Annotated in this window: 49 protein-coding genes, 1 tRNA gene, 1 pseudogene and 2 riboswitches (1 of these 53 running past the window's edge); of the genes and pseudogenes, 22 read left to right on the top strand and 29 right to left on the bottom strand. The window is 51.9% G+C overall.

Annotation, left to right across the window (positions count from 1 at the left end):
• On the top strand, nt 1-135 hold a 135-nt coding region (locus EYB48_RS18090), incomplete at its 5' end, for an integrase core domain-containing protein (protein ID WP_162021790.1).
• A gap of 167 nt (nt 136-302) precedes the next feature.
• Here EYB48_RS18090 and EYB48_RS18095 read toward each other — a convergent pair.
• The 6 genes from EYB48_RS18095 to EYB48_RS18120 all read right to left on the bottom strand — a co-directional run bounded on the left by EYB48_RS18095 (nt 303) and on the right by EYB48_RS18120 (nt 5,941).
• Nucleotides 303-626: a DUF4399 domain-containing protein gene (locus tag EYB48_RS18095; RefSeq protein ID WP_162021833.1), complete on the bottom strand. Its 324-nt coding sequence runs from the start codon at nt 624-626 to the stop codon at nt 303-305.
• A gap of 242 nt (nt 627-868) precedes the next feature.
• Nucleotides 869-960, bottom strand: a tRNA-Ser gene (locus tag EYB48_RS18100).
• Between the two features lie 115 nt (nt 961-1,075).
• Nucleotides 1,076-2,326 (bottom strand): aspartate kinase, encoded by a 1,251-nt coding sequence (locus EYB48_RS18105; RefSeq protein ID WP_162021791.1) that lies wholly within the window; start codon nt 2,324-2,326, stop codon nt 1,076-1,078.
• A gap of 509 nt (nt 2,327-2,835) precedes the next feature.
• Nucleotides 2,836-3,405, bottom strand: coding sequence for a DUF1415 domain-containing protein (locus tag EYB48_RS18110; RefSeq protein WP_162021792.1), 570 nt, complete (start codon nt 3,403-3,405; stop codon nt 2,836-2,838).
• 185 nt (nt 3,406-3,590) lie between these two features.
• On the bottom strand, nt 3,591-5,177 hold the full coding sequence (gene aceB / locus EYB48_RS18115; protein WP_162021793.1) for a malate synthase A: 1,587 nt from the start codon (nt 5,175-5,177) through the stop codon (nt 3,591-3,593).
• Nucleotides 5,178-5,263: 86 nt separating this feature from the next.
• A complete protein-coding gene (locus EYB48_RS18120) occupies nt 5,264-5,941 on the bottom strand; it encodes a haloacid dehalogenase type II (protein ID WP_162021794.1) in 678 nt (225 codons plus the stop codon).
• 317 nt (nt 5,942-6,258) lie between these two features.
• On the opposite strand from EYB48_RS18120, the gene EYB48_RS18125 reads away from it, so the two are divergent.
• On the top strand, nt 6,259-7,164 hold the full coding sequence (locus tag EYB48_RS18125; RefSeq protein ID WP_162021795.1) for a LysR family transcriptional regulator: 906 nt from the start codon (nt 6,259-6,261) through the stop codon (nt 7,162-7,164).
• A gap of 109 nt (nt 7,165-7,273) precedes the next feature.
• On the opposite strand, the gene EYB48_RS19390 is transcribed toward EYB48_RS18125, so the two are convergent.
• The 3 genes from EYB48_RS19390 to EYB48_RS18140 form a co-directional block, all read right to left on the bottom strand.
• A complete protein-coding gene (locus EYB48_RS19390; RefSeq protein ID WP_268895159.1) occupies nt 7,274-8,995 on the bottom strand; it encodes a methyl-accepting chemotaxis protein in 1,722 nt (573 codons plus the stop codon).
• Nucleotides 8,996-9,332: 337 nt separating this feature from the next.
• Nucleotides 9,333-9,536, bottom strand: coding sequence for a cold-shock protein (locus tag EYB48_RS18135; RefSeq protein ID WP_162021796.1), 204 nt, complete (start codon nt 9,534-9,536; stop codon nt 9,333-9,335).
• A gap of 283 nt (nt 9,537-9,819) precedes the next feature.
• Nucleotides 9,820-10,299 carry a thioesterase family protein gene (locus tag EYB48_RS18140; protein ID WP_162021797.1) on the bottom strand — a complete coding sequence of 160 codons (480 nt, stop codon included), beginning with the start codon at nt 10,297-10,299 and terminating at the stop codon, nt 9,820-9,822.
• 144 nt (nt 10,300-10,443) lie between these two features.
• Between EYB48_RS18140 and EYB48_RS18145 the strand changes: the two genes are divergently transcribed.
• Both EYB48_RS18145 and EYB48_RS18150 read left to right on the top strand, forming a co-directional pair.
• A complete protein-coding gene (locus EYB48_RS18145; protein WP_202927833.1) occupies nt 10,444-10,875 on the top strand; it encodes a hypothetical protein in 432 nt (143 codons plus the stop codon).
• Nucleotides 10,872-11,942 carry a CapA family protein gene (locus EYB48_RS18150; protein ID WP_235935259.1) on the top strand — a complete coding sequence of 357 codons (1,071 nt, stop codon included), beginning with the start codon at nt 10,872-10,874 and terminating at the stop codon, nt 11,940-11,942. The genes EYB48_RS18145 and EYB48_RS18150 overlap by 4 nt, the downstream gene beginning before the upstream one ends.
• Here the strand turns inward: EYB48_RS18150 and EYB48_RS18155 are convergent.
• Nucleotides 11,887-12,207, bottom strand: coding sequence for a 2Fe-2S iron-sulfur cluster-binding protein (locus EYB48_RS18155; RefSeq protein ID WP_162021798.1), 321 nt, complete (start codon nt 12,205-12,207; stop codon nt 11,887-11,889). The two genes, EYB48_RS18150 and EYB48_RS18155, sit on opposite strands and share 56 nt — an antisense overlap.
• Nucleotides 12,208-12,353: 146 nt before the next feature.
• Between EYB48_RS18155 and EYB48_RS18160 the strand changes: the two genes are divergently transcribed.
• On the top strand, nt 12,354-12,719 hold the full coding sequence (locus EYB48_RS18160) for a hypothetical protein (RefSeq protein WP_162021799.1): 366 nt from the start codon (nt 12,354-12,356) through the stop codon (nt 12,717-12,719).
• A 54-nt stretch (nt 12,720-12,773) separates the two neighbouring features.
• On the opposite strand, the gene EYB48_RS18165 is transcribed toward EYB48_RS18160, so the two are convergent.
• The 3 genes from EYB48_RS18165 to EYB48_RS18175 form a co-directional block, all read right to left on the bottom strand.
• Nucleotides 12,774-13,070, bottom strand: a complete 297-nt coding sequence (locus tag EYB48_RS18165) for an SCP2 sterol-binding domain-containing protein (RefSeq protein WP_162021800.1) — start codon at nt 13,068-13,070, stop codon at nt 12,774-12,776.
• A 104-nt stretch (nt 13,071-13,174) separates the two neighbouring features.
• A complete protein-coding gene (locus EYB48_RS18170) occupies nt 13,175-13,828 on the bottom strand; it encodes a class I SAM-dependent methyltransferase (protein WP_162021801.1) in 654 nt (217 codons plus the stop codon).
• 11 nt (nt 13,829-13,839) lie between these two features.
• On the bottom strand, nt 13,840-14,781 hold the full coding sequence (locus tag EYB48_RS18175; protein ID WP_162021802.1) for a CysB family HTH-type transcriptional regulator: 942 nt from the start codon (nt 14,779-14,781) through the stop codon (nt 13,840-13,842).
• Between the two features lie 236 nt (nt 14,782-15,017).
• Here EYB48_RS18175 and EYB48_RS18180 point away from each other — a divergent pair, with 236 nt between their 5' ends.
• Entirely contained in the window at nt 15,018-17,315 is a 2,298-nt protein-coding gene (locus EYB48_RS18180; protein WP_162021803.1) for a patatin-like phospholipase family protein, read from the top strand.
• 91 nt (nt 17,316-17,406) lie between these two features.
• On the opposite strand, the gene EYB48_RS18185 is transcribed toward EYB48_RS18180, so the two are convergent.
• Entirely contained in the window at nt 17,407-18,390 is a 984-nt protein-coding gene (locus EYB48_RS18185) for a fumarylacetoacetate hydrolase family protein (protein ID WP_162021804.1), read from the bottom strand.
• A 298-nt stretch (nt 18,391-18,688) separates the two neighbouring features.
• Here EYB48_RS18185 and EYB48_RS18190 point away from each other — a divergent pair, with 298 nt between their 5' ends.
• Together EYB48_RS18190 and EYB48_RS18195 are read left to right on the top strand one after the other, a co-directional pair.
• Nucleotides 18,689-20,518: a DUF885 domain-containing protein gene (locus EYB48_RS18190; protein WP_162021805.1), complete on the top strand. Its 1,830-nt coding sequence runs from the start codon at nt 18,689-18,691 to the stop codon at nt 20,516-20,518.
• A 220-nt stretch (nt 20,519-20,738) separates the two neighbouring features.
• Nucleotides 20,739-21,620: an HDOD domain-containing protein gene (locus EYB48_RS18195; RefSeq protein ID WP_162021806.1), complete on the top strand. Its 882-nt coding sequence runs from the start codon at nt 20,739-20,741 to the stop codon at nt 21,618-21,620.
• A gap of 82 nt (nt 21,621-21,702) precedes the next feature.
• Here EYB48_RS18195 and EYB48_RS18200 read toward each other — a convergent pair whose 3' ends face one another.
• The 7 genes and pseudogenes from EYB48_RS18200 to prpB all read right to left on the bottom strand — a co-directional run bounded on the left by EYB48_RS18200 (nt 21,703) and on the right by prpB (nt 31,038).
• Nucleotides 21,703-22,305: a hypothetical protein gene (locus tag EYB48_RS18200; protein ID WP_162021807.1), complete on the bottom strand. Its 603-nt coding sequence runs from the start codon at nt 22,303-22,305 to the stop codon at nt 21,703-21,705.
• A 120-nt stretch (nt 22,306-22,425) separates the two neighbouring features.
• Nucleotides 22,426-24,345: pseudogene (locus tag EYB48_RS18205) on the bottom strand (propionate--CoA ligase); the annotation flags it as partial.
• Nucleotides 24,346-24,467: 122 nt separating this feature from the next.
• Entirely contained in the window at nt 24,468-25,652 is a 1,185-nt protein-coding gene (gene prpF / locus EYB48_RS18210; protein ID WP_162021809.1) for a 2-methylaconitate cis-trans isomerase PrpF, read from the bottom strand.
• Between the two features lie 172 nt (nt 25,653-25,824).
• A complete protein-coding gene (acnD, locus tag EYB48_RS18215; RefSeq protein WP_162021810.1) occupies nt 25,825-28,416 on the bottom strand; it encodes a Fe/S-dependent 2-methylisocitrate dehydratase AcnD in 2,592 nt (863 codons plus the stop codon).
• Nucleotides 28,417-28,429: 13 nt separating this feature from the next.
• On the bottom strand, nt 28,430-28,909 hold the full coding sequence (locus EYB48_RS18220; RefSeq protein ID WP_162021811.1) for a GNAT family N-acetyltransferase: 480 nt from the start codon (nt 28,907-28,909) through the stop codon (nt 28,430-28,432).
• Nucleotides 28,910-28,924: 15 nt separating this feature from the next.
• Nucleotides 28,925-30,079, bottom strand: a complete 1,155-nt coding sequence (gene prpC, locus EYB48_RS18225; RefSeq protein WP_162021812.1) for a bifunctional 2-methylcitrate synthase/citrate synthase — start codon at nt 30,077-30,079, stop codon at nt 28,925-28,927.
• A gap of 68 nt (nt 30,080-30,147) precedes the next feature.
• Entirely contained in the window at nt 30,148-31,038 is an 891-nt protein-coding gene (gene prpB, locus EYB48_RS18230; RefSeq protein ID WP_162021813.1) for a methylisocitrate lyase, read from the bottom strand.
• A gap of 311 nt (nt 31,039-31,349) precedes the next feature.
• Between prpB and prpR the strand changes: the two genes are divergently transcribed.
• The 8 genes from prpR (at nt 31,350) to phnE (ending at nt 38,599) form a co-directional block, all read left to right on the top strand.
• The gene (prpR, locus tag EYB48_RS18235; RefSeq protein WP_162021814.1) at nt 31,350-32,972 is read left to right on the top strand and encodes a propionate catabolism operon regulatory protein PrpR; all 1,623 of its coding nucleotides are present in this window, start codon (nt 31,350-31,352) and stop codon (nt 32,970-32,972) included.
• A gap of 107 nt (nt 32,973-33,079) precedes the next feature.
• Entirely contained in the window at nt 33,080-33,445 is a 366-nt protein-coding gene (locus EYB48_RS18240) for a response regulator transcription factor (protein WP_162021815.1), read from the top strand.
• The gene (locus EYB48_RS18245; RefSeq protein ID WP_162021816.1) at nt 33,442-34,056 is read left to right on the top strand and encodes a chemotaxis protein CheX; all 615 of its coding nucleotides are present in this window, start codon (nt 33,442-33,444) and stop codon (nt 34,054-34,056) included. The genes EYB48_RS18240 and EYB48_RS18245 overlap by 4 nt, the downstream gene beginning before the upstream one ends.
• The gene (locus tag EYB48_RS18250; protein WP_162021817.1) at nt 34,056-35,051 is read left to right on the top strand and encodes a sensor domain-containing diguanylate cyclase; all 996 of its coding nucleotides are present in this window, start codon (nt 34,056-34,058) and stop codon (nt 35,049-35,051) included. The genes EYB48_RS18245 and EYB48_RS18250 overlap by 1 nt, the downstream gene beginning before the upstream one ends.
• Before the next feature lie 150 nt (nt 35,052-35,201).
• Nucleotides 35,202-36,074: a putative selenate ABC transporter substrate-binding protein gene (locus EYB48_RS18255; protein WP_162021818.1), complete on the top strand. Its 873-nt coding sequence runs from the start codon at nt 35,202-35,204 to the stop codon at nt 36,072-36,074.
• The gene (locus EYB48_RS18260) at nt 36,074-36,949 is read left to right on the top strand and encodes a phosphonate ABC transporter ATP-binding protein (protein ID WP_162021819.1); all 876 of its coding nucleotides are present in this window, start codon (nt 36,074-36,076) and stop codon (nt 36,947-36,949) included. The genes EYB48_RS18255 and EYB48_RS18260 overlap by 1 nt, the downstream gene beginning before the upstream one ends.
• A gap of 7 nt (nt 36,950-36,956) precedes the next feature.
• Nucleotides 36,957-37,805: a PhnE/PtxC family ABC transporter permease gene (locus EYB48_RS18265; RefSeq protein ID WP_328823493.1), complete on the top strand. Its 849-nt coding sequence runs from the start codon at nt 36,957-36,959 to the stop codon at nt 37,803-37,805.
• Nucleotides 37,802-38,599 carry a phosphonate ABC transporter, permease protein PhnE gene (phnE, locus tag EYB48_RS18270; RefSeq protein WP_162021821.1) on the top strand — a complete coding sequence of 266 codons (798 nt, stop codon included), beginning with the start codon at nt 37,802-37,804 and terminating at the stop codon, nt 38,597-38,599. Before EYB48_RS18265 ends, phnE begins: the two co-directional genes overlap by 4 nt.
• A 24-nt stretch (nt 38,600-38,623) precedes the next feature.
• Here the strand turns inward: phnE and EYB48_RS18275 are convergent, their stop codons facing one another.
• The 3 genes from EYB48_RS18275 to EYB48_RS18285 form a co-directional block, all read right to left on the bottom strand.
• Nucleotides 38,624-39,604: a ZIP family metal transporter gene (locus EYB48_RS18275; RefSeq protein ID WP_162021837.1), complete on the bottom strand. Its 981-nt coding sequence runs from the start codon at nt 39,602-39,604 to the stop codon at nt 38,624-38,626.
• Between the two features lie 117 nt (nt 39,605-39,721).
• Nucleotides 39,722-41,107 (bottom strand): choice-of-anchor X domain-containing protein, encoded by a 1,386-nt coding sequence (locus tag EYB48_RS18280; RefSeq protein ID WP_162021822.1) that lies wholly within the window; start codon nt 41,105-41,107, stop codon nt 39,722-39,724.
• Nucleotides 41,097-41,981: a hypothetical protein gene (locus EYB48_RS18285; RefSeq protein WP_235935262.1), complete on the bottom strand. Its 885-nt coding sequence runs from the start codon at nt 41,979-41,981 to the stop codon at nt 41,097-41,099. Before EYB48_RS18285 ends, EYB48_RS18280 begins: the two co-directional genes overlap by 11 nt.
• 471 nt (nt 41,982-42,452) lie before the next feature.
• On the opposite strand from EYB48_RS18285, the gene EYB48_RS18290 reads away from it, so the two are divergent.
• From EYB48_RS18290 to EYB48_RS18300, 3 genes are all read left to right on the top strand, one after another.
• Nucleotides 42,453-43,004, top strand: coding sequence for a lipocalin family protein (locus EYB48_RS18290; RefSeq protein ID WP_162021823.1), 552 nt, complete (start codon nt 42,453-42,455; stop codon nt 43,002-43,004).
• A 136-nt stretch (nt 43,005-43,140) separates the two neighbouring features.
• Nucleotides 43,141-43,950 (top strand): mechanosensitive ion channel family protein, encoded by an 810-nt coding sequence (locus tag EYB48_RS18295; RefSeq protein ID WP_162021824.1) that lies wholly within the window; start codon nt 43,141-43,143, stop codon nt 43,948-43,950.
• 134 nt (nt 43,951-44,084) lie between these two features.
• Complete coding sequence (locus EYB48_RS18300) at nt 44,085-45,770, top strand: hypothetical protein (protein ID WP_162021825.1); 1,686 nt, start codon at nt 44,085-44,087, stop codon at nt 45,768-45,770.
• 144 nt (nt 45,771-45,914) lie between these two features.
• On the opposite strand, the gene gcvP is transcribed toward EYB48_RS18300, so the two are convergent.
• The 4 genes from gcvP to EYB48_RS18320 form a co-directional block, all read right to left on the bottom strand.
• A complete protein-coding gene (gene gcvP / locus EYB48_RS18305; protein ID WP_162021826.1) occupies nt 45,915-48,794 on the bottom strand; it encodes an aminomethyl-transferring glycine dehydrogenase in 2,880 nt (959 codons plus the stop codon).
• Nucleotides 48,795-48,929: 135 nt separating this feature from the next.
• Nucleotides 48,930-49,307: a glycine cleavage system protein GcvH gene (gene gcvH / locus EYB48_RS18310; RefSeq protein ID WP_162021827.1), complete on the bottom strand. Its 378-nt coding sequence runs from the start codon at nt 49,305-49,307 to the stop codon at nt 48,930-48,932.
• A gap of 89 nt (nt 49,308-49,396) precedes the next feature.
• Nucleotides 49,397-50,527, bottom strand: coding sequence for a glycine cleavage system aminomethyltransferase GcvT (gcvT, locus tag EYB48_RS18315; protein ID WP_162021839.1), 1,131 nt, complete (start codon nt 50,525-50,527; stop codon nt 49,397-49,399).
• A 66-nt stretch (nt 50,528-50,593) separates the two neighbouring features.
• A riboswitch (glycine riboswitch) is annotated at nt 50,594-50,707 on the bottom strand.
• Between the two features lie 10 nt (nt 50,708-50,717).
• Nucleotides 50,718-50,806, bottom strand: a riboswitch (glycine riboswitch).
• 259 nt (nt 50,807-51,065) lie between these two features.
• Nucleotides 51,066-52,460, bottom strand: coding sequence for a DUF2799 domain-containing protein (locus EYB48_RS18320; RefSeq protein WP_162021828.1), 1,395 nt, complete (start codon nt 52,458-52,460; stop codon nt 51,066-51,068).
• A 151-nt stretch (nt 52,461-52,611) separates the two neighbouring features.
• Between EYB48_RS18320 and EYB48_RS18325 the strand changes: the two genes are divergently transcribed.
• The 3 genes from EYB48_RS18325 (at nt 52,612) to EYB48_RS18335 (ending at nt 56,671) form a co-directional block, all read left to right on the top strand.
• The gene (locus tag EYB48_RS18325; RefSeq protein WP_162021829.1) at nt 52,612-54,504 is read left to right on the top strand and encodes an ABC transporter transmembrane domain-containing protein; all 1,893 of its coding nucleotides are present in this window, start codon (nt 52,612-52,614) and stop codon (nt 54,502-54,504) included.
• Between the two features lie 72 nt (nt 54,505-54,576).
• The gene (locus EYB48_RS18330) at nt 54,577-54,951 is read left to right on the top strand and encodes a VOC family protein (protein ID WP_162021830.1); all 375 of its coding nucleotides are present in this window, start codon (nt 54,577-54,579) and stop codon (nt 54,949-54,951) included.
• A 259-nt stretch (nt 54,952-55,210) separates the two neighbouring features.
• On the top strand, nt 55,211-56,671 hold the full coding sequence (locus tag EYB48_RS18335) for a transglycosylase SLT domain-containing protein (protein WP_162021831.1): 1,461 nt from the start codon (nt 55,211-55,213) through the stop codon (nt 56,669-56,671).
• 59 nt (nt 56,672-56,730) lie between these two features.
• On the opposite strand, the gene EYB48_RS18340 is transcribed toward EYB48_RS18335, so the two are convergent.
• Nucleotides 56,731-57,671: the 3' portion of a tetratricopeptide repeat protein gene (locus tag EYB48_RS18340; protein WP_162021832.1), read on the bottom strand. Its footprint extends 307 nt past the window's final position; the window shows 941 of its 1,248 coding nt (coding positions 308-1,248); the start codon falls outside the window, past its right edge; its stop codon occupies nt 56,731-56,733.

Consider the following 57,671-nt stretch of genomic DNA (forward strand, 5'->3'; position numbering starts at 1 on the left):
GATGAATGCCTGTCGATGGAGTGGTTCAGGAACCGCCTTGAAGCGCGAGTAATCATCGAGGACTGGCGGCAGCACTACAACGAAATCAGGTCGCACGCCAGCCTGAAATATTTGACTCCACAAACGAGTTTGTGAAAACAATGCTCAAAGATTCACCTACTGAGGCCGGCGAGTTAAGTTACCAGCGGTAGGAAATTTCCGGGCAGGTCANTGAGGCCGGCGAGTTAAGTTACCAGCGGTAGGAAATTTCCGGGCAGGTCAAACCCTGTAGAGATGCCCAATAGGCGCTAGAGTTTTGTATCCTATTTTTGAACTTCTATGTAGATACTACTACTCAGTTTATCTCCATATGACTGATGTGCTCCGTTACCAAATTGGAGGGTTAATTTGTATTTTCCTGGAGCAAGATTTAACTCAGTTTCCGTTTGCCCTTTCCCAAAATGCATATGCTTTTCATCAAAGGGGACAAATTCACCAGCCTTCACAGAACCTGAGTCAATGATGAGGTGATGATGTCCTAAACCTGGGCTTAAATCACCAAGTACCCCAATTTTCATTCCCTCCAAACCAAATTGGACTTTAAATGGGGAGCGAATGTAACCCTCCCGTAAAATCATGCCATGCATAACTNGCAGATCACTATTTCCAAGGCTTGAATGGATGCCAGCCTGTTGTTGCAAAAGCGAATCCGGGACATAGCCCCGACTGTTGTTCTGCAAACTCTAGAATTACAATCATTTTAGACATTGCCTATGCCACGTCATTACATTAGCTTTTACAACCAAAATTGGATGGCATACCAGATGGCATACTAGCTAGCCTGAAAAAAGAAAAAGCCCTTGAAAATCAAGGGCTTAATCATAAATACTGGCGGAGACGGTGAGATTCGAACTCACGATCCAGGTTACCCCAGATGCTTCCTTAGCAGGGAAGTGCCTTCGGCCACTCGGCCACGTCTCCACACTATTACCACAAAGCTTGCGCTTCACAGCAATCGAGACCAAGATAATATCTGCTACACCGCTTTTGGTCAACTAGCTGTCAACACAAAAACAAGTTTTTTTGCAAACGCAGATCAGGCGCTTTCCAGTTCAAATGCTTTATGCAAAGCACGCACGGCCAACTCCATATACTTCTCATCGATCAACACCGAGATTTTAATTTCCGAAGTCGAAATCATCTGGATATTGATCCCCTCTTCCGACAAGGTGCGGAACATCTGCGAAGCAATACCTACGTGGCTGCGCATACCGACGCCAACCACAGATACTTTAGACACTTTGGAATCACCAACGATGCTGGTTGCGCCAATATGTTCTTTAACGCTGCCTTCCAGTACCTGCATCGCTTTCGCGTATTCATTGCGCGGCACAGTGAACGTAAAGTCGGTTTTTCCTTCGACGGACTGGTTTTGGATAATCATATCCACTTCAATATTGGCGTCAGCGACTGGCCCCAGGATCTGATAGGCGATGCCTGGACGATCCGGTACGCACAGTACGGTGATTTTTGCTTCATCACGATTAAATGCGATGCCAGTGATGGTAGCTTGTTCCATATTTGTATCTTCCTCAAACGAAATCAGTGTGCCAGAAGTTGCTTCCTCTTCCAGCGGCATTAATGGATCCGTCAGCGATGACAGAACGCGGGTAGGCATACGATAGTTACCGGCAAATTCGACCGAGCGGATTTGCAGCACTTTGGAGCCCAGTGATGCCATTTCCAGCATCTCTTCAAATGTCACGGTATTCAGGCGGCGCGCCTCAGTCACGACACGTGGGTCGGTCGTGTAGACACCGTCCACATCGGTATAGATCAGGCATTCTTTTGCCTGCAGTGCTGCAGCAACTGCGACCGCTGAAGTATCCGAACCGCCACGCCCCAGCGTCGTAATATTGCCCTTCTCATCCACACCCTGAAAGCCGGTAATAATCACTACCTTGCCCGCATCCAGATCTGCCTTGACTTTGGCATCGTCGATGGATGCAATGCGCGCCTTGGTATGGGCGGAATCAGTTTTAATAGCGACTTGCCAGCCAGCATAAGATACTGCCTGCTTGCCGATAGCCTGCAAGGCCAGGGCCAGCAATCCTACCGATACCTGCTCACCGGTGGAGGCGATCATATCGAGTTCGCGCGGATCAGGCTGCGCATTGAGTTCTTTCGCCAGACCTAACAGACGATTGGTTTCGCCGGACATGGCAGACGGCACCACCACTATCTGGTGACCGGCATCATGCCATTTGGCGACGCGCTTGGCGACGTTCTTGATGCGTTCAGTCGAACCCATCGAAGTACCGCCGTATTTGTGGACGATTAAAGCCATAGATATAGAAGACGTAAGGGTGAAAAATGAGGTAGAACAACCCCTTACTCTACATGCTGCCCTGCAAAATAACAAGGCAATCAAAAGCAAATTTTCTTAAGTTATTCGTTCAACGCATACTGATTTTTCGAATTTTCTACAGAAATATGGCAGAAAAGTTCATTTTCCAAAGAGGAAACTATGGAATTGGTGCGGCGCAGTACGCACTTATCAGACTCAGCGACAGGAACACAGTCACACGAAAATCAGGAAATTAAGGTTAGCATGCCCGATTTGCACACATCCACCGCTTTAACAAAGCCAGAATACCGCATTTTCCTGGCGAAGCAGGAACGATTGCTCGCTCATGGCTTGAGCAAGCTACTCAAGAAGCAGTCGGGCAGCAGCCCGGCACCATATTACTTTTGAGTATATTTATATAAATAATTTATCGAAAGCTATGAGCGCTGTCGCGCCACACTGCGGCAAAAGGAGCGCTTACTCGCTTACTTAAGTGCCGACTTGAGTGCTTACTTACTTTCTGGCTGATCAGCAAACATCTCATGCCAGCCCTCATGTCCAAGCTTGCGCATGGCTTCCATATTGCGTTCGTAAATTTCTTCCGCCTCAGGAAAGGCTTCCACTGCTTTATCAATACTGTCTTCACGTAACAAGTGCAAGGTCGGATAAGGGGAGCGATTGGTATAGTTTTCTATATCACCCATCTCACTGTCAGCAAACTGATAATCAGGATGAAAATTCGCAATTTGCAAAATACCAGCCAGATCCAGCTCTTCCAGCAAGGCATCAGCCACATCCAGGAAATCATTGAAGTCCATGAAGTCACGTAACACATCCGGACAAATCAGCAAGGTGGTTTCGATTTTTTCAGGATTCGCTTCCGCCAGCACCTCCAGCTCACGGCGCAAATCCTCGACCAGATCCTGCTCGCTCTTGGCCTCACTGACTACATAGCGAATTTGCTGCTTGACATGCACTGCCTTAGCGAAAGGACAGAGATTCAGACCGATTACCGCTTTTTCCATCCAGTTGATGGTTTGAGCGATCATGGATTCCTGAGTGAGGGGCAAAGTAGACATAGACAAAATTCCTGAAAAATAAGCGCGCAAGCATAGCACAGCACCCTGCCAGGTTTTCCACCATCTGCAACAGAGTTCAGGCGCGGCCTTGATTATGCACCGCCATGCTGCAAAAAACAAAAAGCGACACCATCAACATGGCATCGCTTTTCGCTACATCAACAATACAGCTAAGATAGGCCGTATCAAATTTCTTCGTACAATGGCAAAGTCAGGAATTCCGCAAAATCGCCAGAAGTCGACATTTCCTCAAAAATCTGCGCCGCGCGGTCATACGTCGCACCTTCACCAGCAACCGCCTTCACCTTACTTAATTCTTCCGGAATCATGGCGCGCACCATCTCGGCAGTGACCTTGCGACCGTCTTCCAGCTTACCTTTGCTGGAGCGTATCCATTGCCAGACTTGAGAACGGCTGATTTCTGCGGTCGCCGCATCTTCCATCAGATTGTGGATAGGCACGCAACCATTGCCCGCCAGCCAGGCACCCAAATAGTGAATGCCAACATTGATGTTATAACGCAGGCCAGCTTCCGTGATTGGGGTTTCAGGCTGGAAGTTCAGCAAATCCTTGGCGGACACTTCCACATCCGGACGTTGCTTGGAAATCTGATTCGGTGCATCGCCCAGTACTTTTTTGAATTCAGTCATCGCCAATTCAACCAGACCCGGATGCGCTACCCAGCCACCGTCATAGCCATCCGTTGCATCACGTGCTTTGTCATTGCGGACACCGCCCATTGCAACTTCATTTTTTTCAGTATCGTTTTTAATCGGAATCAAAGCAGCCATACCGCCAATCGCAGGTGCATTGCGCTTATGGCAAGTCTTCAGCAACAGCAAGGCATACGAGCGCATGAAAGGTGCCGTCATGGTCACTTTAGCGCGATCCGCCAGGCAGAAGTCCTGGTCGTTTTTGAATTTTTTGATGCAAGAGAAAATGTAATCCCAGCGTCCGGCATTCAGACCGGAGCTATGTTCGCGCAACTCATACAGGATTTCATCCATTTCAAACGCAGCAACGATGGTTTCTATCAGCACTGTCGCCTTGATGGTGCCTTGAGGAATGCCGATTTCATTTTGTGCCATGACAAAAATATCATTCCACAAACGCGCTTCCAGATGGGATTCCATTTTCGGCAGATAGAAATATGGACCGGCACCACGCGCCAGTTGTTCTTTAGCGTTATGGAACAAGAACAACGCAAAATCAAAAATACCGCCGGAAATACGCTTGCCATCGACCAGCACATGCTTCTCATCGAGATGCCAGCCGCGTGGACGTACGACCAGCGTGGCAATTTTATCGTTTAAGTGATAAGACTTACCATTCTGCTCCAGGCTGATCGTGCGACGCACTGCATCACGCATATTGATCTGCCCCTGCAATTGATTATCCCAATTCGGTGTATTGGAATCTTCAAAATCAGTCATGTAACTGTCAGCACCGGAATTGAGTGCATTAATCACCATTTTGCGTTCCACCGGGCCAGTAATTTCTACCCGACGGCACTCGAGTGCCTGAGGAATCGGCGCAATTTTCCAGTCACCATCACGAATGTGGCGGGTTTCAGCCAAAAAGTCCGGGCGCTCACCGGCATCCATACGTTTGGCACGCGCAACCCGTGCTGCCAGCAATTCCTGACGACGCGGCTCAAATGCGCGGCTCAGTTTTGCTACCAGTGCTAACGCCTCCGGGGTCAGGATCTGTTCGTAACCTGGCTTGATTGCTCCGGTAATTTCCAAGCCTTGCGGCAATATCAACTGACTCATCGTGCTCTCCATAAAAAGAAACGCATTGAAACCGACTCAATGCAATAAACAAGGAAAATAAATTAAAGGCATCACATCAAATTAAATCACTGATATGTTTCAAGAAAATGTAAGGCATCGGCCAGCGTGCGCCCTGTGCCATGCGGCATGACGCCTAACTCTTCCAGCGGCGCATTATCGCGATTGACCCAAAAAGTGGTGTAACCGAACCAGGTAGCACAACAGACATCCCAGGCATTACTCGAAACAAACAACATATTTTTTGCCGGCACGCCAAACATGTCTGGTCCCAGCTGATAGGCTTCCGGGGCAGTTTTATAGACTTTCACTGCATCAACCGAGAGCAAATGCTGAAACAAACCCTGCATACCTGCATGCTCAGTCGCTGCCTGCAACATCTGCGGCGTACCATTGGACAGAATCGCCAGCTTGTAAGCCTTGTCCCGCAAGGCCTGAAGCACTTCCCTATTTTCAGGAAAAGCAGTCAGCCTTGCATACTGACCCATTAATGCATTTTGCGCATCCAGGTCTAATTGCAAACCAAAATAACGGCAGGAAAACACCAGAGCATCCTGGGTAACTTCCCAAAATGGCTTATACATACAACACATAGTGCGCAATTGAGTGTACTCAATCTGTTTCCTGCGCCACAATTGAGCCAGCTGTTTACCGTAACCGGGAAACAACTTCTCTGCGAGTTCACTGACCGAATACACATCAAACAATGTGCCGTAGGCATCAAACGCAATTGCATGTATTGCCATCACCTTACCTCTGCATACCGTTTTGATCAGGAAACTACAGAGTATATTCAATTAAAACAAACATAAATAAGAGATTTATCACTTTATCTTTTACTTTTTCGCAAAAATAAAAGATGAAATAGCTTTCATTCAGTATATAAATACTCGTAAACCGGATAAAACTGCTCTCTGGAAAAAGTTCTCGCACAGAAAGCATACGCAGAAGCGAATGGACGCGCCTATGCAAAAAATACATCTATCCATTACCTGACAAAACCATACCGAAGCTCGCTAATGTGCTAAATCAATAATAAAACTCTTTGGGGGAATGATTCTTCATGGATCAATTTAAACAAATCAGCACTTTTGCTGAGGTCGCCGTACGCGGCAGCCTGTCAGCAGCGGCTCGGGCGGAAGGGGTCGCCCCGGCGATGATCAGCCGGCGTCTGGACGCGCTGGAAGAAAGGTTGGGCGTCAAATTACTGCAAAGGACCACACGCAAAATCGCACTAACCAATGAAGGCAGTTCTTTTTTAGAGGATTGCCAGCGCATCCTGTCGGAACTGGAAGAAGCGGAATCTTCCGTTGCCGAACGCAACGCCAGCGCCAGCGGTGTACTGACGATTTCAGCACCCGCCGGGTTTGGACGACAACATGTTGCCCCCTTAATTCCTGACTTTTTGCAGCAACATCAGCAATTAAAACTGACACTGAGTCTGAACGACCGGGTGGTGGATCTGATTGGTGAGGGCATTGATGTAGCGATCCGGATTGCCGCGCTGTCAGACTCCAGCCTGATCGGCGTCAAGCTGGCGGATAATAAGCGGGTCGTGGTTGCTGCCCCCTCCTACTTGCAACGTCACGGCGCACCGAAAACACTGGACGAACTGAGTAACCACAATTGCCTGGCCTTCAGTGCCGATGGCAGTCAGCGGGGCTGGACTTTCCGCCAAAGCGGGAAAAACGTGACGATTAAAGTCGATGGCAATATGGTTTGCAACGATGGAGAAGTACTACATGACTGGGCCATCTCTGGACAAGGACTGGCATGGCGTTCGATGTGGGAGGTAGGTGCGGAAATTGAATCCGGTAAGCTGGTCAGTGTACTGGATGAATACACCGCTCCCGGCAACGACATTTATGCCATTTTTGCTCAGCGACGCCACCTGCCCTTGCGGATACGGGCTTTCGTGGATTATCTGAGGCAAGCCTACAGCTCACCGGACTACTGGAAAAAAGGCTAAATCCGGCTCATCTTAGCGCAAGCATTTTGGGATAAAAAAAACAGGGAGCACGTCACAAACGGGCTCCCTGTTTTGTCTGCGCTGTTAGTAAACACAGCTTCAATTCAGATCAGAATTCTTCCCACTCATCGGCGCGCGGCTTACTTGCATTGCCCGAAACAGGCTTCGCAGCACCAACCGAAGCCGCCTGGGAACGTGCAGGCAAAGACCTGACTTCCTGCTTAGGCTTAACAGCAACGGACCTGGCAGCAGGTCGTGCGGACGGTGCCGCAGAATGTGATCCACTTCCCGCTTCCAGCTTAAAGATACCAACTGCCTGATTCAGATTGCTGGCCTGATCACGCATACTGCCAGCAGCAGCAGCAGCCTGCTCCACCAAGGCTGCATTTTGCTGCGTCGCCTCGTCCATTTTGGTAATCGCCTGATTGACTTGCTGAATTCCTTCACGCTGTTCTTCGCTGGCAGCAGTAATTTCAGCCATGATGTCGGCCACACTCTTGATCGACACCACGATTTCATCCATGGTTTTACCAGCATCATCGACCAGGCGCGCGCCTTCTTCTACCTTATCAACAGAATTTGCAATCAGCTCTTTAATTTCTTTTGCCGCATTGGCCGAGCGTTGCGCCAGACTTCTGACTTCGCTGGCCACCACCGCAAAACCACGCCCTTGCTCACCTGCACGCGCCGCCTCTACGGCTGCATTCAGCGCCAGAATATTAGTTTGGAAAGCAATCCCGTCAATCACCGCGATGATATCGACAATTTTGTTCGAGCTTTCTTTGATGGAAGACATCGTGTGCACTACGTCACCTACCACCTTGCCACCTTTAGATGCGACATCAGAAGCGGTCAGCGCCAGCGTATTCGCCTGACGTGCATTATCGGCATTTTGTTGCACAGTAGAAGTCAGCTCTTCCATGGATGAGGCAGTTTCTTCCAGGCTGGCAGCCTGTTGCTCGGTACGGGAAGATAAATCCATATTGCCAGAAGCAATTTCATCGGAAGATACCGCAATCGAGCCACTGCTTTGACGTACCATCGTCACCGTCTGCACCAGGCTCTGACGCATATTTTCAAGGCCGGAAATGAGCTCCCCCATTTCATCCTTAGATTCTGGTTTGAGTTGCTGGGTCAGATCACCATCACCAATAGCACGGAACTGGCGCAGAGTCTGATGTAAAGGATGGGAAATTGCGCGCAACAAAAAATGCGCAGAAACAAATACCGCCACCAGACCACCCACGACACCCAGCACATCAATCCAGACAAACCATTTAAAGGCTGTCTGACTTTGCTGAAATTTGCTTTCAGATTCTTTCAATTGAAAATCACTTAACTCAGCAATTTTGTCGGAGTAGGCGGTAAATAATTTCGGTACGACAGTCATATTTAAACGATCAGCTTCGTCACGATTACCTGCCTTGATCGCGGCCGTCATTTTCAGATGCGCTTCGTTCATGTACTGATCGCGGGCGACAGCAACCTGATCGGACAACTTTTTCTCTTCCTCATCCTGAGGCAAAGTCAAATACTTCTTGAATGCATCATCTGACTTACCGACGTACATTTCAGAACGCTTAATCGTTTCTGCTACATCAGGAGCCTCCGGATGGGCAATCGCACGGTCTATCGTCACGCGTGATCGCACCAGATCAACACGGGATTGCTGCAGTGCATCGACCGATGGTAATTGATTCGTGAAAATCTCTTCGATGATGGCATTACTGTTCTTCACACCGATGACACCCATAGCGCCACCGATAGCCAACATGATGGCCATGAAGGACATGGTACCGATCAGCCTCATTCTGATAGTTAGATTCAACATTCTTCCCTCACCTAATTAATTCCTGAGCACAATTGACAGAGAATACAAATTTCTCACCACCCAACCTTGATCCCTAACAATGACCGACACGATTTCTTATATTTATGCTGACGCAAAAATCTGGGCAGGACCATTACCTATTTTACAATCATCATCCATCAGCTGTTCCTGCTAACTTCTTTGCAGATTTTACCCGAGAGAAATGTGTAATTTAAGGCAAAGTTGATTTTGTTAAAAAATGTTGTTTTCTGACGAAAGTCAGTTTGCGGGCAAAAAAAATCCCCGACGAATCGGGGATTTTTATCAGCTTGGCTTTACTCCGCCATCAGACTCTGAATTACAGAGGCTGGATGTTGGAAGCTTGCTTACCTTTAGGGCCTGTAGTTACTTCGAAAGAAACGCGTTGGTTTTCTTTCAAAGATTTGAAGCCGGAAGATACGATTGCGGAGAAATGTGCGAACAAATCTTCGCCGCCTTCGTCTGGAGTAATGAAACCAAAGCCTTTAGAATCATTGAACCATTTAACAATACCTGTTGCCATTACAATTTCCTATTTCAGTGAATTTGGGCAGTTGCCCGATAGATCGTTTCAACCTCAGTAAGAAATGACAGACTGATACTGCAAAACCACTTTGAATCTCAACGACGATCTGATTATACGCACAAAATCTGAGAGGAAGTAAAATAAAATCTGAGTTTTGTGCATTTATCTGGCTTTTTTAAAGAATTTATCAAAGTTCCGTCTGATCTATAACGCATATTCAGCAAAATACCTGCCTTTTCAGCTTGCAATCAGCACGGGATGCAAGTCCGCCGCAAGCAACTCAAGCTCTGCCATGCAACATGAAGGCCGCTGCTCCAGTGGCTATTCTATCCCCTTCTTCATTGCGCAATTCCATCAATACGTTGGCCACCCGTTTTCCCAAACGCGTCACTTCCGCGCTCGCAATAAATGCGCTTCCCTTACCTGGCTTCAGATAATCTATCCGCAAGTCTATGGTACTCATCAGTCCGAATTCCCGAATCTGCGCATAAGCATCTTCGCGTGGCTGGGTCTGAGCCAGCTTCAACAGAATAGCAACACCAGCCACACTATCCAGGACAGAAGCGATGACGCCACCGTGCAACATGCCCTGCGCAAAATTACCCAACAAGTCATCCCGCATGGCGAGTCTTAATTCTGGTCGCTCACTGGCAAAGCTCTGCACCTGCAAACCGATCAGCCTGCAAAACGGGATGGACTGTTCCACCACCTGCTTCAACAGCGATTGAAATTCCGGATTTTGCGACATATCGTTTGCCATCTTTACTCCTTCAATAATTATTCAATCAAATGATTTATTAAATTGAGATTACATCAATTGACCGAGGTGCACAATCTTTCCCTTAAGCTAAATGTTTGTGATATTTTTAACGGTTTGCCGATAACTACAAGGTCAATGACTACCATGCAAAAACTGCTATTTTGTCTCATGCAGATCTGGAGCTTCGCATTACTCAGCACGCTACCCGTCGCAGCTTTCGCAGCGCGGTCAGCAACTGCGCCTGTGCTCAGGTGTTTTGTCACCTATGCCGGCAGTACCGAGGTCATTGAAACCGGCTTAAGCAGCGAACCTTACCGGATCGCCGCCCACGATATTCAGGGACGCTTTCGTTTCAAGCCCGTGATGATAGGTGAGCATGGTCGCATCAGTTACATCAAGCTTTATGTCTACTTCCAAACCAGCAAAACTGATATCCCTATCCATCAGGCCAGTTACTTCCCGCCATTCCGGCGTAGCAAACAAGCCTATCTGCTGACCCCTCACAATTCCCTGTATGCGGGCGAAGTCGAGCGGGAACTCCAATATCACTGCACTTTAAAGAACCTGGCATCATGATTTCACTATTTTCCGGCAAAAAAATGCGTTGCGTCAGCATCCTTCTCTACGCAATGACCTTCCTGGTAACAAATTCGACGCATGCTACAGAAAATGGGCAAAAAGTCAGTTTGCTTTTTGCGGGCGATATCGTACTCGATGGTCAACCCGGGAAATGGATCACTAAAGGAAAAGATCCGTTTTCCGCATTTGCCGCTGTTTTTGCTTCGACCGATATCCGGATTGCCAATCTTGAGTGCGTCGTTGCCAAAGATGGTCAGGCGGCAGATAAAAACTTTACCTTCCGCGCAGAGCCGGAAAGCCTGAGCGTGTTAAAACGCCACGTGGATGCGGTATCGATAGCAAACAATCATTCCGGCGACTTTGGACGGGCTGCATTTTCTGAAATGCTCACGCATTTACACAAAAATCAGATTCAGTACTTTGGCGGCGGCAATAATCTGCGCGAAGCCCACCAGCCACTGATCATAGAACGCAAGGGCTTACGTATTGCGCTGCTGGGCTATAACGAGTTCATGCCACGTAGTTTCGAAGCGGGTGCTGCCTCCGCGGGGATAGCCTGGAGTGAAGACGAGCAACTGATACTTGACATTCAGCAAGCGCGGCAACGCTACAAAGCGGACCTGGTCATCCCGTTCATGCATTGGGGCTGGGAGAACGAGCACCACTCCAATCAACGTCAGCAACATCTGGCAAGGAAGATGATAGACGCCGGTGCTGACGCAGTGATAGGCGGTCATCCCCATGTGCTGCAAGAGACATCGACCTACAAAGGCAAACCTATCATCTACAGCATAGGGAATTTTATGATCGATGCACTGGATAATGAAGCACAGACGCTGGGCTGGGTGATACGGCTGGAGCTAGATAAACATGGCGTGACCGTATGGGATAGCCGCTTAGCCAAAATCAGCGATGACGGCATACCTGAACCACAACCCCAACTATCCAGCGCGTGCTGGGTGCGCGGCGACAAACAGACTCGCCTTTGCAGCAACGCCGATTCCGGTTTCAGTCCGGCTCAGATTCAGCGTTCAGGCGCTTCGCCAAAGGCACTAGCAAACTAAGGTCAGAACTGGCCACAGTCACACAGGGCAGTATCCACCCCTCCTGTTTTTCGTCCAGGCTCAGACCTGGCCAATCTATGGTGAAGCGATACTGCCCCTGCAGGGACTGACACAAACAGGCACGACATGTGCCATTGCGGCAGGAACTCGGCATACTGATACGCTGCTCCAAGGCATTTTCCAATACGGTTTTCTCAGCCTGAAGCTCACAGCTCAGCCCAGACGGCATCAGCATGAGCTGATACTTAACATTATTTTGCGCCATTGTTTCCGTGCTCACATTGCGTTTAGAAACTGATACATCTAAAACGTAAACAAATTACCGCTAGCAATCGCAATCGCCCTACTACATTCAGGAAACCCCGATACTGCATGCAGGCGACAAAAATAATCTACGTAAGGAGAGCCCGTATGACGACAAACAGTCCGCCCAATACTGACCCTGACTCTGACAATATCAAAAAAACCGCAGAACGCAGAAGTCCATCCTCGTCCAGTCTCATTCTACAAGAGCTGGATCCCACGCTCGCGATTGCAGGAGAAATCATAGGAGACTGCCTGCTATTACCAGACATACAATCAGTGGGGAGCATGCGGGAATGCTGCCCACACTGCGGTGACGAAGCTTTGCAGCTACATCTGCGCTACCGCCACGTCAAACGTTCGCATTTATTTTGCAATCGCTGCCATCGCTGCTACGACGCCCTGCATCCGGATGGCAGTTCTGCAATTGCCAGTTGCACTCTGCTCGCCACACCGAATGCGACGGCACCATAAAAAAACGCGGCTGACAGCCGCGTTTTTTTATACTACCTATGACTTTCCGCCGGATTACACGACTGTTTGCAAGCGCATCGCAATACCCATATCGCCGGATACTTTGAGTTTGCCCATCATAAAGCCATTCATAGGATTGAGCTGACCAGTCAGCAAGGCACCCAGATCGGCCAGTGCGATGGTGATCGTGCAAGCTGCATCTTTGTTTTCGTTAGATACCGTATTCGGTGTGGCGCTTGCATCAACAAATACCACGCCATCGCTGCCACAATCAAATTTCAACGTTGCGTTCAAACCGCTATCATCACCCACTTTAGTGCGAATTGCTTCTGTGCATGCTTGCAAGTCCATGTCTGCTGCTCCGAAAGTTAAAAAACGGATTGCAATGTAGCATGTATTCCTTTCGAGGAACAATACTAGAACTTGCAGCCGGGCAAATCCTTGTTTAACGCAATTTAACGCAATACGCAACTCAGCATCCAGTAATACTCATTGCGATAAATACGGATATCGCGCGCAACAGCGGCAAACTTTTTACGCATATAGCTGTCAGTCGGGAAGTTTTTAATGACCTCTACCCGGCTGCCATCTGCCATAGTGTGGATATGAAAGGTATTACCCTCCAGATCGGTACGCGCCACAGGCAAAGTTTCGCCTTCCACTTCATTATCATCAATCAATATCAGCGTGCTGCCACTGCCTATCGCTGCGCACCATTGCTTCAAGAGTTTGCTCTGATCTTCACGCTTAACATGCGACCATAAAAATCCTGCGAAAGCCGCACTATATTGTCCGGCCGCCGCAGCTGGCAGCGCAAAAGCATCGGTAAGCGCAAAGTCTACGTTATCGTTATCAAATTCCTTGGTTTGTGCAATTTCCAGCAATTCAGGACAAAAATCGGTCGCGTGCACGGATTCTGCGAAGTCCGCGATTTGCTGGGTCCAATAGCCGGTACCGCAAGCCAGTTCCAGCACTTTTTGTCCCATCAGCATTTCACAGACACGCTCTTCCATCTCTTCGAGATCATCCTCGCGCTCTTCAATCGCGTAGTCCTGCTCCAGAACCGGAGCACGTTGTGCGTAATAGTCGCGCAACTTCAAATCAGTCATGTTATTTCCGTTTATAAATCGTAAGTATCTTTATTGCCCTGCATCACACTATCCACCATTTTCCGGTTCAGGGTGGGATTGAGCAATTCGATAAAAGTGTAGACATAGCTACGCAGATAGGCCCCTTGTTTGATCGCAACGCGCGACACATTCATCCCGAACAAATGCCCGACCGGCACTGCGCGCAAACTCTTGTCGCGTTCAGCATCGAAAGCCATACCAGCGATAATGCCTATCCCCATGCCAAGTTCGACATAGGTCTTGATCACGTCGGCATCAATCGCTTCGAGCAAAATATCAGGCTTCAGATTTCTGATCTGAAACGCGTGATCTATCTTGCTGCGCCCGGCAAATGCCGCATCGTAAGTCACCAGCGGATAATGGGCGATATCTTCCAGCGTAATATTTTTCAGTTTCAACAAAGGATGCTCCAGCGGCAACACCAGTACATGTTCCCACTGATAGCAAGGCAGGGAAATCAAGCCGTCGTAGCCAGCGATTGACTCCGTCGCGATCACCAGGTCCGCCTGATCCCGCATCACCATATCAGCAATCTGCTTAGGATTCCCTTGCAACAGGGAAAGCCGAACCTTGGGGTATTTTTGCATGAAAGCCTGCACCACCTTAGGCAAGGCATAGCGCGCCTGCGTATGGGTAGTGGCAATGGTAAAGCTGCCGCTATCCTGGGCCGCATACTCTTTACCTATGCGTTTCAGACCGTCAATTTCCTGCATGATCAGCTCAACCGACTTCAGCACTGCCCGGCCAGGCTCAGTCAAACCACGAATACGCTTACCGTGGCGAGTGAAAATATCCACCCCCAGCTCTTCCTCCAACTCAATAATCGCCTTGGAAACACCGGGCTGAGAAGTAAATAAGGCCTTAGCTGCCTCAGTCAGATTAAAATTCTGACGGACAGCTTCACGGACGAAGCGCAATTGATGTAGGTTCATGAATGACAATATTCTGTGAATGTGGCGCAGACAGCCAGGGCGCTGTCCATGCCTTCAGGAAACAAACTAGCATTAATGGCATGTAATTACCCGAAAAACCATTGCCACTAAAAAAAATTAGCACCAAATTACAGCAACGAGGACTGGAATCAGCTCGCTTAGCTTATGTCGCTAACCTTTAGTAAAACTGAATTGATATACTACCAGCAGTATATAGAGACCGAGAAAAGAATTCCATGCTCAAATTTCACTTCGCACCAAAGTTAGGCAAGAATCTGGCTTTTTTTTCTGTTTTGAGCCTCTTACTCGCACTATTCATACATATTCCTGCCTCCGCGCAGCTTCCTGCAGCCACCCCGACAAGCTCCAAAACGCCGAAAATCTGCGTGGTTTTATCGGGTGGCGGCGCCCGTGGTTTCGCCCATATTGGTGTGCTCAAGCAACTGGAAGCGATGCATATACCGATAGATTGCATCGCAGGTACCAGTATGGGCGCAGTGATTGGCGGCCTTTACGCATCAGGCATTCCGGCGAGTGAAATTGAAAAGCGCCTGGAGAAACTGAAACTCAATGATATTGCGCTTGATCGCATAGACCGCCGCCAACTGCCACAAAGCATACGCGAAGAGGACGAGCAATATCCGCTCGGCGCCACGCTGGGTCTGAGTGAAAACGGGGTAAGACTGCCAAGCGGTGTGGTGCAGGCCAGTCAGTTTCAGGAACTGATACAAAACTGGACCTCACATCTGGCACCCGACATCAAATTTGACCAGTTGCCCATCCCCTTCCGCGCTGTCGCGACTGATCTGGAAACCGGTGAAATGGTCGTCTTTGATAAAGGCGCGCTGCATAAAGCGATACGGGCCAGCATGGCTGCTCCTGGCGTATTTGCACCCACTGAAATCGATGGCCGCTTGCTGTCAGATGGCGGACTGGTGCGTAACCTGCCGATAGATATCGCCAGAGATATGGGGGCGGACGTCATTATCGCAGTCAATATCGGCACCCCACTGATGCCGCGCAAACAGCTGCAAACCCTGTTCAACGTGAGTCAGCAAATGGTCAATATCCTGACCGAGCAAAACGTCAACGCGCAAAAAGCCAAATTGAAAGATAACGATATCCTGATAGAACCCAATCTGGGCAACATAGGATTTCTGGATTTTGGGCGCTCCAAAGAAGCCACAGAGATAGGCCAGGAAGCAGCCAGACAATTGCAGACCAAGCTGGCCGGCCTGGCTTTACAGGATCAGGCTTACCGGGTGGCGCAAAACAAGCGCGAGAATCCTCAACTGCCACCGATACAAATCAGCTTTATCGATATCGACAACAATACCGCTATTCCCGAGGCCGATATCCGGCGCCTGACTGGATTTGAAATCGGCAGCTTTTACAATGCTGAAGAAGTGAACGCCAAACTGGCTGCGCTGGGCACGACCAGAGAGTTTGATAATCTGAGTCATGAGCTGGTACAAAAAGATAATCGCTACGGCATTCGCATTCAGGCCAATGGAAAAAACTGGGGCCCGCACTTTCTGCGTTTCGGTCTGGCTTTATCCAGCGGCTTCGATGGTGCAGGTGGCTACCGCCTGCAAATCGGACATCGTCGCCCCTGGCTGACAGAGGGCGGATTGGAATGGCGTAATGATGTTGAGCTCGGTAACACGCTCAAGTACCGCACGGAACTGCGTCAACCCTTGTTTGAGCGCGAAGGCAGTTATCTGCTGCCCTTCGCTCAGGTCAGCGAAAATACTGTGAACTTCTACAAAGACAATGTGCGACTCGCTGAATACAGTCTGCGCGCGCAAAAAGCCGGTGTCGAAGTCGCATACCGCCTCGGTAATCTGGGCACACTGGGCGAAGCGCGGCTAGGTCTGAATTACAACCGTTACAGTATCATTCCGAAACTGGGCGGGGTGCTGACATCCAATGGCGTGGAAAATACAGGCTCCGTCGACAGCTTGCCTAGCGCGAGTATTCAACAATATGGACTCAAAACCGGACTCGTCATCGATCAGCTCAGCGACCCCAGCTTTCCACGCGAAGGCTATAAAGTCGATACCGGCTTATTCCTTGGCATGGATCGTTCACGCGACAGCTATCAGGAATTCAACCTCGATACGGTCTGGGCCAAGAGTTACGGTAGCCACAGCCTCAATCTGAAATTCAGCGCGGCCGGACTATTTCAGAAAAACGATAACAAGATCCGCGGTATAGGCTCTATGCTGGGTGGCTTCCAGCGCCTGTCCGCCTATCAGCAAGACCAGTTCCTTGGCAATTACATGCTATATGGCAGCGCCACCTATCTGCTGCGCGCCGTCAATTTTGAAATGGCGGGACAAAGCCTGTTCTTTGGCTCTTCACTGGAGATGGGCAATGTCTGGAATGAAAAGAAGGATATCTCGGTCAACTCTCTGCGCAAGAGTCTGAGTTTCTTTGGTGGCGTCAACAGTTTCCTGGGACCGGTATATCTGGGCTTTGCGATAGGCCAGAATGGCGCACGCAGTGTGTTTTTCCAACTAGGACGCCAGTAAAGCCAGCTGAATTGATGCAATAAAAAAATTAGCCCGTATCTTTGCGCAGATACGGGCTATTTACTAAGGCTTACCAGATGCAGGACTACGTTTAATCCGGTTCAACCAGACTCTGGTCAATCGCGCCAAAGATGGACTTGCCGTTTTTATCCAGCATTTCTATCTTAATGCTGTCGCCATATTGCATAAACGGGGTCATTGCTTCGCCAGTGGCGATCATTTCCAGAGCACGTTTTTCGGCAATACAGCTATAGCCTTTAGCAGCGTCTTTGTTGGACACCGTTCCCGACCCTATGATGGTACCAGCGCGGGCGCGGCGGGTTTTACACAAGTGCGTGATCAGTTGCGGAAAAGAGAAAGCCATATCGATACCGGCATTCGGCTGACCAACCAGATTCCCGTTCCAGCTCGATCGCAGCGCCAGATGTACTTTGCCATCACGCCAGGCTTCGCCTAACTCGTCAGGTGTCACTGCCACCGGAGAGAAACTGGAGGCCGGTTTGGATTGAAAAAAGCCAAAACCTTTCGCCAGTTCTGCAGGGATCAGATTGCGCAATGAGACATCGTTGACCAGCATGAGTAAGCGGATATGCTCAGCCGCCCGGTCAGGACTCACGCCCATAGGCACATCATCGGTGATAATCGCAATTTCACTTTCAAAATCAACGCCCCATTCGACAGAACCCAGCACAATGTCATCACATGGCCCGATGAAATCATCACTGCCGCCCTGATACATCAATGGATCGTGCCAGAAGCTCTCAGGCATCTCGGCCTGACGCGCTTTTCTGACCAGCTCCACGTGATTCACATAAGCAGAACCATCCGCCCACTGAAACGCGCGTGGCAAAGGTGCCATACACAGATGCGGCTGAAAATCAAAGCTATAAGCGACTTTACCTGCATTCAAGCGCTGATACAGCTCTTCCAGCTGCGGCGCCATGAAATTCCAGTCATCCAGCACACGTTGCAAAGTCGGCGCAATGCCATTGGCGATGCAGGCCGTTTTCAGGTCGCGGGAAACCACGATTAATTGTCCGTCACGGGACCCGTCTTTTAAGCTCGCTAACTTCATATTTCCTCTGTACAGTCAGGTTTGCCGCATTGTACCTGATCAGTTACCTTGGCTGCGATAGCGCCAGGCCGCAGATTTGCCACTGCCAGTGAACTATGCCTGTCCTGCACACTCCAAACAACTCAGGCGGCAAGCCAACAGGTCAGCACAGGGAAGCCGGATTTCGCAAATCCTTGTTTATCCGTCTGGCACTCCTGCCTTAAAATGACAACACAGTCCATGCAGCGGCGTCTTTGCCTGCAGCGGATATCGATCAAATTGACGTGACATTTAGTGAAAGTTTACTGTGAATAAATCCATGCGCACTTTACGCATCTTGCCTGCCCTGCTGCTGGGGCTGGGATTACTCAACACCACCTACAGCCTGCCTGCCGCAGCGCAAACCAACACCGCGCTTAGTGGCAAAACCGCGAATCCACAACAAAAATTACTGGCACTGGCAGATCGCTACTATGTCGCAAGTGCTGAATTCAATCCGCTGGAAGCGACTTATCATGGCGATGCAGGCTATGACGATAAATTGCCGATGACCTTAAAGCCTGAGGTACGCGCACGTCAGATCGCGTTTTGGAAAAACATGGTCAAAGAACTTAAGGCTCTGCCGGCCAGCCAGTTATCCGGGCAAGACCGTGTGACTTACGACATCCTGCTGCACGAACTGCAAGGCAATCTGTCACTGGCAGCCTACCCTGACTATCTGCTGCCCATCAATCAAATGGACAGCATCCCGCTGACACTCGCGCATTTTGGCAGTGGTCAAAGCGCACAGCCACTGAACACTCCGGCGCAGTATGACGCTTATCTGAGCCGTATCGCGCAATTGCCAGACTGGCTGAATCAGGCCACCAGCAATATGCGTATCGGTAAAAAACGCCATATCACGCTGCCGATGGCATTGGTGAACGCTTTGCTGCCGCAGTTCAAACAACTGGCTTCCGGCAAAGTCGAGGATCATCCTTACTACCTGCCGATTATCAATATGCCGGCCAGCTTCTCTGACGCCGACAAGATCCGCTTGCGCGAAGCGTATCAACGTGAAATCACACAAAAAACCCTGCCAGCACTGAAGGAGTTTTATCAATTTCTGCACGATGACTATCTGCCTTCGGCCCGTCCAAGCACAGGCTGGGGTGCGCTGCCGAACGGCGCTGCCTGGTATCGCGCATGGGTCGCGGAACAAACCACGACCAATCTGACGCCGGAACAGATTCACGCCATCGGCCTCAAAGAAGTCGCGCGAATTCAAGGTGAATATGCGATTCTCGGCCCTAAACTGGGTTATCACGGCGATGCGCAAGGCTTGCCCGGCTGGATGGAAACGCAAACCACTTACCGTACGTTTAAAACCGAAAAAGAAATCCTGGACGCCTATAAAGCCATTGATCAGGAAATCCGCAAACATCTGCCTACCTATTTCGGCAAAATCCCAAAAGCGCCACTGGAAATCCGCCCTGAGCCTGAAATCAGCCGCGAAACTGCGTCCGATCATTACACCTCGCCAGCATTAGATGGTTCACGTCCCGGCGTGTTCTGGGCCGTCATCAATAATCCGGCGGATTATGCAAGTACCGGCATGAAAACCCTGTATCTGCACGAAGGCCAGCCTGGCCACCACTTCCACCTGGCCAGTCTGCAAGAACTGGATGTGCCTAAATTCCGCCGCGTCGGTGGTAATGTCGCCTACACCGAAGGCTGGGCCTTGTATGCAGAAACCCTGGGCAAGGAAATGGGCTTGTTCGCCAATGATCCACCGGCCTATTACGGTCATCTGAGCGATGAAATGCTGCGCGCCACCCGTCTGGTGGTGGATACCGGCATGCATGCCAAGGGCTGGACCCGCGAGCAGGGCATCAAATATCTGCAACAAACTCTGGGCTATACCGAAGCCGCTTCACGCCAGGCGATAGAACGTTATATGGCCTGGCCGGGACAGGCACTCGGCTACAAAATAGGATCGCTCAAAATCATGGAACTGCGTCATCTGGCTGAGGCTGAATTGGGGCAACGCTTTGATCTGCGCCAGTTCCATGATGCGATTTTGAGTGATGGTACGCTGCCTTTATCCTTATTAGAGACTAAAATGCGCAAATGGATTGCTGAGCAGAAATCTGTTAACGCAAGTAAATAAGTTTTATTTTTACAAGTTCTATACTTTCATTCCTGCTGGCGACCGGATTTTCCGGTCGTTTTCTGGCACAAGCCGCACTGCCTGATTGACCTGATGGATTAAGTCAAGCAGAATGAAACCCTATTGGGCCACGTTGCCGCTTTGCATTATTTTTCTTTTTTGAAATATTTAATGTAAGCTCAACGCCATAGCCATCATGAACTCACAGTGAAATTCTGCGATGAACCGACAAAAAGCACTCAAATGCATCGTTGAGCAGGCCCATAAGGGCGACCTGGTCTTTCCAGCCAATGTGGCCGCCTCCCTTAAGCTGCAACAGACTCTGGATGATCCGGACTGTTCCATCGATATGGCAAGCAAACTGATCCTCAACGAACCGCTGTTGGCTGCAAAAGTGGTGGCGATTGCCAATTCTGCCGCATACAACCGCGGTGGCGATGTCACCAACGTCAAAGCAGCCATCAACCGGCTCGGTTTCAAGACACTGCTGGCCATCGTGTCCAGCCTGATCGTGCGCCAGCTGGCCGGATCGAGTAAAGACAAATCCATACAGGCAAAAACGCAAAAACTGTGGGAACACACGGCACAAGTCGCGGCCCTGTCCCAGGTGATTGCACGCCGCATCACCCGGCTGGACCCGGATACCGCCATGTTTGCCGGTATCGTGCATGAAGTCGGTAATTTTTATTTACTGTCCCAGGCGGAAGAATTTCCGTCTTTGCTGGAACCTGACACATTTGGCGTCGGCGAAGTCGATGATGATTTGCCTGAATTTGAAGATACGCTGGTCGACCTGGAATCATCCGAAGCCATCATCGGTCGCGCCGTGATACAGAAACTCTGCCTGCCCGGCGCTGTGGTAGAGGCGCTGGAATCGATGTGGTACGGCTTACGCGCCATGCCACCGGAAACCCTGGGCGACACTCTGTTGCTGGCCAATGAACTGGCTGCGACAAAATCACCGCTGGATTTCAATTCCTATGCTGAATCCGAACGCTTCACTTCAGAAATTGATTTCGTCGTTGGTGATGGCACGCTCAACAGCATCCTGGAAGAATCAGACGAAGAATTGCGTACTTTGACTTCAGCATTGCTGGCCTGACGCGTAGCGATCACATCCTCGACAAGAATCCCCTGTCACCTCTGCGGTACAGGGGATTTTTTTTGCCTGGTTCGATATGGACTTATTCCTGTGCCAGACTGACTTCGGTCAGCCAGCATCCCTCGCTGATATGATGTGTGACTTGTCCGATACGGTGTGCGCCATCAAAACGCCGCCCACAGCCTCTTAATACCAATAGCCCGCCGGGTTGCGCCGCTATACTGCCACTGCACTGTACCCGACCGGAAACACTGAATTCGCTTTGCGCAGGCTCATCCAGTAGCGACTGTAGCGTTAAATCTGCCGCCAGCAAAGATTCGCCCATGACCAACACCAGCTCAGGCTGCTCCGACGCGCCTGGATGCAGCACTTGCGCGATCTGGCATTGCAGCTCCAGCGTAGGCGGCTGATTTGGCTGGAGACGCAAACGCAGGCTGAGTATCTGTCCAGATAAACGTAACTGATTCAGTCCGCCCGGGCCCAGGCCCAGCTCTATCGCCGAGCCTGGCAACAGTAACTTTTGAGTCGACGGCACCAGCGCCGTATCCAGTACCAGACGGGCGCTGGCCTGGCCACCCGGTTGTAGCTGCAACTCCATGTTCAGGCAGCGTATCGCATCAGGCAGAGGCTGCGCATTGACCGCTATCGTAAAACTGACCAGTTGTGATAAATCGACAGACTGCATACTTCAGGGCTTTCTGAAATCAGGGTTAAAGTTGCGATGCCCGTATCCTACATCAGTAATAAACAGGCCCGGCATTACCGGGCCCTGGAATGAGACAAGCTTATCCCGAAAAAAGCGCATTCAGCGTGGGCTAGCCAGTGCTGCCTGTATCTGGGTCAGTGAAGACGGATCTTCTATCGTGGTCAGATCACCGGCATCCCGTCCCTCACAAATCGCCTGTATAGAACGACGCAATAATTTGCCAGAGCGGGTTTTGGGCAGGCTGTTCACAAAGTGTACGCGGGCCGGACGCGCCACCGCCCCCAGTTGCTTATCGACCACGGCCATCACCTCAGCCTCCAGTGCACGTTTTTCAGACTCACCCGGATATAACTCAGGCTTCTTCAAAATCGCAAACGCAACCGCAACCTGGCCTTTGAGCTTATCTTCGACCCCAACCACGGCCACCTCGGAAATCTGAGGATGGCTGGACACGCTCTCTTCGATTTCACGTGTGCCCAAGCGGTGTCCGGCGACGTTAATCACATCATCGGTGCGGCCGAGTATAAAGAAATAGCCATCGGCATCGCGTATGCCCCAGTCAAAGGTCGAATACAGTTGTTCATGCGCGAACTGACTCCAGTAGGTATTCACAAAGCGCGCGTCGTCACCAAATACGGTCTGCATACAGCCAGGCGGCAGCGGCCCGCGTATCGCCACCACGCCTTTTTCATTGGCGGCACATTCCTGTCCGGTAGCCTCATTGATGATGCGTACATCATAGCCATACATGGGGACGCCGGGACTGCCGAGCCGGGTCTCTTTATGCTCGATGCCGCGTGCAATCGACAGGATAGGCCAGCCGGTTTCGGTCTGCCAGTAATTATCAATAATCGGTACGCCGAGCTCAGTGGCAATCCAGCTGGAGGTGGTTTCATCAAGCGGCTCACCGGCCAGATATAGGGCTTTCAGCGAAGACAAATCATGCTGCTTCATCAGTTCAGGCGGATGCTTTTTCAGTACGCGAATCGCGGTAGGTGCAGAGAACATGCGGCTCACACGATGACGCGCCACGATACTCCACCAGACACCTGCATCCGGCCGTATCGGTGTGCCCTCATACATGATGGTCGCCATACCAGCGATCAGCGGGCCATACACGATGTAAGAATGGCCGACCACCCAGCCTATATCCGACGTGGCGAAATACACCTCACCCGGGTTACCGCAAAAAACATGCTTCATCGAAGCCGCCAGCGCCACCGCATAACCGCCCACATCACGCTGTACACCTTTAGGCTTACCGGTAGTGCCTGAGGTGTACAACACATACGACATCGCATTCGATTCCAGCCAGGTCACGGGCACCTGCGCCGCCAGATGCTGTTCACGCAATGCGGCATAATCCACATCGCGCCCGGCTACCAGTTGCATAGCCTCCAGCCCGCGATCCACCAGCAGCACGTGTGCAGGCTGATGGCTGGCGGCAGCAATCGCCTCATCTAACAGGGGCTTATACGGCACGGCTTTGCCTGCGCGCATACCCGCATCGGCAGACACGATCAGCGCCGGCTGCGCATCATCAATACGGGTCGCCAGACTTTTCGCGGCAAAGCCGCCAAACACCACAGAATGCACGGCACCGATACGGGCGCAGGCCAGCATTGCAAATGCAGCCTCAGCAATCATGGGCATATAAATCAACACCCGGTCTCCTTGCTTCACACCCAGACTCTGCATAATCGCGGCCATGCGCTGTACTTCGCGATGTAATTCAGCGAAGCTATACACCTGCTCCTGACCGGTTTCGGTAGAAATCGCTATCAGAGCGGGCAGATCCGCCTGCGTGCTCAGCCAGCGGTCCACTGCGTTATGGCAGAGATTGGTTTCACCGCCGACAAACCAGCGCGCAAACGGTGGTTGACTGTGATCCAGCACCTCAGTGTAAGGTTTATGCCAGTCGATGAGTTGCGCTTGCTGATCCCAGAATTGAGCTGGTTGCTGCAGAGATGCCTGATAAAAATCCTGATAGTTCATGATGTCTCCAGTCTGATTGCGTAAGTGCTGCTGTTTTTAATTTTTGCTTTTCTGTCTGTCAGTTTGGTGTAAGCGAATAAAAAAAAACGCTGCCGTTTTAAGGGGCAGCGTTGTTTAGTATGGTGCTTAAGTCGTCCATGATGGCGTCAGAAAGTGTCACCGGGAATTCTGACCCAGCCTTCCATCAACACGCGCGCGCTGCGGCTCATGATGGCTTTTTTCACACCCCATACGCCATCCACCTGAGTCGCTTCGGCACCCACCCGCAGCGTGCCGGATGGATGACCAAAGCGCACAGCACTACGATTGCCGCCACCAGCTGCCAGATTCACCAGCGTGCCGGGAATCGCGGCCGCAGTACCAATCGCGACCGCCGCCGTTCCCATCATCGCATGGTGTAATTTACCCATAGACAGCGCTCGCACCGACAAGTCAATATCACTGGCACTGACTGGCTTACCGCTGGACGAGACATAATCCAAAGGTGGCGCCACGAAAGCGACCTTAGGCGTGTGCTGACGTTTAGCCGCTTCATCGGGATGCGAAATCAGCCCCATACGCACAGCGCCAAAGGCGCGTATGGTTTCAAACTTAGCCAATGCTGCCGCATCGCTGTTAATCGCTTCCTGCAATTCTGCGCCGCTATATCCGAGCTGTTCTGCCTTGATGAAAATAGTAGGAATGCCAGCATTGATCATGGTCGCCTGCAAAGCCCCTACGCCCGGCACATCCAGCGTATCAATCAGATTCCCGGTTGGGAACATGGCACCGCCACCCCCCTCTTCTTCGGCAGCAGGGTCCATAAATTCCAACTGTACTTCAGCGGCTGGAAAGGTCACACCATCAAGTTCAAAGTCGCCGGTTTCCTGTACTTCACCATTGGTGACCGGAACATGCGCAATGATGGTTTTAGCGATATTAGCCTGCCAGATACGCACCACGGCGATGCCATTCTGTGGCACCTGATCGACCAGGCCCATTTGTATGGCACAAGCCCCAACCGCTGCCGACAAATTGCCGCAGTTACCGCTCCAGTCCACGAAGGCCTTGTCTATAGCCACCTGACCGAACAGGTAATCTACATCATGGTCTGGCTGACTACTCTTCGCCAGCAATACGGTTTTAGAGGTACTGGAAGTTGCACCGCCCATGCCATCAATTTGCTTACCATAAGGATCAGGGCTACCGATCACACGCAACAACACGGCATCACGCGCCGGACCTGGCTGTTGCGCCGCTTCGGGCAAATCCTGCACCCGGAAAAACACACCCTTACTGGTGCCACCACGCATATAAATAGCGGGGATTTTTATTTGAGCCGGATAAGTCATACATTGTCCAATTCTGTTTAATACTTGACTGAGATTAAAAGCGCTGAAAAGTGCTAAATACAGATGCACAGAGACACAGAGAATAAGGAGAAATGCAGGAGCGAGCGATTTATCCAGCTTTTCTCTGTGTCTCATTCCCTCTGTGCTCTCTGTGTTAAGTCAGCCCATCACATCAGCTTTTCGTCGCTTCCAGGAAATCCTGAGCGAAGCGTTGCAGCACGCCACCGGCTTCGTAGATAGAGACTTCTTCTGCGGTATCCAGACGGCAGGTGACCGGCACCTCCAGGTGTTCGCCGTTTTTGCGATGGATATGCAGTGTCAGGCTGGTACGCGGTGTGCGTGCGCCAGTCACATCATAGGTTTCCGTGCCATCCAGTCCCAGCGTGAGGCGATTCACACCCGGCTTAAACTCCAGCGGCAACACGCCCATGCCAATCAGATTGGTGCGATGTATGCGCTCAAAGCCTTCTGCCACAATCACTTCCACACCGGCCAGACGTACGCCTTTGGCAGCCCAGTCACGTGAAGAACCCTGACCGTAATCCGCACCGGCGATGATAATCAGCGGTTGCTTACGTTCCATATAGGTTTCTATCGCTTCCCACATGCGTGTGACTTTGCCTTCCGGTTCGATACGGGCCAGCGAGCCGGCTTTGACCTTGCCTTCGGCATCACGCACCATCTCGTTCTTCAGGGTGGGATTAGCAAAGGTCGCACGTTGCGCCGTCAGGTGATCGCCGCGATGGGTTGCATAGGAATTGAAATCCTCTTCCGGCAAACCCATTTTGGCCAGATATTCACCCGCCGCACTATTAAGCATGATGGCGTTTGAAGGCGATAAGTGATCGGTCGTGATATTGTCACCCAGCACAGCCAGTGCGCGCATGCCACGCATAGTGCGTTCACCGGCCAGAGCACCTTCCCAGTAAGGCGGACGGCGGATATAGGTTGATTGTGCACGCCAGTCGTACAGCGGTGGCACGCTGGCGGCCTGCTCAGTGGAGATCGCGAACATCGGTTCGTACACCTTGCGGAACATCTCAGGTTTGACGCTGGATTTCACAATCGCATCGATTTCTTCATCCTGAGGCCAGATGTCTTGCAGACGGATTTCTTTACCATCCACCACAGCCAGCACGTCTTTTTCGATATCAAAGCGGATAGTACCGGCGATCGCATAGGCCACGACCAGCGGTGGCGAAGCCAGGAAAGCCTGTTGGGCATAAGGATGGATACGGCCATCAAAATTGCGGTTACCGGATAACACAGCCGTTGCGTATAAATCACGGTCTATGATTTCCTGCTGTATCACCGGATCCAAAGCACCGGACATGCCATTGCATGAGGTACACGCATAAGCGACCACACCAAAGCCCAGTTTTTCCAGCTCAGGCATCAGGCCCGCTTCTTCCAGATACAGGGTGACAGCTTTGGAGCCTGGCGCTAAAGAAGATTTGACCCAAGACTTACGAACCAGACCGAGGCGATTGGCATTGCGCGCCAATAAGCCAGCAGCGATCACATTGCGCGGATTCGAGGTATTGGTGCAACTGGTGATCGCAGCAATAATCACTGCGCCATCCGGCATCTGGCCAGGTACATCCTGCCAGGCCGCCGCAATCCCTTTGGCAGCCAGATCAGCAGTCGCAACCCGCGCATGCGGATTAGATGGGCCTGCCATATTGCGCACCACGCTGGACAAATCAAACTTCAGCACGCGTTCATATTCGGCATCAAGCAGACTATCCGACCACAGGCCAGCGGTCTTGGCATAGGTTTCCACCAGCGCGACCTGCTCTTCACTGCGACCGGTCAGTTTCAGATAATTGATGGTCTGCTCATCGATGCTGAACATCGCTGCGGTCGCACCGTATTCCGGCGCCATATTGGAAATCGTTGCGCGGTCACCCAAGGTCAGCGCGGCTGCACCGCTGCCATAAAATTCGAGGTAAGCGCCGACCACTTTGGACTGACGCAGGAATTCTGTGAGCGCCAGCACCACGTCGGTTGCAGTAATACCAGGCTGAGGCTTACCGCTCAATTCAACCCCAATGATATCCGGCAAACGCATCCAGGATGCACGGCCCAGCATCACATTTTCCGCTTCCAGACCACCGACGCCAATAGCGATGACACCCAGCGCATCTACGTGCGGTGTATGGCTGTCGGTACCCACCAGGGTATCCGGGAATGCGACGCCGTTCTGCGCATGGATCACTGGCGACATGCGTTCCAGATTGATCTGATGCATGATGCCATTACCTGGCGGGATCACATCGACGTTTTTGAATGCCAGCTTAGTCCAGTTAATGAAGTGGAAGCGGTCTTCATTGCGACGGTCTTCGATTGCACGGTTTTTTTCAAACGCCTGCGGATCGAAGCCACCACATTCAACCGCCAGCGAGTGATCGACGATCAGCTGCACCGGAACCACAGGATTCACCTGAGCCGGGTCACCGCCCTGCTCGGCAATCGCATCACGCAAACCGGCCAGATCGACCAGAGCGGTCTGCCCCAGGATATCGTGGCATACGACACGTGCCGGAAACCACGGAAAGTCCAGCTCGCGCTTACGCTCGATCAGCTGTTTTAAAGAATCGTTGAGTGTCGCAGGATCACAGCGACGCACCAGATTTTCTGCCAGTACACGTGAGGTGTAAGGCAGTCTGGCATAGGCACCTGGCTGTATCGCTTCGACTGCCGCACGGGCATCGAAATAGTCCAGCTGAGTGCCGGACAGGTTTTGACGAAATTGGCTATTCATAGGTTTTTCTTTCTCATGACAACGCGAGTTTAAATCCATCGTGACTGGCAACAAATCCGAGGCTGCCGTAAAAACGGTGTGCTTCTTGTCTTTGTTTATCACTGGTCAGCTGCACCAGACGGCAACCACGCTCACGCGCTTGCGTGATTGCCTGCTGCATCAGCCAGCGGCCTATGCCCTGACCACGCAAAGCACTGCTGACGCGCACACTTTCTATCAGCGCCCGCCAGGCACCGCGCCGGCTCAGGCCGGGTATGAAAGTCAGCTGCAACATCGCGATGACTTCCCCCTCCTGCCCTTGCAGTTCGGCCACCAGCAACAACTGATTAGCGTCCTGATCGATGGCATGGAAGGCCTGCACATAGCAAGCCTGATCCGGGTCGCCGTGATCGCGGTTTTTACCCAGCACATCGTCGGCAATCAGCGCCAGCAAACCTGGCAGATCAGATTGCCGCGCACGCCGGCACAGCAAAGCAGGTGTGTCAGAATTCACGAGGTCTCCGGATGATTACTGACGCTCGCTGATAGGAACGAATTTCAAATCTTCCGGCCCCACATAGTTAGCGCTAGGACGAATGATCTTGTTATCGATACGCTGTTCTATGATATGCGCTGCCCAGCCTGAGGTACGTGCGATCACAAACAGCGGTGTAAACATCGCAGTTGGCACACCCATCATGTGGTAGGAGACGGCAGAGAACCAGTCCAGATTCGGGAACATTTTTTTGATATCCCACATCACTGTTTCCAGACGTTCTGCGATGTCAAACATTTTGGTGGAACCGGCTTCTTCCGATAACTGGCGCGCGACTTCTTTAATCACTTTGTTACGCGGATCAGAAATGGTGTACACGGGGTGACCGAAACCGATCACCACTTCTTTGTTTTCCACGCGCTTTTTGATGTCCGCTTCGGCCTCATCAGGATTGTCATAACGCTTCTGGATTTCAAATGCGACTTCATTCGCACCGCCATGCTTAGGACCGCGCAAGGCACCGATCGCACCAGTGATGGCAGAATGCATATCCGAGCCAGTGCCGGAAATCACACGGCCAGTGAAAGTCGAGGCGTTGAATTCGTGTTCTGCGTACAGGATCAGCGAAGTATGCATCGCCTTGACCCAGGATTCGGAAGGTGCCACACCGTGCAGCAAATGCAGGAAGTGACCACCAATGGATTCGTCATCGGTTTCTACATCGATCCGTTTGCCGTTATGGCTGAAGTGGTACCAGTACAGCAGCATGGAGCCCAGCGACGCCATCAGACGGTCGGCGATATCGCGTGCACCTGGCGTGTTGTGATCATCTTTTTCTGGCAAAGCGCAACCCAGTGCGGAGACACCGGTACGCATCACGTCCATAGGATGGGATGCAGCTGGCAGGCATTCCAACACGGCCATCACGCTGACTGGCAAGCCACGCAGGGCTTTGAGCTTGGCCTTATAGGCTTTCAGTTCAGCCGCAGTCGGCAGTTTGCCGTGTACCAGCAAATGCGCGATTTCTTCAAACTCACAGGCATCTGCCACATCCAGAATATCGTAACCACGGTAATGCAGGTCATTTCCGGTTTTTCCTACGGTACACAGCGCGGTATTACCTGCGGTGACGCCGGACAGGGCAACTGATTTTTTTGGTTTGAACGTTGGGTTATCTTGAGTACTCATGCTGATCTCCAGTCGGTTTTTATCTGATTGAATTAGTTTTGGCTGTAAGGTTATTTTGCTTGCAGCGCTTATTTCGCTTTTTGCTGTGCAAACAAGGCATCCAGCTTTTGTTCAAAATCGTGGTAGTTGATACGTTCGTACAATTCCATGCGGGTTTGCATGGTGTCGACTACCTGCTGCTGGGTGCCGTCGCGACGGATCGCGTGGTAGACATTTTCAGCGGCTTTGTTCATGGCGCGGAATGCGGACAAGGGGTACAGCACCAGGCCCACATCCGCGGATTTCAATTCCTCGACGGTGTACAGCGGTGTGGCGCCAAATTCCGTGATGTTGGCCAAAATAGGTACTTTCACCGCATTCGCGAATTGTTTGTACATATCGAGCTGGGTAATCGCTTCCGGGAAAATCATGTCAGCACCGGCTTCCACACAGGCCAGCGCACGGTCTATCGCGGCGTCCAGACCTTCTACTGCGAGTGCATCGGTGCGTGCCATGATGACGAAGTTTTCATCAGTACGCGCATCGACTGCTGCTTTAACGCGATCCACCATCTCTTGTTTGGACACGATTTCCTTGCCCGGCCTATGGCCGCAACGCTTGGCACCCACCTGGTCTTCGATATGCATGGCGGCAGCGCCGAACTTGATCATGGACTTCACAGTGCGTGCGACATTGAAGGCGGAGGAACCGAAACCGGTATCCACATCCACCAGCAAAGGCAGATCGCACACATCGGTAATACGACGCACATCGGTCAGCACATCATCCAGATTGGAAATGCCCAGATCCGGCAAACCAAGTGAGCCGGCAGCAACACCGCCGCCAGACAGATAAATCGCTTTAAAACCGGCACGTTTCGCCAGCAAAGCGTGATTGGCGTTGATGGCGCCGACTACCTGCAACGGGGACTCTTCTTGCATCGCCTTGCGGAAGGCGGCTCCTGCGGAATATTGACTCATCTGATTTCTCTCAGTGACCGGCGTGTTGCCACAGCCGGGTGTTGTTGAACAAATTTAGCCACTCCATTGCAAAGCCTGTGCCAGTTCAGATAGCACACCGGTTTTGTCAGCCCCAGCTTAGGCGTGAGGCAATAAAAATCAAGCACTTAGCGAGCTGACTTGCGCCAGATCAGGCTACAGTCAGCATGACAAGCCAGGCTATTTGTTTCATAATGACGTTTCACTGAAACACGTAAATGAAACACTGAAACACTCATTTGCAACACTCATTTGCAACAGTTCGATATCGCCCAACGAAAGATAAACTCCCTATGAAATATCCGGCTACCACCCGCGACCAGGAAAAACCGGTGATCTGGACCGTCTCGATCTCACGCCTGTTTGATATGTTTCGCGACATCATGGTCGAGTACGATGCCAATGCCGATATCGTGCCGCTGCAGATGGGCTTCGAAGATGCAGTACAACACATACGCGAACGCCTGCTAAGCGAACGCTGCGACGCGGTGATCGCAGCTGGCTCCAATGGCGCTTACTTGAAGAGCCGGCTGCCTGTGCCGGTCGTGATCGCCAAGGCCAGTGGCTTCGATCTGATGCAGGCCTTGGCCCGTGCGCGCCGCGTTTCACCGGAAATCGGCCTGATTACTTATCAGGAAACCATGCCTGAGCTGGCCGAATTCAAAACGACTTTTGGGTTTCAGATTGCGCAACGCACTTATGTAACCGAAGAGGATGCACGGGCCCAGATCAGCGAATTGAAGGCGGCCGGCATCAAAGCCATCGTCGGTGCCGGGCTGATTACCGATTTGTCTGAAGAAGCCGGACTGACCGGCATCTTTATGTATTCAGCAACCTCGATCCGGCAGGCATTCAACGATGCACTGGAAATCGCGCGCCTTACACGATTGGAAAGCAGCCGTGGCCGCAATCATGCCGCCGCCGACGCACTCAGGGCGCGCCACAGTCTGAATGACTTGCGGGGTGACTCAGCCGCGATGCAAGCGACGCGGCGCGCCGTCAATCTGTTTGCACGCTCCCCCGCCACCGTATTAATTCAGGGTGAAACCGGCACCGGCAAAGAATTAGCCGCACAAGCCATGCACAGAGAAAGCCCGCGTGCGCGCCAGCCCTTTGTCGCCATTAACTGCGGTGCGATCGCAGAGAACCTGCTCGAATCTGAATTATTCGGCTATGAAGAAGGCGCTTTCACCGGCTCGAAACGGGGTGGCCATGCGGGTCTGTTTGAAACCGCACATCGCGGCACCCTGTTTCTGGATGAAATCGGTGAAATGCCGCTCCAGTTGCAGACCCGGCTATTGCGCGTACTGGAGGAGCGTGAAATCGTGCGGGTCGGTGGTGTACGACCAGTAGCGGTGGACGTGCGCATCATCAGTGCCACCCATTGTGATCTGGAGCAGCGTGTCGCTAGCGGGCAATTTCGCGCTGATCTGTTTTACCGTCTGGCGGTATTGCGCCTGAGTATGCCCACATTGCGCGAGCGGCCAGAAGATATACTGCCACTCGCAGTCTGGTGTCTCAAGCATGCGCTGGCTGCATTGGGTGCACGTCCACATGTGAATCTGCATGCAGAAATGCTGAGTTGCCAGCCCTTGCTGAGCGCCTATCACTGGCCGGGCAATGTGCGCGAAATGCGCAATATGATGGAACGTCTTGCGCTGTTTCTGGCTGCAGAACCTTTGCAGGCGCTGAGCCCATATTTTATCCAGCAAATTCTGCCTGAAATTACCACAAAGAAACAATCTTTAACCTCAACAGCGCTGATAGATGTGGCAACATCTGAAGTCATGGACAACAATGAAGTTTCCATAGAGAAAGTTTTGGAGATGTTCCAGCAAAACCGTGAAGCAGCCGCTGCTTATCTGGGGATCAGCAGAACAACTTTATGGCGTAAATTGAAAACGACAGTCAAATGAAAGCGTGTATGAAAAGATTGTATCTTTTCGTCACATTCTGACGTTAACTGTAAGGTAAAATGCCGAAAAGAATCTTATACAACGGCAAACTGGATCAAGTACTCACTATGAAAAAATTACTGATTGTTGACGATAGTAAAGTCTCACGCATGGTCATCCGTGCCCACGTGAAAGCCGTTCAGCCAGACTGGGAATTTATGGAAGCTGCGACTGGTGAGGACGCGCTCAAAATAGTCGATGAAGCCAAACCGGATTTCTGCACCATGGACATCAATATGCCAGGCATGCTGGGCACCGATGCTGCGGAGCAGATACTGCAGAAACACCCACATATGCGCATCGCCATTTTCTCGGCCAATGTGCAGGATACAATGCAAACCAGGGCCAATTCGATAGGCTCTATTTTCGTCGCTAAACCAGTTACAGAAAAATCGATTGCTATCGTACTCAATTACTTTGCGAGCGCAGCATGAACATTCTGAGCGAATTACACCTAGATGCACTAAGCGAAGTTTTCAACGTCGGCGCAGGTCGGGCCGCGGCCAGCCTGTCAGAAATTGTCGGCGATGAAGTCCGTTTATCAGTACCATCGGTGGAAATTCGCAAGTCTTCTGAGATTGACCTGTCAGTCATGGGACTCAGGGGCGAACGCTTTGGCGCAGTACACCAGACTTTCACTGGCAGCTTTGAAGCTGAGGCAATACTCTTATTCACCGAAGAACATGCACTGGAAATCGTGCGTGACATGATGGGTTCGCAAATCAGCCTGGAAGAATTGGCTGAATTTGAGCAGGAAGCCATGTGTGAACTCGGTAATATCATTCTCAATGCCTGCCTGTCCGCCATGGCGGATATGCTGAGCATCCCTATGAATTGCTCGCTGCCGGATTACTCTGTCGCTTCGACTGATGAAATCCTGCGGCGCGTCAACAATGAAGACATCAATCAGTCCTATCTGCTCTTGCTGCATATCGATCTGGCAATTGAAAAACGCCGCTCAGAAGGTCACCTGATTTTCCTGTTGAGTTCAACATCACTGAAAGATCTGATTATCCAAATCGAACGCTTTTTAGGGGAAATTTGATGTCGGTGCCGGTGCCTGTCATTCCATCGCCCGCGGCAATGGAAGCCATACTGAATACCATCAGCCTGGGACTGATCGTGGTGGATAGTCAGCAAACAGTCACTTTATGGAATGACTGGGTAGTGCGGCACAGCGGCATTGAAGCAAAGCTGGCGGTTGGCAAGACGATCAACGATGCTTTCGCTGAGCCACCCAGCCGCGCCTTCGCGATGGCATTAGCTAACACGCTCACTTACGGACTGCCGGTGGTTTTGTCTAACGCCTTACATCGTTCACCTCTCGCACTGTTCGAGCGCTTGCTCGATATGCCCGGCGCAGTCAGGATACATCAGTCGGTCACGCTGACGCCGGTACAAATCGATGGCGAGCGCTGTTGTCTGATCCAGATTACCGACTCTACCACCTCGATCAAACGCGAGAAAATCCTGCGTTCCCATTCAGAGTTATTGAAAAAAGAAGCAACCACTGACGGACTCACCGGCATCTACAACCGACGCTTTTTTGACGAACATTTCAAAATGGCGCTGGGCCACTCCACCCGCCAGAACAGTTCGATCTCTATCTTTATGGTGGATATCGACTTCTTTAAAGAATATAACGACTTCTACGGCCACGTGATCGGTGACAAAGCACTCATCGAAGTTGCCACTACACTCAAACAACAATTGCTGCGCGCCAGCGACGTGGTGGCGCGTTTCGGTGGTGAGGAATTTATCCTGATGCTGCCGAATATGGCGCAGGATTCCGCAGTGCAGTTCGCGGAAAAATTACGACTGGCAATCTGGAACAGCGACATCCCACATGCACGTTCCAAAGTCGGCGATCGCGTCAGTATCAGCATAGGCTACAGCCATTTCAACAAGATGGAAGGCACCGATCCGAATGCGCTGCTGAGTACCGCAGATGCGGCACTGTATGAAGCAAAAAAACAGGGCCGTAACCGCTGCTTCTACAAAGAGCTGCCTCAAGTGAATTTCCCCAAACCGGGAAATTAAGCGCGGCAGTGTGCCCGGTAACCTGCTGGCACGATTTATCTTATACTTACACAGATTCTATATGCCTGCCCCATGTGTGGTCAGGCATTTCATCCATGACGACGCCGCTAATGCAGCGTTTATCCTTCCCACTCTCAGGTGCAGATGACTATGTCTATGAATATTTCACGTCGCAAACTCACAATGCTGACCGCAGCCGCTCTGCTTGGCGTCTCCAGTGTGGCATCCGCCCAAACCCAGCAAGTGCTGCGCGTCTCCGCTATTCCGGACGAAGCACCGACAGAATTACAGCGTAAATTCAAACCGCTGGGCGCTTACCTGGAAAAGAAACTGGGCATGAAAGTCGAGTTCACGCCCGTCACCGATTATGCGGCATCGGTCGAAGGCCTGATCAATAAAAAACTCGACATGGTATGGTTCGGCGGCTTCACTTTTGTACAGGCAAAAGTTCGCAGTAAAGACCAGGTCATCCCACTGGTACAGCGCGAAGAAGATGAAAAATTTAAGTCTGTATTCGTCACTACCCACAAAGACATCAATAAGCTGGAAGACCTGAAAGGCAAGACCTTTAGCTTTGGTTCTGAGTCTTCAACCTCGGGCCACTTGATGCCGCGTTCATTTTTACTGGCAGCGAAAATCAATCCGGATAGCGATATGAAGCGTATCGCATTCTCGGGCGCGCATGATGCGACTGTGGCAGCGGTTGCTGGCGGCAAAGTCGATGCCGGCGCGCTCAATATCTCAGTTTGGGAAAAACTGGTGGCACAGAATAAAGTCGATACCCGTCAAGTGCGCGTGTTCTATACCACACCAGGCTATTTTGACTATAACTGGACGGTACGCGCCGACATGCCAGCCGACTTGCGCAAAAAAATTACCGATGCCTTCCTCGCATTGGACGCGTCTAAACCAGAAGATAAAGAAATTCTGGAGCTGCAACGCGCTGCACGTTTCATCCCGACCAAAGCAGAGAATTACAAAGCTATAGAAGCTGCTGCACACAATGCAGGCTTACTCAAGTAATGTCAGTTCCCCCCGTCTCAAACGCAGCACCCGCCACACAGATCAGCCTGCACGATCTGTGTGTGCGGCATGCTGGTGCAGCTTCATCCAAGTCTGACGCTGGCCAGAACTTTGCACTGAAAAATATCTCTTTGCAGATTAAGTCTGGCGAGCAGATTGCCATCATCGGTCCTTCCGGTGCGGGCAAAACCACCCTGCTGCATACGCTCGCCTGTGCACACCAGCCTGCCAGTGGCGAACTGGTCTGGAATGACAGCTATCCTTGGCAGCACACAGATGCGGAGCGCCATGCGATGCGCCGCCAGTTATTCCTGGCTCCGCAAAGTCCGCCTTTGCCAGCACGCCAGCGCGTGATTACCAGCGTACTGGCTGGCCGCCTGCCTCAATGGTCGCTATGGCAGTCGCTGCGCAGTCTGTTCAGTCCGGCTGATCCAGTTGCCGCCTATGAGGCATTGGCGCACTTTCACTTACAAGACAAACTGTATGCACGAGTGGACCAGCTGTCCGGCGGTGAGCGTCAACGCTGCGGCCTGGCCCGTCTTTGCCTGTCGGATGCACGCCTGCTGCTGGTGGACGAACCGCTGTCAGCACTGGACCCTACCCTGGCTGTGCAAACCCTGAACAGCCTGCAACAACTGGCCCGTCAACGTCAGGCCACGCTGATTTGCAGCCTGCATCAGGTTGAACTGGCACGCGAACATTTCCCCAGAGTGATAGGTTTGCGTCAGGGCGAGATTCTGTTTGATACCGATCGCGTCACCGATGCCATGCTGACCGGGTTATATCGCAATGCGGGCAGCGCCAGCGTGCCCGCACACCTTGCCACCGCCGCGACGCCAGATGCGGCGCTGCCGGACACCATGCGCTGTTTCTGAGGTGAGAGTGAACGCTGAAATATCTGCACCGCCACACGCTGACGTTCTGCGCGATCCCGCCTGGAAATCGCGCGTCAGCCTGCTGCTACTGGCCGTAGTTTTGCTGTGGCCCATGCTCAGCATGACTGAGTTCCGGCCCTGGGATTTGATGGATGCGCAAAGTCTGCAGGCGAGCTGGCAATTCCTGAAAAACTTTTTCCCGCCTGCGCATGATGCTGAATTCCTGCAACTGGTGTTAGTCGCGACCTGGCAAACCATCGCGATGGCAACGGCTGGCGTTACGCTCGCACTACTGGCTGCCATACCGCTGGCGCTGATCGTGAATGCACAGCTATCGATTTCTGCCATCGGTAAATCCGGTATGGCGCGCCTGCCCTGGCTGTGCCGCCAAAGCGTACGCTGGTTACTAGTCTTGCTGCGTAGCGTACCGGAACTGGTATGGGCCTTGTTATTCGTGCGTATAGTCGGTCTGGGTCCCAGTGCCGGGGTACTCGCGATCGCGCTGACTTACTGCGGCATGCTGGGCAAGGTGTATGCGGAAATTCTGGAATCCACCGATGCCAGCTGCAGCCGACAATTACTGGAAAATGGCAGCTCGCGCTTACAGGCATTTCTGTATGCGAGTCTGCCAGCTGCCGCCTCTGAACTGGCGTCCTACACTATCTATCGCTGGGAATGTGCGATCCGTGGTTCGGTGATCATGGGTTTTGTCGGTGCCGGTGGACTGGGGCAGCGTATGGATGAATCGATGAAAATGCTGGCGGGTGCGGAAGTGTCGACGATGCTGATCGTCTTTATGTTACTGGTCAGTGTGGCCGACAGTTTCAGCCAGTGGCTGCGCAGGAGTCTGGCATGACTCACCCTGCGCTGCAACAAGCAAAGCCGGTAATGCGCTGGCAAACCATGCTAATCCTGCTGTTGCTGGCACTGCTGATCAGCGCCAGTTTCCTGAGCCTGGACATGCATTGGGCCGAGTTATTCAGCGATCAGGCGCTGCAAAGCAGCCGCGACTTTCTGGCCGGGTTTGCGCCTCCCGATATGCAAGCTGGCTTTCTGCACAAGACTGCCATGGCGACGCTGGAAACACTGGCCATGTCAGCACTGGGTACCGTGCTGGCCGCACTGGCAGGCATGCTGCTGGCTCTGCCTGCCAGCAAACAGTATGGCCGCTTTCTGTACCACTGCAGCCGCTTGTTACTGAATCTGGCGCGTGCCATTCCTGAGCTGGTATGGGCATCAATTATGCTGATCGCGGCGGGACTCGGGCCTTTCGCAGGGACCATCGCCCTGGCTGCGCATACTACCGGCGTACTGGGTCGCCTGTTTGCAGAGACGCTGGAAAATCTGCCGCCAGAAAATGCACAGACTCTGAAGATCAATGGCGCCAGTCGCGCTCAGATATTTTTCTACACCAGCTTACCGATGGGGCTGCCGCAAATGCTGTCTTACACCCTGTATCGCTGGGAAAACAATATACGCGCAGCAGCCATACTGGGTGTGGTCGGCGCAGGCGGTCTGGGACAAATGCTGAAATACCATCTGTCTCTGTTCCAGATGCACAGCGCAGCGACAGTCATCATCGCCATGCTGTTACTGGTGGCGCTGGTCGATGCACTGAGCTTCGCGATACGGCGCAGACTGACGCGATAGAAGCACTCGTTTCTTCAGATGCGCTTAGCCCAGACTGGTATCGAGTACCATCATCAGCGCGAATCCCAGCATCAGACCTAAGGTGGCACTGGTCTGATGTCCGTTTCTGTGGGTTTCCGGTATCACTTCATGCGACACCACAAATAACATTGCACCCGCCGCCAGTCCCAATCCTATCGGATAGGCCAGCGCCAGTCCGCCGGATAAACTCACGCCCAGCACAGCGCCCAATGGTTCCAGCAAGCCAGTCGCAATAGCGATCAGCACTGCATGCAAACGCGCAATACCAGCCCCGCGCAGGCTCAGCGCAACGGCCAGCCCCTCGGGAATGTCCTGTATGCTGATGGCGGTACTCAAAGGCAGTCCCACATTCATGTCACCTTGAGAAAAACTCACCCCCATCGCCATCCCTTCCGGCAGGTTATGAATCGCAATCGCCAGCACAAACAACCAGACCTTGCCGCAACGCTCATGCGCCGGACCACAGGGGCCGGTCTTATCATGCGCATGTGGCGTGAAATGATCCAGCCCCAGCATCAGCATCACACCTGCCGCCATCCCGAGCACCACCACACCGGCAGCCAGCGCGCGGCTGTCTACCATAGTCGTCGCAGCTGCAATACCAGGAATAATGAGCGAGAAAGCACTTGCCGCCAGCATCATACCCGCGGCAAAGCCCAGCAAACTGTCTTCCAGCTGCTGCGGTAACTGACGTATCACCAAGGCCGGTAAGGCACCGAAAGCAGTGGCAAGAAAACCAGCAGTACCCGCTGCCAGCGCCAGCCCGACACCAATCGCGGCCTGACCTTGCCAGACCTGATACAGACTTTGGGTAAGCAGTATCAACAAGCTTCCCAAAGCTGCAATAAATGCCAGCGTCAATCCAGGTCTGGACTGCATCATTTGCCAGACCTGGGTACGCCAGCCAGCCGTGGAAGCCAAGTTTGAATTTAAAGTTGAGCTTGCGTTTGCGTGCGATTGTGCGTTGAGCGATAAGTCAGGCATCTTGCTATCCTTAATGAGAATTATTTTCATTAAGGATAGTTTGCCATGGATAATCCGTGTTGGCTAATCGTGATCGCTAATCGCTGTCATGCAAAAAAACTATACGGCCAGCCTGGGTCAGCGCACCAGACGCTGCGCGCTTGCAGTGACGGCGGCAGCAGCGTTTGAGCTGCCTGCAGTACGACATTCGCTTTGTGGATAGCCATTGCGCTCCACATCCGGATCAAACTGACGCAGGGCGTTCTTTGCCTGTTGCAAGTCTTTGCCAAACTCAGTCAGATAACGCTGCCGTTCTTCGCTCTGCCATTCCTCAGGCGAAAAAGCGTTCAGTGCATAGGTCTTACTGACCGCGACCTGCCCTTCCAGGCGCGGCATCAGCAAACGGTCAGGATCGGCATTTTCGCGCAGCAGATATGCATCTACATCGCGCAAACGCAGAGGCATGGCCACTTGCTGATCGCGCAGCAAATTACCCGCAACAATGAGCGGAATATCATTCATCCCCTGCGGCAGCAAATCATTAAAACTCAGTAAGGCAAACGGTTTGCCCTGCGCATCATCCAGTCTGGCACTGACCAGATAGCGCCCCGGCAAACGCACATTGGCACGCAGCGTAAAACGCAACTGACCGCCCTCACTGCTTTCCCTGACACCGGCTACCCAGGTGGCTGGCAACTCCGGCGAATACACCACATCGAAGAAAATACGTCCCGGCTTGCCCGCTACGGTATAGCTGACTTCAGTGCGCACGGTGCCGTGAAAGCTGGCAAAGCCGCTCTGTGCCGGCTGCAGCGTTGCGCTGTATATCCCATCGGCGGCACGGGTATCGCCATCCTGCCCGCTGTCATTCATATTCAACGCCAGCGCGGCGCTTTCCTTTTGCCCGGCAAAGCTCAGACCTTTGGCGACTGCTTTGTCTATTTGCAGCGTCAGCGGCTGTCCCTGCGCATCACTGGCGCGTACCGTGAAGACAGCTTTTTCACCGGCTGCCAGATAGACGTGGGACTGAGTCGTGGCAATCTGCACCGTCTTATCCGCTGTGCCGTCAGGCTTGCGCATCGCATGCAATTCGGCGACTGGCTGATTCGGGTAAATCTGATCCGGATGCTGACTGACAGGGCGAGAACCAGGCGGATAGCGGGTTCCGCTCTGATACTGACACAAAGCCTGATCCGCCTGCACTACTTGCTGCACCAGTTGCTGACGCTGTACCGCTGCTGTCTGCGGCATGCTTGCTGTGCTTGTGGCTGCTGGCATAGACAGGAATTCACGCCCACTAATTGCACTACTTACGCCAGTTGATGGCTGCCCAGCGTTCGCTGGTGTACCAGGCTGACTGCCATCCCAGACCAGCACAGCCAACAATACAGCCACCACCAGGATGGCTGCTGCGGGCTTGCGATAACGCGTCCAGTCATCGCGCGGCGACTTCACTGCATCAGCCGCATTGGCGGCCGATGCAGTAGTGCGCGATGTTCCTGCTTTATCCTGCTTACGTGGCATTGCTGACTACCGCCGCGCGCACCACAGAAATGATGCCCTGCCAATTCCCATTGGCATAATGATTGTAGGCTTCTGCATCATCCCTGAAGCTGACCGAGTGGTAAGCCCACTTCACTGACCCTCCTTCGTTGGCTGCAGTCCCCAACGTCAGGTCATTGCAGAACCAGTCCGAAGGATTACAGAGCGACTGTCCACCGGAACCGGCCACCCCACCGCTGCTGTGATAAGCCACGGCTTCATCATCCTGGCCAGGCAGAATGCCGGAGTAAAAGGTACCCTTGGCACCCGCATACATATAGAACCAGACATTGCGGGTTTCATTGTGGTTGTACATCGCACGCGCGGTGCTGGTTTTGAGATCCTTCACCAGCGGCTCACTCATGGCCCAGGAACCCGCATCCGACAATTCCGAACCTCCGCCAGCACCCGATGCAGCGCGCACCCATTTGATATTCCAGCCCACCTGCGTTGTGCCATCGCTGTTACCACACTGCCCCGACGAATTAGAAACGGCATTTTTCTTCATACGTGTAGAGCCACCATAATTCGCCAGCGTATAGCCCATCATCAAATCGCCCGCACTGTGGGTCGCAACATAACACCAGTTGTTACCGGTACAGAAGCAATCGAGTGCATCACGGATCTTGCCATTCTCTGATGCGATACTGTGATAGCCATCCCAGTTGACGGCTTTTTTATTTACGCCTGCGGCTGTGCTGGCTGGCCCCCAGTAATTAAAACTAGTGTAGTCACCAACCACCCCGCCACCACCACGGCCATTGATCCACAGCGTGTAATTGGCAGCGCTGGCGACGCTGGATAAACCTGCCATCGCCAGCAGGAAAGTCGTGATCACGATACGCATTAACTTCATTATTCACCTCCCAAAATGAATCACATGAATAGTGCAAAACAGAGGACCTCCTCCGCTTGCCGATCAGCCGCTGTCTCCTCCAGGGTCTGGGGATGTTTGATTTGATTATCTGCTTAGTATGTGTGACTGATCGCAACGCAGTATCGAAACAGCATTGCGCCAAGTCAATTTGCGATGCAGCACAGAATCCAGAGCAAGTCCCTCTTAACTAGCGGGTCAGAATTGCTGCGACACTCTGATCAGTACAGCGTTAGCAGGGTTTTTCAGGCCTTAGAGGCTGCACTCTAATCCAGCCGCAGGTACAGGAATACCACAATTCCTGAAGCGACTCAGGCAGAAGCACAATGATGAAAAATGGCGGATAAGCACGTGCAATTGCGATTTACCTTATCATCGGCATACTAAACAAGCAGCACCGTATCTTCCAGGAATCATGCTGGACTTCTGCAACACCAACTCTCAGGAAAAATCATGTCACTCTGCCGTTTTGCTTTGCTCTGCACCAGCGTCCTGCTCTCAGCATCTTTGCTCAGTGCCTGTAACACGCAACCCGCTGCGCCTATGGATGTGGTGGCCCAGGTCGACCTGCAGCGCTATCTGGGGCGCTGGTATGAAATCGCACTGATACCTAACCGCTTTCAAGCTATGTGCGCCAGCGATACCCAGGCTGAATATCAGTTACAGGGCGAACAAATACGTGTCACTAATCGTTGTAAACGTGCCGATCAGGGAATGGAGACGGCGCAAGGTGTGGCCGAGGTCGTAGCACAATCCAACAACGCCAAATTGCGCGTGAGCTTTTTCCGGCCTTTTTACGGCAATTACTGGGTACTGGCGCTGGACCCGGATTATCAATGGGTGCTGGTTGGCGAACCCGGACGCCAATATGGCTGGGTTTTATCGCGCACGCCTCAACTGTCAGACGCCGTCATGCAAAACATCTGGCAAAAGGCGGAACAGGCTGGCTATCAACGCATACAATTCCGCCCCAGCCTGCAAACGCAGGCTATGTCACCGAAATGACATGCAATTGCCATCTATCTGTCACGATCAATCACCAACGTGACAGATTTAGCAAAACTTAACATCTTACTTATTGACAATAATGGTATAAAAACGGACATTACTTCCTGAACATTTTTCTTTGAAAAGGATGACCATGCCGACTATCGACCTTGAACAATTACTGAACACCTACATCGTACCTTTCGGACTGAAAATCCTGGCCGCAATTGCGATCTGGATCATCGGTGGCATCATCATCAACATGCTGGCTGGTCTGTTGCGTAAGGCAATGACTTTGCGCAAGGTAGATCCCACACTGGTTTCGTATGGCGAATCTTCCTTGAAGGTCACCCTGCGTATTGCCTTAGTCATTGCCATTCTGGACGTTTGCGGCATCCAGACCACTTCACTGGCCGCGCTGATTGCAGCTGGTGGCGTCGCGATAGGCGTCGCCTGGTCAGGCTTGCTGTCTAATTTCGCTGCCGGGATTTTCCTGGTGCTGTTGCGTCCATTCAAAGTCGGGGATGCGATCAGCGCAGGTGGTCAAACCGGTGAAGTCACGGAAATCGGCCTGTTCGCTACCACACTGACTACCGGCGACAACCTGCGTGTGTATGTGGGCAACAGTAAGATTTTTGCCGATAATCTGGTCAACTACTCCGCCAATCCACATCGCCGGGTTGATCTGAAATGCCAGATCGCGAATGGCGTAGAGCCGCTGGCGGCGATTGCGATGCTGCAAAAACATGTAAGCCGCGTTGCCAATATCACGCTGAACCCGGCACCAACCATAGAAATCCTGGAATTCAATGCAGCCGGCACCTTATTGGCAGTGCGCCCTAACTGCAGTAACAAGGATTACTGGCAAGTCTATTTCGACACCAACAAGGCGATTGCCGCCGCCTGTGCCGAAGCAGGCTGGCCAGTCCCGGCCCCGCATCAGATCGAGATTCATCAATCCTGATCAGTCCGGTATTTGCCCCCAAAAAAACGCCTCTGACACAGAGGCGTTTTTGTTTTGTGCTTTTTCTTTATAGCAACCATCAATGTCGTATTCACAATACAATAACAATTTAAAACCTTGCTGGGTGATCAACAATGATTGCATTAGACTCGAGAGCAATAAATTTTTTAATGAGAATTGGGACAGTCACATTATTGACATTGCTATGTGCTCTCTCAACATCCCTGACATTCGCGCAAACGGCAAAGATCAGCTTAACTTTTAACACTGAAAGCAAAAGCGTCGAAGCCCGATTCCAATTATCTAAAGCGGTTGACACGCTGCACTTCACAGGTAACGGTGAAATACGATTAAAAACCTGGACCCCGTTAAATGGTGCGCGCCTGAACGATGACGGTACTGCTTTAATATTTCCAAAAGAACAAAACTGGGTTTCCGTCAAGCTCAATCCGTTTGAGCGGGATGGCTTAATGGACAGGGTTTACTCTCCGGTCATCTTATTTGGCGATGGGCGCGCTGCGCAGATTTACTCAGAATATCTGCTTCCCGCAGACGGCGGCACAGTAAGCCTCACTACTCATGGCGTGGTATTCGGACATACAGTAGCTCAAGGAAAGACTGCCTGGAGCACAAACGACGCAGCCACCTACATCGTCGCAGGACAAACTGACACCACAGAAAAAAATGCTTACAGCATCACTCTGGATAAAGAATTACCTGCTTGGATTGCGCACACACTGAATGAAAAAGTAGCTGCACTGATGAATCTGTATTCAAAGAAGTTCGGCTCCCAAGCAAAGAAAAGACCTTGGATCGTGGTTTCATTCGACCCCAATACACCCAATAAAAATGCCGGTTTTCGCGGCGACACCAACCCTGGTATGGTACGTCTCAATTTAATGGGACACGTTTGGGAACAAGAAAATACGGCGCAGACTACGCAACTGATCAGTTTCTTAGCACATGAACTTTTTCATTTATGGAATGCTGAACAATGGAAAATCCAGCGCGAAGAGCCAATCTGGTTATTTGAGGGCGGTGCGGATGCAGCAGCGCAAGACGCATTACGTACGCTAGGAATCATCGACGCTGAACAATATAAAAATGAACGCACTAAAAGCCTGATTGCTTGCAGCCTCGCAGAAGGTGAAACATTGGCCAGCAAATTGAATGGGCGTACTCACTATACTTGTGGAGCAGCTATTTTTTATCTGGCCGCTGCAATGAATTCGGTTACATCAAATTCGGCAGGCCCTTTAGATGTATGGAAAAGTATATTTGCATCCTCTAAAACAAAAACTTATGGGACTGCAGATTTACTTCGTGTTGCAGGAAATCATGTAAGCACTTCATCTGACGATACAAGCGTCCGTCAGGCATCCCAGCTTAAGGATTTAATTGAATCCAACTTAGCTTGGCGAGCAGCTTTAATTCATGACCAGGGAAAGTTTCACATACACGAAACCCAACAAGGAGATGAACCCAATATTGTCGTTGCCAGAGTCTTATTGGATAAGCTAGTGATCGACAGAGTTGACAATGATTGCAAAGGTTCCACTAGCATTAGCTACAGAAATCAACGCTATCAAATAGATGCACTGCGTTCCTGCCAGCGCATACAAAGCGGAATTACACTCACGCATTTGGGTAATTTTTCTATGTACGAAAATGCGCAACAGGCCTTAGCCTATGCGCGCGACCAATGTACTAAAGGAATGGATCTGCATTTCAGCGATAAGAATGATGTTTCATTGGATTTACCTTGCACTCAAATGCCTGCGCTACCACAGGGATTATTTGTGTTTAATCCCGAATATTAAGCAATTCTGACGTCAATCTGGTGTTTTCAAGTCAGCATACGCTGTCAATTCAAAAAAGGGCTGCCGTTCATAGAACAGCAGCCCTTTTTGACTAGCCTCAGCAATCAGCGCTGCAGTGTTAGCCGCAACGCCGATTCGCTGTGATTACTGATACTCGCTCAGCGGTATGCAAGAGCAGAACAGGTTACGGTCACCGTATACGTTATCAGCGCGGCCGACTGGTGCCCAGTATTTCTGCTTACGCAAAGAACTGACCGGGTAAGCGGCCACTTCGCGGCTGTAAGCACGAGTCCATTCGGCAGACACCAATGTTTCTATCGTGTGCGGTGCATGCTTTAATGGATTGTCTTTCGCATCGAATTCACCACTGGCGACCTTGGCGATTTCTTCACGGATCGCGATCATCGCGTCGATGAAGCGATCCAATTCTGCCAGCGATTCACTTTCAGTCGGTTCTATCATCAGCGTACCAGGAACCGGGAAGCTCATGGTCGGTGCATGGAAGCCAAAGTCGATGAGGCGCTTAGCTACGTCTTCATTGGAGATGCCGGTTGCATCGGTCAGTGGACGCAAATCCAGAATGCATTCATGCGCTACCAGTCCGTCATGACCCGAGTACAGCACCGGATAATGCGGCGCCAGGCGTTTGGCGATGTAGTTCGCCGCCAGGATTGCTGTTTCGGTTGCGGCCTTCAGGCCTTCCGCGCCCATCATCGCGATGTACATCCACGAAATAGGCAGGATAGAAGCTGAACCGAATGGTGCAGCACTCACTGCTGAAATACCGTCTTCACCACGCACATAGCCGGTCGATTTCTGATTTGGCAGGAACTTCGCGAGATGCGCACCAACGGCCACCGGACCGACGCCAGGACCGCCACCACCGTGAGGAATGCAGAAAGTCTTGTGCAGATTCAGATGGCTGACGTCGCCGCCAAACTGACCTGGCGCAGCAACACCAACCAGCGCATTCATATTGGCGCCGTCGACATAGACCTGACCACCGTGACTATGCACGATCTCGCACAACTGCTGTATGCCTTCTTCGAACACACCGTGGGTAGATGGATAGGTCACCATAATCGCAGCCAGATTCGCACTGTGTTTTTCTGCCTTGACCGCCAGGTCAGCCAGATCCACGTTACCACGCTCGTCACAGGCAACTACGACGACATCCATCCCTACCATGGCAGCAGAAGCAGGATTAGTACCGTGTGCAGACGATGGGATCAGGCAGATATTGCGATGCCCTTCACCACGTGACTCATGGTATTTTTTGATGACCAGCAGACCGGCATATTCACCTTGCGAACCTGCATTCGGCTGCAGGGAAACCGCTGCATAACCAGTCGCAGCGCACAGCATGGCTTCCAGCTGATCTATCATTTCGCGGTAGCCCACAGTCTGATCCTGCGGTGCGAATGGATGGATATTGGAAAATTCTGGCCAGGTGACCGGGATCATTTCCGAAGTCGCATTCAGTTTCATGGTGCAGGAACCCAGCGGTATCATGCTACGGTCCAGTGCCAGATCCTTGTCTGCCAGACCACGCAGGTAGCGCAGCATTTCATGCTCTGCATGGTAACGGCTGAACGTAGGATGGGTCAGGAAGGCGCTGCTGCGTACCAGTTTAGCTGGAATCGCGTCTGCGACTGTCGCTTCTACCGCTGCAAAATCCGGTACCGGTTTAGTCTGGGCAAACATTTCCCAAACGCGGATCACATCGTCGCGATTCACGGTTTCGTCTAAGGACACACCTACCTGATTCGCGCTGATCTGACGCAGGTTATAGCCTTTTGCCTGAGCTGCAGCGTGCACTGCTGCGGCATCTGCTACATTCACAGTCAGAGTATCAAAATAAGTGCTGTTGGCCAGGCTCAGGCCCATCTGTTGCAGACCCGCTGCCAGCACTGTGGTGTAGCGCTGTACGCGCTGCGCAATACGGCGCAGGCCTTCCGGGCCATGATAGACCGCGTACATAGACGCGATCACGGCCAGCAATACCTGTGCAGTACAGATATTGGACGTCGCTTTTTCACGGCGGATATGCTGTTCGCGCGTTTGCAAAGCCAGACGGTAAGCAGGCTTGCCCTGAGCATCCACCGTCACACCGACCAGACGGCCAGGCATGCTGCGTTTGAATGCATCACGGGTAGACATGTAACCAGCGTGTGGACCGCCGAAGCCCAGTGGCACACCGAAACGCTGGCTGTTACCGACGACAACGTCAGCACCCCATTCGCCCGGTGGCGTAATCAGCGTCAGTGCCAGCAAATCAGCAGCAACGATGACCATGCCGCCTTTAGCGTGGACTGCAGCAGCAAATTCCGCGTAATCGCGGATTTCACCATTCGCTGCAGGATATTGCAGCAGGACGCCAAAACATTCGTTGTCAATCGCTTCGTTACCGGTGCAGGTACGAACTTCTATGCCCAGCGGCGTTGCGCGGGTTTCGATGATCTCGCGGGTTTGTGGCAATACGTCGTCTGCCACGTAAAACACATTGGAGTTCGATTTGCCAACGCGCTGTATCAGCGTCATCGCTTCAGCCGCTGCCGTGCCTTCATCCAGCATAGACGCATTCGCGATGTCCATGCCAGTCAGATCGGTGATCATGGTCTGGAAATTCAGGATCGCTTCCAGACGGCCTTGAGAAATCTCTGGCTGATATGGCGTGTACGCGGTGTACCAGGCCGGATTTTCGAAGATGTTACGCAGTATAACGCCTGGCGTATGTGTATTGTAATAACCCTGACCGATCAGGGATTTCAATACCTTGTTTTTACCAGCGATCGCTTTCAGCTGAGCCAGCGCATCCTGTTCGGATTTGGCAGCTGTGAACTCAGCCAGCGGCAGCACATCGCGGCGGCGGATATTGGCAGGAACGATCGCATCGATCAGTGCTTCACGGCTGGCATAACCCAGGGTTTCAAGCATTTTTGCCTGTTCAGCAGCAGACGGAGCAATGTGACGTGCGATGAAAGCATCGTGTGCTTCCAATTCATTAAGAGAAGGACGTGTCATGATTTTTGCGGACAAGTGGGTGTCTTGTGATACAGGCATCGCAACACAGACCAACAAGGGTGTGCTGCGATGCCTGCTTCAGGCTGAACCAAGGCTCAGCCCGGAGCCGGATAAAGGGTGCAACAGGGGCGAAGATCAGCCGATGTTTTGTGCGTAGGCTTCTGCGCTCAGCAAACCATCGATATCTGCAGCATTCGCTGGTTTCAACTTGAACAGCCAGGCATTGAAAGCAGCAGTATTAATCGATTCCGGTGCATCTTTAACTTCTTCATTGATGGCAACCACTTCGCCAGACAGCGGTGCGTAGATGTCACCAGCGGCTTTGACGGATTCCACCACGGCGCAGTCTTTACCTGCTTCCAGCTGAGTGCCGACTTTTGGCAAGTCAACGAAAACGATGTCGCCCAATGCATCCTGAGCAAACTCAGTAATGCCAACGGCGACTGTGCCGTCTGCTTCTACGCGTACCCATTCGTGGGAGGTGGTGTATTTCAGTTCTGCTGGAATGTTCATGCTGGACTCCAAATTGATCAGTTATTGTGTTTAAAATCAGGTCTAAAAAATTCGGGCGTGTGATGCGAAATCACACGCCCCTGCTTACATTATGCTGCCAGGACTTTTCCGTTACGGACAAAAGGCAGTTTCACAACACTGGCTGCCAGTTGCTTATCACGGATCACGACCTGCACCGTATCGCCCACTGCCACACCCATAGGCAGACGGGCCAGTGCAATCGCTTCCTGCATGCTAGGGCTGAATGTGCCGCTGGTAATTTCACCCTCACCTTGTGCGCAAATCACTTTTTGGTGCGCACGCAGAATGCCACCTTTTTCACGCAAAATCAAACCGAGGAATTGTGCTTTTTGTCCTTGTTCCAGCAAAGCCTGTTTACCGACGAAGTCGCGCTCGCTGACCAGATCGATGGTCCATGCCAGACCGGCGTCGAGCGGATTAACGCTTTCATCCATGTCCTGGCCGTACAGATTCATGCCAGCTTCCAGACGCAGCGTATCGCGTGCACCCAGACCTGCCGGTTTGACGCCGACAGCAACCAGCGCATCCCAGAACGCGACAGCCTGTTCGGCCGGAACGGCGATTTCAAAACCGTCTTCACCGGTATAACCCGTGCGGGCTACCATCACTTCACCGAATTTTGTACCTTCAACGATCACCGCATTGAAGGGTTTGATGTCAGCAGAAGCAGCCTGAGTTTCTGGCAGTACTTCCCATGTTTTGGCACGTGCATTCGGGCCCTGCACTGCGACCAGTGCAAATGCGCCTTCGCCGTTACGGCGTTGTGTGATAGTCAGGCCACTTTGGGTTTCTGCATTACGTGCATTCATCCAGGCGATGTCTTTTTCTGCCGTACCGGCATTCACCACCAGGCGGAACCAGTTTTCGCTGAAAAAATAAATAATGAGGTCATCGATAACGGTGCCTTCCGGTTTCAGCATGCAGGAATACAGTGCTTTGCCAGGTACCTGGAGTTTATCGACGTTATTGGCAACCAGACCGCGCAGGAAGCTGCGTACATTGTCGCCACGAATGTCGACCACGCACATGTGGGAGACATCAAACATGCCGCAATCTGTGCGTACAGCGTGATGTTCTTCAATTTGGGAACCATAGTTGACTGGCATATCCCAACCGCCGAAATCAACCATTTTTGCACCAGCCGCGCGATGGGCTGCATTGAGGGGAGTTACCTTGAGAGATGTCGCTGCTTGCGTCATGGATGCCTCTTTACCAGTTGAGTAGGAACGAAAACGCACGCAGACGCCGCTGCATGCGATGCAATCGCTGACCCCTCTGTCCTGGTACCTGAGAGATTACGGCGACAGGATCTGTCCTCCGTGCGCACCTTCGGTGGGTAGTGCAGTTCTGAACCGCTACCGCTCTCCAGAGTGTGGGGTGTGTTTCACGCCCCGTTGACCGGTCCTTTTGCCTGAGAGTTTGTTGGGTATTAGCCCCTTCGGCGGCAACCGCTGGTTGCTCTCTCCCGATCAAGTAGCGCGATTATATAAGGCTTGGATGAGGTTGGATATATTCAAAAGCAAATATTTGGTGATTTCGCGCAAGACGCAGTGGCACACGACGGACAGCGCAGGTGACTCTGGTAAAGTTCTTTGCCAGATGGGCAAGTTTGTATGGACTGCTCAAAAGAATACAGCTGACTTCCGGTTCAGGGCGGATGTCAGCTGCACAGCAAGCCAATTAGTGAACGATTGAGTTTAGGTTTAGGTTTAGGTTCAGGCTTAGACTAAGATTTAATTACAAATAAATATCGCGTCGCAGGCTATCCATTTGCTGCTGATAGCGGAATTCCCAGGAGCGCAGGTCATCGATGCGACGTCGCAAAGACTGTAACTGATCGCGCAGGTCATTCTTATTACGCTCATTGCGGCTATCGATGTTTTGATTTTCCTGAGTATTCTGACGATTCTTATCTTCCCGGTTTTTCTTGATCTCAGCGTCCACCTGATTCAACTGACGCTCCACATCGCGCAAACGGCGTTCATGATCGCGCAAATCTCTATGCGTACTTTCATGTCTGCGAGCCAACTGCTCAAAATCACGGCCACTCATCAAAGCGCGTTGCAAACGCCCTTGCATAGCAGGCTGACACACTTCCACCGCCATGCCTTTAGACTGACGTCCCCATTCAAACGCGTTATCGACGGTGCAGTAAGCTGCATTTTGTTTTTGCCAGGCCTGGGTATAGGCATCGCGGGTCTGTGCAATCACAAACACATTATTGCTGCGCGCGCTGGCCATGCGCTGGTCGAGCTGAAACGGCTGCCCAAAGCCATCCGCAGCGCCGACTTCAGTCCAGTACTCAACCAGGCGCTGCTCCCATTTTTGTTTATATTCCGCTTCCAAAAACTTCAGACCGCGCCGCTTGGCATCATCACGGCGCGTATTCACATCGCGCCCGCTGACCGCGTCTGTCCAGCCCAGCTGACGCCAGTATTCGATGATTTCGCGGTCCCAGCCTATACGATAGGCTTCAGGACGCGCTAACAAATCTTTTTCTTTGGCAGCTTGCAGATGCTGCGAAAGCTGGCTGTCCGGAATGCCGTCATGTGCATCCTGATAGCCGAGATTTTCCCAATACTTGTAATTCCCGTCCTGCCAGCCCTGACGATAAGACGCTTGCCGGAATCCAATTTCAGCACCGGTGCGTGCACGGGATTGTTCTTCGGCTGCGGTCTTACCTGCTTTGCCATCATCGAAGCCGGTTTGATACCAGTATTCGTGGTTACCCTGCTGCCAGCCTTGCTCATAGTAAGCCGGGTTCAGCGGCGTTTTGTTTTCAATGAGTTTTTCCGACTTCAGTTGCTGTTGATAATTCACCACTCCCAATCCGGTACGACCATCAACCCGCCCCAACTGAAACCAGAATTGCTGATTCCCCAGCACCCAGCCCTGCGCGTACTGGATAGCAGATTCTTCTCTGATCTTGTCACTGTCTACGAAGGAACAGAAACGCTTTCTGTCTTCAAATTGCTGCACCAGCCCGTCACCGCCGTCTTTTTTTCCTATCAGTTGCCAATCACCGGTTTTACAGTCATTCACGCGGTTCATGGTACTCTGGCAGGCACTCAGTGCCAGCACCGCCAGCATCAGCAACATAGCTGGAATACGTCTCTCAGTAATTTTTTTCATAGCAAGTTTTCTGATAGGAATGACAGCTCAACAACGTCTGTCAGCGGGAACACGTTGACGCACGGCATTTAGGTTAGTGCCAAAGCTTCCCGGCAGCTTGAAAACCACCAGGCGGTCATCATGTAGGTGACTGCCAACCACAATAGCCAACATGAACAACCCAAGCCAAGCTCAAGCCACAACTGGCAACACCAACAGAAACAAAGCCAGCAGCCAAACCGGCAGCGAATCCAGCAGTATACGTACTCTGGCCGCCTTGCTGCCATTTCTGCGTCCGTATCGCCGTCAATTTGTACTGGCCGGTATCGCCTTATTGCTGGCGGCCGCCGCAACACTGGCGATTCCTGCCGCATTCCGGCAAATGATAGATCTGGGCTTTACCAGTCAGGCTGGCGCGAATGTATCCAGTGTGAATCTGACTTTTCTGGCCTTGTTTGGCGTTGCCATCCTGCTAGCTGTGACTACCGCTGCCCGTTTCTATATGGTGTCCTGGCTGGGAGAGCGGGTGACAGCGGATATCCGCAATCGCGTGTATGCCCATGTCGTTACCCAGAGCCCCGAATTTTTTGAAACCACGCAAACCGGCGAAGTCCTGTCGCGCCTGACCACGGATACCACGCTGATACAAACCGTCGTCGGCACCAGCATTTCTATGGCATTGCGCAATATCTTATTGTTTGCTGGCGGCCTGCTGATGTTGTTTATCACCAGCGCCCAGCTGACGCTGATGATACTGGTGATGCTGGCTGTCGTGGTCTTACCTATTATTTGGTATGGGCGACGGGTCAGGCAATTGTCGCGTGATTCACAAGATAAAATTGCCGACGCATCGGCCATCGCTGGCGAGATTCTGAATGCCATGCCTACTGTACAGGCATTTACGCACGAGCAGCTGGAAGCACAGCGTTTTGCCGGTTCGGTAGAGTATGCATTTCATAGCGCAACCCGCAGAATACGTGCACGTTCCTTACTCACGTTGCTGGCGATACTGCTGGTCTTCGGCGCGATCGTGCTGGTGTTATGGCTGGGCGCGCACCGCGTAATGCAAGGAGAAATGAGCAGTGGCCAGCTCGGGCAGTTTATTTTATATGCCGCGATTGTGGCGGGTGCGCTTGGGGCACTGTCGGAGGTACTGGGCGATGCACAACGCGCGGCTGGTGCCACCGAGCGCTTGCTGGAGCTGATGCATGTACAATCCAGCATACAGAATCCTGCACAAGCGCTGCCACTGCCCGCCACACCGGATGCACAGCGTCACGGTGCCAGCCTGGCGCTACAAGATATCCAGTTCGCTTATCCTTCGCGACCACAACAAGCCGCACTGTCCGACATCAATTTGCAGATCGCACCGGGTGAAACCCTCGCACTGGTTGGCACTTCGGGCGCAGGCAAAACCACGTTGTTTCAATTGCTGTTGCGCTTTTACGATCCACAGCAAGGCAGCGTCCTGCTAAACGGGACAGATATCCGCCAGCTCAATTTGCAAACCCTGCGCGATGCGATAGGCATCGTGCCGCAGGATGCCGTGATTTTCTCCGCCAATGCGATGGAAAACATCCGCTATGGCGATCCGGATGCCAGCGATGAAGCAGTCATCGCAGCAGCAAAGCTGGCAGCGGCCCACGAGTTTATAGAACGCCTGCCCGAGGGCTATCAGTCATTTCTGGGTGAGCGTGGCGTCAGGCTCTCAGGCGGCCAGCGGCAGCGTATTGCGATTGCACGCGCATTGCTCAAAAATCCGCCTTTGCTATTGTTGGACGAGGCAACCAGCGCACTCGATGCGGAGTCTGAACGCCTTGTACAGGAAGCACTTGAACGCGCCATGCAGGGACGCACCACGCTGATCATCGCGCACAGGCTGGCCACCGTGCAGCGTGCAGACCGCATCCTCGTGCTGGAACATGGAAAAATTGTCGAAACCGGCAATCACCAAAGCCTGATCGCACAAGGCGGCATCTATGCGCGATTGGCAGCGCTGCAATTCAATCTGGAAACCGATACCGCGCAACAGACTGCGGCAGAGGCTTCGACTGTAGCAGAATAAGCAATACACTAAGCGCGCTCAGAACAATAAACGCCAAATTTTTTACCCCCCCCTCATCAGACAGGAGACAGCATGATAGGCTACGTTACTTTAGGTACTAACCATTACGAACAGGCTGCTGCGTTTTATGACGCCTTACTGGCAGAAATAGGCGCCAGCCGCATCATGGAAGGCGAACAGTTTATTGCCTGGGGCGTCAGCCCGACCAAACCCAGCCTGGGCATCATCAAGCCGTTTGATGGCCAGCCTGCCTGCGTCGGTAATGGCAGCATGGTGGCACTGGTGGTCGACTCGCCAGAAAAGGTCAAGGCCTTGTATGAAACCGCTCTGGCGCTGGGCGGCAGCGATGAGGGTGGACCGGGGCCACGCGGAACCAGTGGTTTTTATGCCGCTTACTTCCGCGATCTGGACGGCAATAAACTGAATGCTTTCTGCATGCAATCCTGAGTTTCATCGACCGGAAAGCTAAGGCTGGCAAGGGAAAACCCCTTGCCATGCCACGCAAACACTGAGCGTACTGCGCAACAGAAATATCCGCATATTCGTGTTTCTGTTGCGATTTTTAAGAAATATTCCCCTTATTTTCGCTCATCACTCAAGATGTCAAACGGATGACATTTTCCTTGACTAGGCCTTCTGCACTTGCGTACACTCTCACGATCCTGAAATCAAAGTCGACCAAGGTCGATGAGCCATCATCTTGCCTATGAAACGATTAAGACACCCATTCCGCCCCTTATTGCTCAGTGCATGGATAGCATTCGCGATTCCTCAGCTCTGCCAGGCAGAAAACCTCGCTCCGGACGCCCTGAACTCTACACCGGAAACCAGCCTCTCCAGTTCTGCTCCCATCGACAGCTCGCTCAAGATTTCCTCCTTCAGTTACGAAAATAAAGAACTGGATTTATGGGAACGTATCCGCGCCGGCTATGCAATTCCCGATCTGGATAACAAACTGGTTGCGGGCCAGACCACCTGGTACAGTTCACGCAGTGACTACATACTGCGCACCGTGCAGCGTGGCTCACGTTATCTCTACCACGTCGTTGAAGAATTGGAAAAACGCGGCATGCCGACGGAACTGGCCTTGCTTCCATTTATCGAATCCGCGTTCAATCCCCAGGCCATCTCCACCGCAAAAGCCAGCGGCATGTGGCAATTCATGGCTGCGACAGGAAAAGACTTCAATCTAAAGCAGAACATGTTCAAGGACGACCGTCGTGGCGTGCTTGATTCGACGGATGCTGCACTGAATTACCTGGAACGTTTATATGGTATGTTTGGCGACTGGCAACTGGCGCTTGCAGCCTATAACTGGGGTGAAGGTTCAGTGCAACGCGCGATTAAGAAGCAACAGGCTGCTGGCCTGCCAGTGGATTACGACAGCATGTCTTACCTGATGCCGCTTGAGACCAGAAATTATGTGCCTAAGCTGCAGGCCGTAAAAAATATCATCACCCATCCTGAGCAATACAATATCACCCTACCCGCACTGGAAAACCAGCCTTACTTTGTCCCGGTTGAAAAAACCCGCGACATCGACGTGCGCGTGGCAGCACAACTGGCTGAATTACCGCTGGCAGAGTTCAATGCACTGAATCCCCAGTTTAACCGGCCTGTGATTACCGGCAGCAGCAATACAAAAATACTGCTTCCTACCGAGAATGCTGCGCTGTTCAAGGAAAATCTGAGCAAATGGCAAGGTCCGCTGTCAAGCTGGGCCACCTACATCGTACAGAAAACCGAGAAAATCGAAGCGCTGGCCGTCAAGCTGGGTCACAAGGTTGAGGCTTTACGGGACGTCAATATGATCCCTGCCAAAATGCTGGTCAAAGCAGGCTCTACTTTGCTGGTACCGAAATCTGCGCATGCGGAAGACAAAGACATCGCACCCGAAGTCGCAGAAAAAGCCCAGCTGGTCATAGAAAAGGCAATTACCACGCGCCAGATCAGCTACAAGGTAGGCAAGCGCGACAATCTGAATGGCATCGCAAAACGCTATCATGTCAGTGTTGCGGATATTAAATCCTGGAATAAGCTGAAGTCAGAACAAGTCAGTTCTGGCCAGACTTTGCACCTGGAAATCCCGGTGGGTAAATCCAACGCACGCCAAAAAGTGGCGCACCACAATAGCAGCCACAAACACAGCAAAAAGCATCACGGCTAATCAGCCTGCAGCATAAAAAAAGGCACCGCGAAGGTGCCTTTTTTACGACCAGAACAAACTTATTTCTGACCTGCGTACAATACCCAGTAACGTGCCAGGTCTGCCACACCATCTTTACCCTGAACAGATTTCAGCGTTTTAATCGCTTCAGATTTTTTACCTGACTGTAACAGAGCGATACCCAGGTGCAGTTTGGCATCTTCAGGATGCTTGAGGCCGCCCTTCTTGATACCCTCTTCCATCAACGCAATACCTTGCGGAGCCTTACCGGACGTAGCAGCAGCGAAGCCCAGATTGACCAGCGCGTTACCGTCTTTAGCCTGCTTAGCATCCGCTTCTGCAGTCGCAGCAGCTTTACCGGCTTCATCCACGGCTTTAGCGGCCATATCACGCAGACGCTTATGACGCTCAGCATCGTTGCCCGCACCTAAAGCACCAGCTTTATAGCCTGCATCAATGATCTTGGTCGCTTCACCCGGATAACCAGCCTGAATCGCCATCAGCGAAGAATCCATATAGTCAGATGTTTTGCTAACCTGACCCAGCGCCAGTTTCAAACGATACAGATCGAGTTTCAAACGTTCGGAATAGCCTGGCTTACGCTCTACGTTATTCAGCAGATTCACCCAGTATTCTTTTTTACCGTGATACGCAACCAGCTTTTCCAGCGCAGTCGTGTAGCCCGCCATGTCTTTTTGCTTCAATGCCGCATTCGCATAAAACTCCAGATTAGACAGGCTTGGTGTACGGCCAGCTTTTTCATCTGCAGCCAGATCGTTCATCACTTCCTTCATCGCTTTCGCGCTGTCGCCACCCTGATTCATCGCTTGAATCATGTATGGACGCAGGGAAGGATCAGTACCGCCATCAGCGTAGTAACGGCTATACCATTGTGATGCTTTGGCATAGTTACCGGCTTTGAAATACGCATTTGCCAGTACCTGTATCATCTGCAACTGATCTTTCGACGGCAGCTTACCGGCAGAGATGATCGTTTCAG

Origin of the sequence: Cognatundibacterium crateris (assembly GCF_010078235.1) — a bacterium.
In the GTDB taxonomy this organism is placed as follows: Bacteria; Pseudomonadota; Gammaproteobacteria; order Burkholderiales; family Burkholderiaceae_D; genus Undibacterium; species Undibacterium crateris.

Bases quoted from the DNA above. Each gene is read 5' to 3' on its own strand.
- EYB48_RS18095 (WP_162021833.1), bottom strand. From the start codon at position 626: ATGCATGGCATGATTTTACGGGAGGGTTACATTCGCTCCCCATTTAAA.
- EYB48_RS18105 (WP_162021791.1), bottom strand. From the start codon at position 2,326: ATGGCTTTAATCGTCCACAAATACGGCGGTACTTCGATGGGTTCGACT.
- EYB48_RS18110 (WP_162021792.1), bottom strand. From the start codon at position 3,405: ATGTCTACTTTGCCCCTCACTCAGGAATCCATGATCGCTCAAACCATC.
- aceB (WP_162021793.1), bottom strand. From the start codon at position 5,177: ATGAGTCAGTTGATATTGCCGCAAGGCTTGGAAATTACCGGAGCAATC.
- EYB48_RS18120 (WP_162021794.1), bottom strand. From the start codon at position 5,941: ATGGCAATACATGCAATTGCGTTTGATGCCTACGGCACATTGTTTGAT.
- EYB48_RS18125 (WP_162021795.1), top strand. From the start codon at position 6,259: ATGGATCAATTTAAACAAATCAGCACTTTTGCTGAGGTCGCCGTACGC.
- EYB48_RS19390 (WP_268895159.1), bottom strand. From the start codon at position 8,995: ATGTTGAATCTAACTATCAGAATGAGGCTGATCGGTACCATGTCCTTC.
- EYB48_RS18135 (WP_162021796.1), bottom strand. From the start codon at position 9,536: ATGGCAACAGGTATTGTTAAATGGTTCAATGATTCTAAAGGCTTTGGT.
- EYB48_RS18140 (WP_162021797.1), bottom strand. From the start codon at position 10,299: ATGGCAAACGATATGTCGCAAAATCCGGAATTTCAATCGCTGTTGAAG.
- EYB48_RS18145 (WP_202927833.1), top strand. From the start codon at position 10,444: ATGCAAAAACTGCTATTTTGTCTCATGCAGATCTGGAGCTTCGCATTA.
- EYB48_RS18150 (WP_235935259.1), top strand. From the start codon at position 10,872: ATGATTTCACTATTTTCCGGCAAAAAAATGCGTTGCGTCAGCATCCTT.
- EYB48_RS18155 (WP_162021798.1), bottom strand. From the start codon at position 12,207: ATGGCGCAAAATAATGTTAAGTATCAGCTCATGCTGATGCCGTCTGGG.
- EYB48_RS18160 (WP_162021799.1), top strand. From the start codon at position 12,354: ATGACGACAAACAGTCCGCCCAATACTGACCCTGACTCTGACAATATC.
- EYB48_RS18165 (WP_162021800.1), bottom strand. From the start codon at position 13,070: ATGGACTTGCAAGCATGCACAGAAGCAATTCGCACTAAAGTGGGTGAT.
- EYB48_RS18170 (WP_162021801.1), bottom strand. From the start codon at position 13,828: ATGACTGATTTGAAGTTGCGCGACTATTACGCACAACGTGCTCCGGTT.
- EYB48_RS18175 (WP_162021802.1), bottom strand. From the start codon at position 14,781: ATGAACCTACATCAATTGCGCTTCGTCCGTGAAGCTGTCCGTCAGAAT.
- EYB48_RS18180 (WP_162021803.1), top strand. From the start codon at position 15,018: ATGCTCAAATTTCACTTCGCACCAAAGTTAGGCAAGAATCTGGCTTTT.
- EYB48_RS18185 (WP_162021804.1), bottom strand. From the start codon at position 18,390: ATGAAGTTAGCGAGCTTAAAAGACGGGTCCCGTGACGGACAATTAATC.
- EYB48_RS18190 (WP_162021805.1), top strand. From the start codon at position 18,689: ATGCGCACTTTACGCATCTTGCCTGCCCTGCTGCTGGGGCTGGGATTA.
- EYB48_RS18195 (WP_162021806.1), top strand. From the start codon at position 20,739: ATGAACCGACAAAAAGCACTCAAATGCATCGTTGAGCAGGCCCATAAG.
- EYB48_RS18200 (WP_162021807.1), bottom strand. From the start codon at position 22,305: ATGCAGTCTGTCGATTTATCACAACTGGTCAGTTTTACGATAGCGGTC.
- prpF (WP_162021809.1), bottom strand. From the start codon at position 25,652: ATGACTTATCCGGCTCAAATAAAAATCCCCGCTATTTATATGCGTGGT.
- acnD (WP_162021810.1), bottom strand. From the start codon at position 28,416: ATGAATAGCCAATTTCGTCAAAACCTGTCCGGCACTCAGCTGGACTAT.
- prpC (WP_162021812.1), bottom strand. From the start codon at position 30,079: ATGAGTACTCAAGATAACCCAACGTTCAAACCAAAAAAATCAGTTGCC.
- prpB (WP_162021813.1), bottom strand. From the start codon at position 31,038: ATGAGTCAATATTCCGCAGGAGCCGCCTTCCGCAAGGCGATGCAAGAA.
- prpR (WP_162021814.1), top strand. From the start codon at position 31,350: ATGAAATATCCGGCTACCACCCGCGACCAGGAAAAACCGGTGATCTGG.
- EYB48_RS18240 (WP_162021815.1), top strand. From the start codon at position 33,080: ATGAAAAAATTACTGATTGTTGACGATAGTAAAGTCTCACGCATGGTC.
- EYB48_RS18245 (WP_162021816.1), top strand. From the start codon at position 33,442: ATGAACATTCTGAGCGAATTACACCTAGATGCACTAAGCGAAGTTTTC.
- EYB48_RS18250 (WP_162021817.1), top strand. From the start codon at position 34,056: ATGTCGGTGCCGGTGCCTGTCATTCCATCGCCCGCGGCAATGGAAGCC.
- EYB48_RS18255 (WP_162021818.1), top strand. From the start codon at position 35,202: ATGTCTATGAATATTTCACGTCGCAAACTCACAATGCTGACCGCAGCC.
- EYB48_RS18260 (WP_162021819.1), top strand. From the start codon at position 36,074: ATGTCAGTTCCCCCCGTCTCAAACGCAGCACCCGCCACACAGATCAGC.
- phnE (WP_162021821.1), top strand. From the start codon at position 37,802: ATGACTCACCCTGCGCTGCAACAAGCAAAGCCGGTAATGCGCTGGCAA.
- EYB48_RS18275 (WP_162021837.1), bottom strand. From the start codon at position 39,604: ATGCCTGACTTATCGCTCAACGCACAATCGCACGCAAACGCAAGCTCA.
- EYB48_RS18280 (WP_162021822.1), bottom strand. From the start codon at position 41,107: ATGCCACGTAAGCAGGATAAAGCAGGAACATCGCGCACTACTGCATCG.
- EYB48_RS18285 (WP_235935262.1), bottom strand. From the start codon at position 41,981: ATGAAGTTAATGCGTATCGTGATCACGACTTTCCTGCTGGCGATGGCA.
- EYB48_RS18290 (WP_162021823.1), top strand. From the start codon at position 42,453: ATGTCACTCTGCCGTTTTGCTTTGCTCTGCACCAGCGTCCTGCTCTCA.
- EYB48_RS18295 (WP_162021824.1), top strand. From the start codon at position 43,141: ATGCCGACTATCGACCTTGAACAATTACTGAACACCTACATCGTACCT.
- EYB48_RS18300 (WP_162021825.1), top strand. From the start codon at position 44,085: ATGATTGCATTAGACTCGAGAGCAATAAATTTTTTAATGAGAATTGGG.
- gcvP (WP_162021826.1), bottom strand. From the start codon at position 48,794: ATGACACGTCCTTCTCTTAATGAATTGGAAGCACACGATGCTTTCATC.
- gcvH (WP_162021827.1), bottom strand. From the start codon at position 49,307: ATGAACATTCCAGCAGAACTGAAATACACCACCTCCCACGAATGGGTA.
- gcvT (WP_162021839.1), bottom strand. From the start codon at position 50,527: ATGACGCAAGCAGCGACATCTCTCAAGGTAACTCCCCTCAATGCAGCC.
- EYB48_RS18320 (WP_162021828.1), bottom strand. From the start codon at position 52,460: ATGAAAAAAATTACTGAGAGACGTATTCCAGCTATGTTGCTGATGCTG.
- EYB48_RS18325 (WP_162021829.1), top strand. From the start codon at position 52,612: ATGAACAACCCAAGCCAAGCTCAAGCCACAACTGGCAACACCAACAGA.
- EYB48_RS18330 (WP_162021830.1), top strand. From the start codon at position 54,577: ATGATAGGCTACGTTACTTTAGGTACTAACCATTACGAACAGGCTGCT.
- EYB48_RS18335 (WP_162021831.1), top strand. From the start codon at position 55,211: ATGAAACGATTAAGACACCCATTCCGCCCCTTATTGCTCAGTGCATGG.